We start from the raw sequence: 54,711 nt of genomic DNA on the forward strand, positions 1-54,711 counted from the left end.
TCGCCTTCACCGACAAGTACTCGACCGTCGGCGCCTACGTCCGCGTCACCCACCTCGTCACCGTCCTGTGCGCCGCCATCGCCGTCGCGTTCCTCACCGCCCCCGCCGCCTGGCACCGCGTGCTGTTCCGCCAGGGCCGCCGCGAGGACGTCGTGTCGTCCGGCAACACGTTCGCGTTGGCCGGCCTGGGTTTCCTCGCACTGGCGATGACCGGCACGGTGCTGCTGCTGGCCGAGGTCGTCGTCGGCGGCTGGCCCGCGATCCTCGTGGGCGCGGTGGCGTTCCTCGTCTTCGCCGGCCTGTGGTTCGCCTGGCCGTTCGCCTCGCGCTCAGCCGAGCGTGCTGACGAACGCGAGCGCCCCTAACCCCACCGCGACCGGCACCGCCAGCACGACCGCCCTGCGACTCGGCCGCGGCAGCTCGCGCAAGGTCCTGACCCCCAGCGGGACCAGCGCGACGCACAACCCGGCCGTGCCCACGACCGACAGCACCTCCGCACCCTTCAGCACCCCCAGCGGCAACAGCCCCATGGCTGCCAGCGCCACCGCCCTCACCGGCCCGAGCACCCCACCCAGGTAGGCGCCCACCGCCAGCACGCACCAGCCGAACACGATCGTGAACGACAGGTAGCTGAACAGGTGCAGGTCCCCGTACCCGTCCGCGACCAGCCGCGTGGCCTCCTCGACCCCGCGGTGCCGCACCGCGCCGAACGCCGCCTGGTCCACGCCCGCGTGGAACGTCCGGGCGAACAACCCCACCATGACCAGCACCCCGCCCCAGGCCGCCCACACCGGCCGCCGCCCCGCGACCCGCCGCGCGACCTCGGCCACAGCGGGCCACATCACCACGTGCCCGGCGAGGAACACCGTGTAGGCCGCCGTCATCAGCCCTGGGTGGTCGGCGGCGGCCCTGAGCTGGTCGGGGAAGAAGAAGTGGAACGGCGACCGCAGCAACGTCCCCACCAGCAGCAGCACCGGCCCGAGAACCAGCGCGACACCGGCGGTCCACCCGTTCGGGAACACCTCGTCCGTCATGGTCGGCAACGCTGCCAGCGCGGCCGTTCCCCGTGATCAGCCCGTGGTCCGACCGCCCGCCTCGGACCACGGTCCGAGACCGTTGTCCAAAAGATTTTTCGAGCGGTCTGTCGATCGGCGTTACCCCAGTTCGACGTACCGGTGGGCGGACGAGCGCCGGATCTGCCGGAGGCGGAATTCGGGTGAGACGAACGCGGCGATGAGGAACACTCGGACCCACCGATGAGTTCTACCTGATCTGCCGGTCTCAACCGGCGTCGACGACGACGCCGGCGGCCTTGGCCGCGACGCGACTGTGCCAGCCAGCTACCTAGTGAGGGCCTGACATGCCTGCTGCGATCCAAGACCGACCGACCGCGCAAGCGAGTCGAACACCACTCGTGGTGCGCCTGCTGGTGCTGGCGACGTTCGTGGTCATCCTCAACGAGACCCTGATGATCAACGCGATCCCGCGCCTGATGGAGTCGCTGCACGTCAGCGAACAGGCCGCCCAGTGGGTCTCCACCGCGTTCATGCTCACCATGGCCGCCGTCATCCCGATCACCGGCTGGTTCCTGCAGCGCGTCACGACCCGCCAGGGCTACCTGATCGCGATGAGCGTGTTCATGGCGGGAACCGCGATCTCCGCGGCCGCGCCGACGTTCACCGTGCTGCTGATCGGCCGCATCGTCCAGGCCGCCGGCACCGCCGTGATGATGCCGCTGCTGATGACCACGCTGATGACCGTCGTCCCCGAACAGGACCGCGGCCGCGTGATGGGCAACGTGACCCTCGCGATCTCCGTGGCCCCGGCCATGGGCCCGGCGATCTCCGGCCTGATCCTGCAACTCGGCTCGTGGCGCCTGCTCTTCGTCGCGGTCCTCCCGATCGCCGGCGCCGTGACGTACTTCGGCCTGCGCCAGCTCACCAACATCGGCGAACCCAAGGTCAGCACGATCGACTGGCTCAGCGCAGCCCTCGCAACCGTCGGCTTCGGCGGCCTGGTCTACGGCCTCAGCCTGTTCGGCGAGGGCACCGACCACCTCGGCCCGACCATCGGCGTCGTCGTGGCCGGCGCCGCCACCATCACGTTCTTCGTGCTCCGCCAACTCCGCCTGCAGCGCACCGGCGCCCCGCTGATGGACCTCCGCACCCTGAGCCACCGCACGTTCGCCCTGGCCCTGATCCTGATGTGCGTCGCGTTCCTGGCGATGATGGGCTCGATGATCCTGCTGCCCCTCTACCTGCAGAACCTCCGCGGCCTCAGCCCACTGGAAACAGGCCTGCTCCTCATGCCCGGCGGCCTCGCCATGGGCCTCCTCGGCCCCACGGTCGGCAAGGTCTACGACCGCCTCGGCAGCCGCCCCCTGGTCCTGCCCGGCTCCATCGGCATCGTGCTTTCGTTGGCCGGCTTCACCCAGATCTCCACCACCATGCCGTACTGGCAGATCCTCGCCCTGCACGCACTGCTGATGGTGAGCCTGGCCGCCACCTTCACCCCGATCTTCACCCTCGGCATGGGCGCCCTGCCCCCCGACATGTACCCGCACGGCAGCTCGATCCTCGGCACCCTCCAACAGGTGGCCGCCGCCCTGGGCACCGCACTGGTCGTGACCGTGATGTCCGCCCGCGCCAGCTCGTTGGTGGCCGACGGGGTCGCGGCCGGTGCGGCTCAGCTGAGCGGCATGAAGATCGCGTTCGTGGTGGCGACCCTGTTGGCCGCGGCGACCATCGTGGTGGCGGTGCTGCTGCCGAGCCGGGCGTCGGCTTCGGCTGGTGGAGGTGTGGCGCACCACTGATCGTGGTGGTTGTTGGAGGCCGACGTGCTGGTTGCACGTCGGCCTCTTTCGTTTTGTGTCTTGCGACGCAAAATCCCCAGGTGCAGTACCTGGAGGTGCGATGGGCCGCCAGGAGTCGAACCCTGAGTCTTAGGAGTAAGGGCACTCGCTTGGCGTTGCTCGCCGATCTTCCGCAACAGTGCCTGCTACCTGCGCGGATGCCATCCTGACCTGAGCACTGTGGACAGTCGATTCATGACGTCTGTCGTCGTTTGTGAGCTTTGAGTATGGGTTGACCCTGACCTATTTGCTTCTGAGACCGTTGATCTGAGGATCGAAGCAAACAAGTCCCATCGACGTGGCGAGCTGCGCCGCGAACGCCGAAGCCTCGTCCGCCATGCTGTAGCGCATCGGGAAGTAGATCAGCGGGCCTCTTGCCTCCCCGAGGAGTGGGCTTGTCGACCAGGGTGAGGTGTCGTCGTCGTCCTTGCTCAGATCTGGCCAACGATCCAGCAGTGCAGCGACGTACTTTGTGATCAGCGGCGTCGGAGCATGCTTGACGCCGAAGCCGGCGTAGCGCTCATGCAGGTCATCGAGCGTCGCTCGGGCGGCTGTGTCGTCCGCAGGACGAGCGCCCTCCCACACAGCAAGGTCGTGGGACATGCCGTCAGAGTGACACGGCGCCCTGACAAACCTGCCCGTTCGCGCGGCCTGGCTTGTTGAGGAACACACGATGTTGGCCGGCCTGGCCGTTGCCCGGCACGTGGAGGCTGTCTGCCCGATTCGGTGGCAAGGCGGCGCAGCCTTCGCGGCAGCCGAGCGCCGTACCTATCAGTTCGCAGTGGCCCGCCGTCATGCCCGACCAACGACTGCTTGTAGCCGCCAAGGGGCGACGCTGAGTAAGATTTCCGCATCGATCGGGAACGCCGCGTAACAGTTCGCAGGTCACAACGGATGTCGGCTGTGTCGACAAGGTTCATGTGTCATCGTGGCGTTGTCGGCGTGATGGAACCGGAAGGAGGTGGTTGTGCATGTTCCCAGCCGAACTCGCGTCGGTGCTTAGCGGCGCGTCAATGGGCCAGCTGGCGCATTGGCGTAAGACAGGCCTGCTCGTCCCGGAGGCTGGCGATTCACCGTGGCGGTACTCGTTTCGTGACGTCGTCGCCCTGCGTACCGTCATGAAGTTGCGCACCGATCTGAGCCTGCAGAAGGTCCGCAAGGCCTTCAAAAACCTACCGGTCTACGACTTCACCGAACACCCCGCCTCGTACGAGTTCGGCTATGACGACAAGACCATCGCCGTTCTGGATGGCGAACAGTGGGTGGATCTTGTTGGTCATCCCGGCCAGCTAAACGTGTTCAGCCTCGCTGACGTGTTCCAGCCGTTCACTACCCTCTCCGGTCGCCCGGTCGCCGACTTCCGGGAACCCCGGAAGCACCTGCGTGTGAAGGGCGGTCTGCTCGGCGGATGGCCCACCATCGTCGGCACCCGCGTCGGCTATGACACCGTCGCCAACCTCGTGGAGGACGGCTCCCTGACCGCTGCCGACGTGCACCACTTCTACCCAACGGTGCCGGTCGAGGCCGTCGCGGACGCGGTCAGCTTCGCTGAGGATGTGGCCGCAGCCAGGAGTGCTGCTGCGTGAAGTTTTTCATTGACGAGAACCTCCCTGGCCCTGTGCTGGTCGGCCCACTCGCCGCCCTGTTCCGCGATCACGCGTTCCGCTCCTGCACCGACGAAGGCCTCAGCGGAACCCTGGACATCCCACTGTTCAGTGCGCTGCGCGACCGCGGTTTCAACGCGATCATCACCAAGGACAGCGCCCAGGTCGCACGCAACGAAGACGAGCGCCGCGCGCTGCATCAGCACGGCCTGCACTGGATTGGCGTGAAGCAGGCCTCGGCAAAGGGCCTGCACCTGGTCTCCGCGTGGACCGCATCCCTCACCGCTGCGATGCCACACATCCTCGACTTAATCGGCAAGGACGCCAACACCCCGCTGATGCTGGGCGTGCGCGGATTCGGCATCGAAGTCGAGCAGCGACTGAACGTCAAGCCGTTGTGGCGCGACGAGTGGGGTCCCTCCTGCTAGTCAGAACGTCGCGGACCAGCTCGGCCACGCGCGGCCGTCCATGACGCAGGACACCTACATGGGTCGGAAGCTGGTCGACCAGCGAGCCGCTGACGCTCTGGAGGACGCGCTCGGAGCACTAAAAGACGATCAAGCGGAAGACGGCGAAGTCGAATGACCAGCGGTTTTGTGTGGGTTCACAGTAGGAGACCAAGGCAAAGCGAAACCCCCAGGCCTGTGACCTGGGGGTTTGGTGGGCCGCCAGGGACTCGAACCCTGAACCCGAAGAGTAAGAGCACTCGCTTGGCGTTGTTCGCCGATCTTCCTCGGCAATGCTCACTACCTGCGGCGATGTGGTCGTAATCTGGTCACAGTGGACAGTCACTTCTCGACATCTGCCGTCGTTTTGTGAGAGTTAAGTATGGGTTGATCTTGATCTCCTGGACCCGCCCACACCCCTGCCGTCGTCCCGACACTGAGCCTCGACGCGGCCGGTGATGCTGGGTCAAGGTACTCGTTCCAGCCTTGACACGGCGCCGCCGGCCGTTGTCATGCTCGCGGCGTCGGGGTGGCTCGGCCTGGTGCTCGTCGAGCGTTTCCGCGGCTTCATTTGGGCCTCATCGGTGGCAAGGCGGCGCAGCCGTCGCGGCAGTCGAGCGCCGTGCCCAGCCGGCGTGTGGTGACCGTGCTGGCGCTCGTCGGGTGCCGGGACGCATCGGGCTCCGGATCGGGTGGGCTGTCAGCTGGTGCCTGAGGTCCGGCGCGCAGCGCCGCCCGGCCGACCGGCGGAGCGAAGCGGATGCCGGGAGTGCCGGGATGGATGTTGGTGCAGCGCCAGACCGCACGCGCCGCCAGCGGCGGCGCCTTGATCCTGTAGAGCCGAATTCGGCAAGGTCCCCTTGGAGTGGAGTGGTGTTGCAGCCCAGGCAGTTCACCCGCGCTCGTCGCTGTAACGGACAGCTACTTCGGGTCAGACTGGCTGTAACAACTAGCGTTGCCTTTGCGACGTGTCAGTGCAAGCTGGTCACCACGGTGAGGCAACTTAGAGGAAGGCGTGGTTTGAGTACTCCGATAGGGTCGAGCACGCGTCGCACGAGTCGATATTGCTCTGACCAGGCGTATTCTCCATGGTCTGCTCGGCTTGATGTTCTGCTCTTGTGCCGCCTGAGGGGAGCGTAAGTCCAATGTCCGAACTTCCTCTCGAGCCGGCCGAGCTTCTTTCTGACTTGCCATCACCGGCTGGACAGGCCGTCGTTGTCTCGGCTCCTGCTATTTCTCTGGGGCCAAAGCTGACGCCAAAGAAGTACATCTATTACTATGACGATGTCGCTTGGGAAGAGTTTGTTCTTGAATGGGCAACGGCGCTTAGTCCCGAGTATTACCAGGTGATGCGCCTCGGCGGTACTGGCGACCTTGGTATTGACGTTGCTGGCTTGGCAACTGAAGATGGTCTCGCTGGAGTTTGGGACTGTTTTCAATGCAAGCACTACGGGAAGGCGCTGATGCCTTCTGATGTATGGCCGGAAATATTCAAGCTGTTCCAGTTTGCATCCGAAGGCCGATATGCGATTCCTCGTAAGTACTACTTTGTGGCACCTCGTGAATGTGGTCCGACGCTAAAGCGATTGCTGGGAAACCCTCCGGAACTGAAGAAGCAATTCATTGCAGAGTTGAACAAGGCCGACGGCGTCCTAAGAAAAGAAAACTTGCGAGAAGATGTCGACCGGGTTCTCGATTTTGTCAGCGGCGATCTCAGTTTCGCAATATTCACCTATGCGCCGATTGATGACGTCGTCCTGACGCACAAGAAGACTCCGTATCATGTGGCACGCTTTGGGGAAGGCCTTCCTGACAGGCCTGCGCCGGAACTTCCGCCAGAATCGCTTGCGAAGCAAGAGGCGCGTTATGTGGCCCAGTTGATGGAAGTTTATGAGGATAAATACCCTGGGGAGTCTTTCACTCCGGAACTTGCGCTAACAGATGAAAGAGTTCGAGAACACTTTCTTCGTCAGCGCGTTGATTTCTTTAGTGCGGAATCTCTGCGCGCCTTCTCGCGCGAAAGTGTTCCGGAAGAAACTTTTGTGTCGCTGCAAGACGAGGTGTACGCGGGCGTAGTGGATATTGCGGAATCTTCATATCAATCCGCATTTCATCGTTTGGCGGACGTCCTGAAGGCTGCGGGTGTGCTTACCCTTACAGCTAATGTACTATTGTCTGTCACTAGAGTTCAAGATCGAAAAGGCATATGCCATCAGCTGGCAAACGTCGACAGGCTGACCTGGAGGCGGGGTGACGTGTCTTGAAAGTTTTAAACAGCCCTGTTGAGATAGGTGTACGAGTCTTGGTTCTATTGAGTGGTGTGTATCCGCAGTCACTCGATATCGGTCATCTTGTCTTCTGTGATCACGCTTTGCTTCACAGTGCGGAGCTTGGTGGGCCGTCTAGCATTCATCCTCGTGTCCCTGCGGCACCCGGCGAGCTTGGTATGAAACGTCGGCTCATTGAGTCTGGTCTTCAAGTAATGGTTAGGGCGGAGCTTGCCGCGGTTGTGGTCGACAGCTCAGGAATATCTTATCGAGCGACAGAAGAAGCGCCCGGATTTATTGATCTTCTTGAATCCGAGTACATCCAGCTGCTCCGGGATCGCGTTGAATGGGTTAGAACTGAGTTTGTGCAGCTAAGCTCGGATGAGCTGAGAATTCGGATGAGTGAGTTCTTCTCGCGCTGGTCCGAGGAATTTTTCAGCAATGAAATAACGCGGTCGGAGTCAGAAGGGACGGCAACGTGACTCAAGTTTTGCTGACTCACCTCACCTTCGCTGGCCCTGGTCGACAAGATGCCACGGTCGCCTTTGGGGATGGGCTCACCGTAATCTATGGCGCCTCTGACACAGGTAAGTCTTATGTGGTGGAGTCAATTGACTTTATGCTTGGGGCCAGTGCGTTGCGGTCCATTCCGCAAGCAGATGGCTACACCCATGTGATGCTGGGTTTGAAGCTTCCTGATGGTCAGCAGGTAACCCTCACTCGATCACCTCGAGGTGGAAGATTTGGGCTATACAACGAAGACCTAAGGACAGTGCCTGAACGTCAGCCTGATCAGATTTTGGCGGCGAAGCACACAGGGAAAAATTCTGATAACATATCGGCTTTCTTGCTTGATAAGCTAGGTATGCTGGGATACAAGCTGCAGAAGAATCAGCGGAACGAGACTCGTGACTTGAGTATTCGTGACCTGGTTCACGTCTGCCTGGTTGATGAGACGCGAATGCAAGCACAAAGATCGCCCGTTCTCGCGACTGGACAGTACGTTTCCGCAACTTCTGAGAAGTCCTTGTTTCGCGTGTTGCTGACCGGTGTTGACGACAGCTCATTGGCGGTTACGTCCAGCTCTTCTGAAAAGAAGCGAGTTAGCAAAGGTAAGATTGAAGTGCTCGACTCCGTGATTGCGGAGCTTGCTCAGCAGGTTTCGCTGCTGGACGATCCTGAAGAACTCAAGGATCGACTAACGCGATTGAACGGGGCGATTGCCGAGTTTTCTGCTTCTCTAGGTCAAATCTCATCCGAGCGCGATGCGGTTGTGAGTGAGCGCAGCGAGATTCTGCGCGAGTACAATACGACTTTGGATCGGCTTGGTGAGGTTCACGATCTACTTGGCCGATTTGGACTTCTTGAGGAGCAGTATCGCTCTGATCTGGCGCGCCTGGACATGACTCAAGAGGCCGGCACCTTGCTCGGCTACTTTCAGTCGGGCGTGTGCGTGTTTTGCGGTGCAGATCCTGAGGATCAGAAGTTTAACGACCATATACACCGCGAGTCCACAAGGTTTGCCGAGGCGGTTCGTGCTGAGCATTCCAAAACATCCGCATTGCTTGATGATCTGCTCATAACGATACGTGATTTGAGTGATCAAAGAGATGAACTTGCCTCGCAGCGTGAGCGTATGTATCGAGCGCTTGATCGTCTTGCGTCACGTATGGCGGAGCTTGACGCTAGGATGGAGCCTATCAGCGAAGAGATGGCGGAAGTTCTGGGGTCTCGTTCCGTGTTAGAGCGAGGAATTGCAATTTTTGAGCAGATATCGAGTCTGGAATCACGTCGAAATAAACTTGCTTCAGAAGGCGTTGATGGCGAAAAGGCTGCTGCCACCTCACTCGATGTTCGCACGCTTCGTGAGTTCACCGACGTCGTGAAAAAGGTTCTAGACGCTTGGAGCGTGCCAGGATTTGAGTACGTAGCGTTCGATCAGGCTGATAGCGATCTAATTGTGGGTGACCAGTTGCGCTCCTCTCGAGGCAAAGGAATGCGCGCCATCCTGCATGCGGCGTTTACGGTATCTCTTGCAAAATATTGTATCGAGCGCGATCTAGGTCACCCTGGCTTCGTCGTTCTCGACTCGCCTGTAGTGACGTATCGCGGTCCCGCCTTTGATGGCGCGCTCGATCCAGATGACGAGTTTATGAGTCTGGGTGTAGCAGATCACCTATACCGACAGCTGGCGGCGGAATTTGCCGGGCAAGCGATTGTAGTTGAGAATGTCACGCCGCCGGCGGGTCTTACGGACTCGGTTACCGCTGTTCACTTCACGGGCTCTCGCTCATCCGGTCGTTTTGGCCTCTTTCCCGTGTGAGTCCTCTCTGAGAATTATGGCGGGTCGGTAGCGTCGCCCTGCGAAGTCGCATATGGTCTAGGTGTGGAGGCTTCTTCTTGGGCTGTTCAACTCAGTGCCCGCTACTTGGCTGGCGATCGCCCTCGTCGGTGGAAGCACGTGCAAGGAGTCGCTGCTCGTGCTGCTATCGCAGCCGAGACTTTTGCGGAGGATGACGGCCGCATACTTGTTGATGCCGCTCTTCTGCACGACATCGGTTACGCACCTGCCCTGGCAGTTACTGGTTTCCATCCGCTCGACGGTGCAAGTTTCCTAGCAAGCGTCGATGTTGCATCTCGGCTATGCGCTCTAGTGGCCCACCACTCATGTGCTTATCGTGAGGCGGAACTTCGTGGGCTTAGCGCTGAGCTGGCAGGATGGAAGGACGAGCGGACGTCGCTCCGTGACGCTCTTTGGTGGGCGGATATGACGACAACTCCTGATGGTGAACTAACGAATGTTTCCGATCGGATTGAAGAGATCCAGAAGCGTTATGGTCCGGAGGATCTCGTAACATTCTTCATCCGACAAGCCAAGCCTGAGCTGGTCGGTGCGGTTGAGCGGACCGAGGAACGGCTACGCGCGGCGGGAGTCGACTACACCGCGAAGTAGGGCGTCGTGCGCTCCTCAAACCCGTGCTCGATTCGAAGCCGGATGGACGGGTGAACGTTGAGTGAGTCCAGGTCGCCGCGGCTTACCCAGTGAACTTCGCTGGATTCGTCGCTGGTCCGCAGCTCCCCGCCGACCAACCGTGCTCGGAAGCAGATCGAAAACTGCTGTCGCACCTCGCCGTCCGTGTAGGCGATGACGTGCGCGGGGTCGGAGTAGACGCCGATGATGTCGATGGGCTCGACGTCGATCCCGGTCTCTTCCTTGACCTCGCGGATGACGGTGTGGCCGATGGTCTCGCCGACGTCCTGGGCTCCGCCGGGGATCGAGTAGAGGTCGTTGTCGGTCCGCCGGATCATCAACAGCCGGCCTTGCTCGTCCTGCACGAACGCCGTCACCGCCACGACGATGTTGGTCGCCTTCGGTGCGTTCGGGTCGTTGTAGTGATCAGTGCGAGCCATGCCTACCTGCCTACCACTTCGGCGGCTTCGCGCCATCCCAGACGCCTTGGAAGCTCTCGGCGTACGTCTCGAACAGGTCGCCTCCAGACAACCGCCGCAGGTGCAGGACCGGCGCGTGAGCTGCCATGAAGCCGTGCACATGTGTGTTCACGAGCATCTCGTCATCGAAGCGATAGATCGAGTTGTAGAGCGTCGTGCCGTGAAGTCGGATCTCGACGCCGGGCACCTCGGCCAGCGGCTTGTAGATGGCCAGAGCGTTCCGGATCTTCGCGCCAAGCGTGGTCTTGCCGATGCCTTCTTCCTCGCTGCGGCGTGCGACCTCCCGGCTGGCCGGGTCTCCGAGCAGCAACCGGATCCGAACGCCGTTCTCTGCCTTCTGGCGCAGCGTCTTGATCAGGGCCGGGTTGTCCACCAGGAACATGCCGGCATAGACCAGGATGGAGATGCTGATCTTGGACTGCTCGATCAGGTGTCCCCAGATGTCCTGCGGTACGGCGTGGCGGTGCGCGTAGACCTGCACGACCTCGGACTCGTTGATCTCCTTCTTCTTCTCCGGCGCGACGGCGTCCGGCCAGAGGTAGGTCTCGGTCTCGCGGACCATCGCGGCGATGGCGTGCCGGTGGCGCGGGTACGGCGTCCGGTCCTGCGTGATCCACCGTTCGACGGTCTTCGGGTCTACGCCGGTTGCCTTTGCGACTTCATCGAAGCCCAAAGTGTTGCGCAGCAACGCATCCCGCAGGCGTTGGTTCGGCATGACCCACCTCCGTACAACTAGGGACGACTTCAATGTAGCCGAGACGTCTGTAGTTGTCCTGATGTGTGGTGTTGACGTCCTGCCGATTCGTCGAAAGTCGTAGGTGTCGAAACGTCGGGGAACAGCCCCGACCGCCACGAACGACAGGAGAACGACGATGGCGATCACAGATGGGAGCAGGCTCCCGGCGGGTCACGACTTCGTGTTTCCGAGGGGCGCGCTCGTGATGGGCGTTGAGCCAGTGCTCAAGTTCCAGTCGGCGGAGGACCGCGCCAAGGGGCTCCCCGTTGAGCAGGAGGTCGACAAGGACAACGGGCTGCTCGTGTGGTCCGTCCTCGTGATCGACCAGGCGGCGGAGCGCAAGACGGACGCGGCGGTCACGGTCAAGATCTCCGCACCTCACCGGCCCGTTCCGCCTGAGGCGATCCCTGGTACGGACATCAGGCCGGCCGTGTTCGAGGGGCTGACGGTCACGCCGTGGATCGATGACAAGGGCTGCCGTGGTGGCCACGTCGGTGAGCGTCACCGCTGCCGGGCGAAGCTGGGCTACAGCCTGCGCGCCACCGGCATGAAGGCGGCCGTCGCGTCCAAGCCTGCACCCAAGGCGGCGTGATCCGTGGCCGACTTGATGCGCCTGCACCTGACGGCGAACCTGCCGATCCGGGTGGAACCGCTCGTCTTCGCCGGAAGGGTCGAGTTCCGGTTGGGCAACGCCTTCCCGGCCGTGCTCGTGGTCGACGCGGAAGCACTGCCCCGGCTTGCTGAGGCGGTCGCGGAGGGACAGGCGGCCCTGAACGCGGCGCGGGGTGGTCAGTGATGGGGTTCAACGCCACCTGTACACCTGGTCAGGACGCGGGTGCGGCCATGATCCGGGTAACGCCTGAGGTTCCGGCGCTGGCCATCTACCTCGACCCGGTCAACATTGCGATCCAGCTCCCGCCTTTCCCTGGCGGCTCAGACGTACTGATGCGGTTCTGCCAGGAGTTGTCGCGGGAGGCGGCCAAGCTGGCTGACCACCTCGGCAACCAGGAAGGACGCCACGCGCTGGCGGAGGAGGCTCCTGATGTCCGCGGCTGAGCCCATGCGCTGGGGCATCGCTGAGCAGGTCCGGACGCTGAGCGAGGCGCACGACGTGTTGAGCAAGCTCCTCCCCAACCCCAAGGCTGCTCCCGCTGTCCTGCGGGACTACTACCTCCGCTCGGCAGCCATCTACGCGCGAGTCGCTGAGATCGATCGCAGCCACCACCACGAAGCCATCTACTGGGCGAACCGTGAGCGCGAAAAGGGGGAGGCAATCAAGGACACGAAGACGGCGAAGAAGTAGAAGAAGTCCTTATTGGACAGAACGCGTGACTCTGCTGGGTCATGTGGCGATACCGCACGTCTTGTTGCGGCGCAAAGAGAACGTGAGACGCAGGAGCGGAACCCGGCTACCAACCTCGCCGCTCCTGCGTTGTCCACCCAACTCAGGAGTGAACAAGATGAGCGTAGAGCCTGAGCGCATTCGTGCGCTAGACGGGGATCGGATGATCTCCACCAGGCAGACCGTTTCCACCTACGCCGTGATGCTCGATGGCGGCTCGCTGGAGACGATGGAACTCACGGCCGCGCAGGCTCGGGGCTTCGAATGCCTCACCTGTCGGGCGCAGCACACCGCCACTTCGGGAGTGTTCCAGCCTGTTGGGCGCATCCCGAGTGTGGGCAGCGTCTTCCAGTGCCTCAAGTGCGCTGGCGGTGTGCGATGAAGGGCAACCGATGGGTCGACCCCGCACCGTTCGAGGGTGTGCGTCCACGGGTCCCGTGGTGGGTGTGGCTTCCCTGCTGGATCAAGGTTGTACTCGCGCCGTTCGCGTTGATCTGGCTCGCCGGCCGACTGGCCGTGAAGCTCGCCGTAGTGACGTTCCGGTACCCGGTGGCTGTCACGGCCTGCCTCGGCGGCTACATCGGCTATCGCCAGTTCGGGCTTTCGCCGCTGGTCCTGGCGTTGCTGTCGCTCGTGTGTGCTCTGACGGTCTGGTACGGCCTCGATCGTGGCTCGTTCCTGCGGTACGGCTGGTACCGCGTCCTGACCGAGTGGCGGCGGCTCACGGTGTACGTGCCGCATTGGCGCACGGTGATGCGGCTGGCAGAGCTGGCCAAGGACAACCGAGGCAGGGAGTACCGCCCGAAGCTGCGCCGCGTCCGGTCGGAGGGCTGGCGGGACAAGGTGCGGGTTCGCATGATCCCGGCTCAGTCTCCAGAGCAGTGGGAAGCGCGGCGGGACAACCTGGCGCACTCGTTCAACGCGCGGTTCTGCCGGGTGCGGGTGCTGCGGCCGAGCGTGCTTGAGCTCGACTTCATCCACTCCGATCCGCTGTCGCGTCCGGTCGCGGTGCCGCAGCCCGCCGCTGTCGGGGACGTTGACCTCAAGCGCGTCGTCGTCGGCCGGACCGAGACCGGTAAGCCCTGGCGACTGAAGTTGCTCGGCTCTCAGGTCTTGGTGGTTGGGGTGCCCGGCGCTGGCAAGGGCTCGGTGCTCTGGTCGATCGTCTGGCAGCTCGCCCCGGCCATTAAGGCGGGCATGGTGCGACTCGTCGGGATCGATCCCAAGGGCGGCATGGAGCTGGGGCAGTGTCCGGACGCGTTCGAGAAGGTGGTCTACGACAATGGTCCGGAAGCTGTTGCCCTGCTTGAAGAAATGGCCGCGGAGGTCAAGGAACGTGCGGCGCGGTACCGGGGTATCCGTCGGCTCTGGGTACGTGGCACGGGTGAGCCGTTCACGGTTCTGATCGTGGATGAGCTGGCGGACCTGATCGCCTACCAGCCTGACCGGAATCTCCGGGAACGTGCGACGCGGGCTGTCCAGACGATCACCTCGCAGGGACGTGCACCCGGCTACGCCGTCGTGGGCCTGGTCCAGGACCCGCGCAAGGAGGTCGTGAGCTTCCGGCACCTGTTCACCACGCGGGTGGCGCTGCGCCTGGATGAGCCGGTTCAGGTGGACATGGTCCTGGGCGACGGCGTTCGGCAACGCGGCGCGGCTGCTCATGAGATCAGCGAGAACACGCCTGGTGTCGCCTGGCTCAAGGAGGACGGGCAGCGCGAACCGGAGAGGGCACGGGCCTTCCACGTCACGGACGCGGACTTGGTCGAGCTGGGCGTCTACCTCGCCCCGGCCACCGTGCACGAGTTCCCGACCAGCGGTGAAGGGAGGGCAGCGGCGTGACCGAGTACCTGACTCGCTCGGAGCGGATGAAGCAGCCGGCCGCGCTCGACATCGCTCGGGCCGTCGCTGAGGAGCACGGCGTCTGCGTCCGGCCGTTGGCCAAGGAGCGGATCGACCTCGACACCGGACGTGTGGACATCGTCCCGGTGCCGTGCGGCTCGACGGTCGCGAGTGTCTGCCCTACCTGCGCTGAGAAGAACCGGCGTCTGCGGATGGCGCAGTGCAGGGAGGGATGGCACCTCACCGAAGAACCCGACTTCACGCCGGACGCGCCGAGCGACGATCAGCGGGAGCTGACCGCCTACCGGGCTGATCTCGTGAAGGCCTTCCGCCTGGCCCTCGATGAGGGCGACGAAGTTGGAGCGGAGGAGGTTCGGGAAGAGGTCGCGGAGGTAGACACCGAACTTCGGCAACTTGGAGTCCGCGGTTCACTCCCCTCGCTGGAAGTGCCGCTCAAGGCCGCTCGGAAGCGGTCGACCAAGCGGCGCCAGGACGCGCCCAACCTACCTCGGCGGCCGGTCAGCAAGCGCACGGTCGGCAAGGTCTTCGGAGGGAAGTACCAGCCCTCGACGTTCCTCACGTTGACGCTCGACACCTACGGCAAGGTCCGCAGCGACGGCACGCCCGTTGACCCGGCGGCCTACAACTACCGGCGTGCAGCTCGGGATGCGGTGCACTTCGCGGCACTGCTCGATCGGTTCGTTCAGAACCTTCGCAGGTGTGTCGGATGGGAGGTCCAGTACTTCTCGACGGTCGAGCCACAGCGGCGACTTGCTCCGCACTGGCACGCTGCGGTCCGGGGCTCGATCTCGCGGGCGGAGCTGCGGGCGGTCGCTGAGGCCACCTATCACCAGGTCTGGTGGCCTGAGCATGACGAGATCAAGTACAGCGGCGACAACCTGCCGGTATGGGATGTCCGGGCCAAGGGCTTCGTTGATCCGCAGACGCGAAAGACCCTGCCTACCTGGGAAGACGCCCTCGATCAGGTGGAGCGGCCCGCGCACGTCGCGCGGTTCGGGGTGCAGGTGCATTCCAAGGGCATCCTTGGCGGGACCGAAGAGGCCGGCCGACACATCGGCTACCTGACGAAGTACCTCACCAAGAGCATCAACGAGTGCTTCGAGGCACAGACCGCCCGGCAGGAAGACCACGCCGAACGCCTCTGCGCTGAGCTCGCGGTCACGCCCTGCTCGCCGCAGTGCCCGATCTGGCTGCTCTACGGCGTCCAGCCTCGCGGGGCGCGGATGTCGACGGTGCCGGGCAAATGCAAGGGGAAGGCGCACAAGCGGACCACGCTCGGGGTGGCTGGGCGGCGGGTGCTCGTGTCGCGGAAGTGGTCCGGGAAGTCGCTCGCGGACCACAAGCACGACCGTCGCGCGTTCGTTCGGCAACTGCTCGCGGATGTTGGGATCAAGCCCGAGGACGAACCGAAGCGGCTGGTCTGGAACAACGTCCAGCCCGGCGACCCGAACGTGCCACCACGTGCACATCTGCTGTTGAGCGCTGTGGCTGAGCGGCGGAGGTGGAAGGCCGAATACACGGCCGCGCTGCTCGCATCCGCCGGACCTCCGGGGAGTTCGGCAACTCCGCACGCTGCTTGATCAAAGGGGGAACATCATGGAGACACGTCAGTTCGAGCCACTGTGGACAGTCAGTGACGTTGCGGCCTACTTGAACGTTCCGGTCCACACGCTCTATGGCTGGAGGACCAAGAACTACGGGCCGCCTGCTCGGCGCATCGGCAAGCACCTGCGGTACCTGCCGTCCGAGGTGCGGAGCTGGTTTGAGCACCTGCTTGAGGAGGCGGCCTGATGGGACGTCCACCTCTGGACCTCGGCACGTACGGGGCGATTCGTTGCTATGAAACGGATTCTGGCTGGCGTGCGACCACGAAGTATCGCGACTACGACGGTAAGACACGGCCGGTCGAGCGGTGGGGGAAGACCAAGAGTGCCGCAGAGCGGAGTCTCAAGAAGGCGCTCGCTGAGCGGAAGGGACCGTCCGGCAGTTCGCTGACGCGTGAGAGCCGGTTCAAGGAGGCCTTGGACCAGTGGTTCACCAAGTTCCAGGCGCTCGCTGACGCTGGCAAGAGGTCTCCGAGCAGCGTCGAAACGTATCGCAGCATCATGGATCGACACGTGCTCCCTGGCCTCGGTGAGCTGCGGATTCGTGAGATGACGGTGGCGCGGGTCGACGCGTTCCTCGGCGCGTTGTGGCGGTCGGTCAGCGTGGACACGGCGAAGACGGCCCGATCGGTGATCTCGGGTGCCCTGCGGATCGCTGTCCGGGACAAGGCGCTGGACACCAACCCGGTCAGGGAGGCGGAGCCGCTGGAGGCCGGCCGCAAGAAGAGTCCGAGGGCGCTCACGCGGGAGGAACGGGTCCGCTGGCTGGAGATGCTGGAGTCGGACCCCAGGGCCGTGAAGCGAGACCTGCCTGACCTGTCGCGCTTCATGATGGCCACGGGCGTCCGGATCGGTGAGGCGTTGGCCGTCTACTGGGAAGACGTCGACTTCGACGCTGGCACGGTCAACGTGAACTACACGGTCATCCGGGTCAAAGACATCGGGCTGATCCGGAAGTCGACCAAGACGGAGGCCGGTGAGCGAACGCTCCTGCTCCCACGATGGGCGCTCGACATGCTCCAACGGAGGCGCAAGACCACGAGCTTCCCGGACGGGCCGGTTTTCCCGGACGCCCTCGGCGGGCTCCGCGACCCGTCCAACACCCGCAAGGACCTCCGGAAGGCGCGAGGCGGGGAAGAGTTCGCCTGGGTCACCTCGCACGTCTTCCGGAAGACGGCGGCGACCATCCTTGACGAGGCGGGGCTCTCCGCGCGGCAGGTCGCGGACCAGCTCGGCCACGCGCGGCCGTCCATGACGCAGGACACCTACATGGGTCGGAAGCTGGTCGACCGGCGGGCCGCTGACGCCCTGGAGGACGCGCTCGGAGGGCCGAAAGATGATCAAGCAGAAGACGACGAAGTTGAATGACCAGCGGTTTTGTATGGGTTAAGTGTGGGGAGACCCGGACAAAGCGAAACCCCCAGGCCTGTGACCTGGGGGTTTGGTGGGCCGCCAGGGACTCGAACCCTGAACCCGAAGATTAAAAGTCTCCTGCTCTGCCAATTGAGCTAGCAGCCCTCGCCGGCACAGCCTACCGATCGTCATCACGCCATGTCGCTCGGGTTACCCACCTCACGGTTGACACTCCCCACCCGCCCGAACAACCGAGCCCAAGCCGAACGAGAGGATCAGGCAAGACCACAGGAGCATCGTCGTACCGCCGACCACCCCAGCACCGGTTTCATTGGAGCAGCGAAACAGCAGCCCAAGGAGCCAAGAGATGCCACTCGACCACTACGTCACCCTCGGCCGGTCCGGCCTCCGCGTCAGCCCGTTCGCCCTCGGCGCGATGACCTTCGGCGAGGACCCGGGATCTGCCGGCTGCAGTGTCGAGGAAGCGGAGAAGATGCTCGACGCCTACCTCGAACGCGGCGGGAACTTCATCGACACGGCCAACTTCTACACCAACGGGCACTCCGAGAAGATCCTCGGCGACTACTTCAGGACCAGGGACCGGGACCGGGTCGTCCTCGCCTCCAAGTTCTTCTTCAACATGCACCCCGGCGACCCGAACGGTGGTGGTGCGGGGCGGAGTGCCGTCCGCAAGCAGCTCGAAGAGACGTTGCGCAGGCTCGGTACGGACTACCTGGACCTCTACTGGCTGCACAACTGGGATCGGAACACCCCGGTCGAGGAGACCATGCGGGTGCTCGACGACCTGGTGGGATCGGGCAAGGTGCGGTACATCGGGTTCTCCAACACGCCTGCCTGGGTCACGGCGCGGGCGCAGACGATGGCCGAGCTCAACCGGTGGACGCCGCTGATCGCGTTGCAGGTCGAGTACTCGCTGTTGGCGCGGACCGTGGAGGGGGAGGTGGCGCCGATGGCGAGGGACCTGGGCATGGCGCTGGTGCCGTGGAGTCCGCTCAAGAACGGGTTCCTGTCGGGCAAGTACCGGCGGGACGGGCGGGTCGGCGACTCGGAACGGGTGAAGTTCGTGGGTGGGCCCGGTGAGGCGGAGTTCCGGGTCATCGACGTGGTGGTGGAGGTTGCCGAGGAGGTCGGTGCCTCGGCCGCGGCGGTGTCGTTGGCGTGGCTCAGGCAGCGGGCGGGGACGGTGGTGCCGATCATCGGTGCGCGCCGGCTGGAGCACCTGGAGAGCAACCTTGAGGAGGTCGTTCTCGGTGAGGAGCAGCTCCGCAGGCTGGACGAGGTGTCCGCGCCGGAGTTGGGTTACCCGGCGCCGTTGCACGGGGAGTTGCGGGCCATGTTGCAGTTCGCGGGTACCACGGTCGACGGGGAGGCGTCCGCCGTCTACCCGCCGCTGCTCCTGAGCGACGTCCGGTACTAGGTGGAGCAGGCTCTACCTGATCAACGGCAGTGTGCCTGACTGTGTGCGCGGCGCGGAATTGGAATCGTCTTCCTCAAGCCGAACGAGGGGACGAACGATGAAGAAGACGCTGGTAGGAGTGCTGGCAGCGGCCATGCTGTGCAGTGGGACGGCCATGGCCACGCCGGCGGGGCAGGTGCAGAAGCAGCTCGACGGGCTCGCCAAGGAGTTCCCGGCGGCGCTGGCGACGACGACCGATGCGCACGGCAGGGCGACCGCGTACACCGCGGGGACGGCCGAGTTGAACAAGCGGGTGCCGGTGCCGAAGAACGGGCAGGTGCGGGCCGGGTCCAACACCAAGGCGTTCGTCGCCGTCGTGATCATGCAGCTGGTGGCCGAGGGCAAGGTCGAGCTGGACGTGCCGGTCACGAGGTACCTGCCGGGCTCCATCAAGGACGACCGGATCACGGTGCGGCAGCTGCTCAACCACACCAGCGGGCTCGCGAACTACACGGGCTTCCTGGGGCTCGAGAAGTTCGAGGACGTGCGGCACCGGTACTTCGAGCCGTACGAGCTCCTGGCCGTCGCGAACCAGCAGCCGCCGACGCACCAGCCGGGTGAGAAGTTCAAGTACAGCAACACGAACTACGTGCTGCTGGGGCTCATCGCGCAGAAGGTCACCGGGCGGCCGATCGCGGAGAACGTCGACCAGCGGATCGTGCAGAAGCTCAAGCTCAAGGACACCTACTGGCCTGGCCAGGGTGAGCAGGGCATCCGCGGCAAGCACGCCAAGGGGTACGACCGGGTCAAGGGCGTGCCCACCGACGTCACCGAGATGGACCCGTCGTGGGGCTGGGCCGCCGGGCAGATCGTCTCGTCCACCAAGGACCTCAACACCTTCTACCAGGCGCTGCTCAAGGGGAACCTGGTTCCCGCCGCGCAGCTGACGGAGATGCAGAAGACCGTCGACACCGCCGGTGAGATGTGGCCGGGTTCGGCGTACGGGCTGGGCATCGCCAGCACGACGCTGAGCTGTGGTGGCAAGTACTGGGGTCACGGCGGTGACATCCACGGGTACGAGACCCGCGGTGGCGTCACGGAGAAGGGCCGTGCGTTCTCGATCGCGGTCACGGCACTGCCCGGCACGTTCCAGGACACGCCGGAGAAGGGTGCCAAGGCACACGACCAGATCTTGGCCACTGTGGACAGTGCTCTGTGCGGTGCGAAGTGAAGGTCGTCGCGGCCTTAGCCGCCCTCAGCCTCGTCACGCCGATACCGCAGCAGCTCGACCGGATCGTCGAGGACGGCATGCCGGGCGTGGAGATGCACGTCAACGGCAGCAACCACGCGAAGGGCAACGCACCCGTCAACGGGCGGGTGCGGGTCGGCAGCATCACCAAGTCCTTCGTGGCCGTGACGGTCCTGCAGCTCGTCGGCGAGGGCGAGGTCGCGCTCGACGGGCCCGTCAAGAACTACGTCCCGCGCATCGAGGACGAGCGCATCACGGTCCGGCAGGTCCTGCAGCACACCAGCGGCCTGCCCGAGTTCTCGGTCGCGGTGGGCGTCGCGAAGATCGCGGACGTGCGCGACCGGTACTTCGAGCCGTACGAGCTGCTCGACGCGGGGCTCAAGCAGCCCGTGACCGGTGCGCCCGGTGAGAAGTACAGCTACAGCAACACGAACTACGTCGTCGCGGGGCTGCTGGTGCAGAAGGTGACCGGCCGGCCGGTGGCGGAGGAGGTGCAGCGGCGGGTGCTCGACCGGGCCCAGTTGCGCGACACCTACTGGCCGGCGCAGGGCGAGCGGACCATTCGCGGCCGGCACGCCCGCGGGTACGCGCCGGCGGACCTGTTCGACCCGAGGTCGAAGGCGGTCGACGCGACGGAGCTCGACTCGTCCTGGGCCTGGGCGGCGGGTGCGCTCGTCTCGACGCCGCAGGACATCGCCCGGTTCTACCGCTCGCTGCTGCGGGGCGAGCTCCTCCAGAAACCGCAGCTCGACGAGATGCGCAGGACCGTCCCGATCGACGACCGGACCACGGCCGGGCTCGGCCTGGAGAGCACGAAGCTCAGCTGCGGCGGCGTCTACTGGGGCCACGGCGGCACGATCCACGGGTTCTCGTCGTTCGGTGCCGCGACGGACGGCGGGCGCCACACCGCGATCACCGCGACCGCGCTGTTCGGCACCTACGGCGACGCGGAGAAGTCGCTCCAGCAGATGCTCGACGTCGTCGACACAGCGCTCTGCAAGTGATCAGCGGGCGTACCGCAGCACCCACAGCATCTCCTCGGAGCTGACCGGCTCCAGCGCGACACACGCGAGCAGCCAGTCGGTCACCGAGTCCGCGTCGATGCCCGTCCCGATCAGCACCAGCTGGGTCGGGGCGGGCTCGACCGGTGTGAACGACACGTACGCGCCGACGGTGTGCAGCATGAAGGTGCCGTGCTCGAACTGCACGAAACCCTTGGCGCGGAACAACCCCGGTGGCCGCGCGGACAGGAAGTCCATGAACAGCCTGGGGTGCAGGGGGTCCTCGGACGTGAACGTCACGGTGTCGTACGCGGCGTGCGCGTGCGTCGAGTGGTCTTCCAGGTCGTCGAACGCCAGCTGGCGCGGGCCCGAGTCCGGTGGCCGCACCTCGAAGAGCAGCGCCGGGTCGATCCGGCCGTACGACACCGCGAGCACCGGCGCCTCGCACGGCAACGACGGCAGCGCGTCCACCCGGTCGACCTTGTTCAGCACCACCAGGTCCGCCAGCGCGAGGTCCCGGTCGAGGTGGTCGACGGCGTCGAGTTCCACGGCGTCGACCACGTAGATCAGCCCGCCGTACGCCACGTCTGGTGCCTGAACCACCATCCTGACCAGCGCGGACGGTTCGGCGAGCCCGGACGCCTCGATGACGATGACGTCCAGGTCCGCCGTGGCGAGCGTGCCCAGCATGTCGGCCAGCTCGGAGCCGTCGACGGCGCAGCACAGGCAGCCGTTCGACAGCGTCACCATCGAGTCGACCTGCGCGGACACCGCGAACGCGTCGATGTTGATCGAGCCGAAGTCGTTGACGACCACGCCGATCCGCGTGCCGCCGGACGTGCGCAGCAGGTGGTTGAGCAGGGTGGTCTTGCCGGCGCCGAGGAAACCGGCCAGGACGACTACGGGGATCACGGCCGTTCAGGCTACCTACCGCAGTGCGATCAGGCTCGCCAGCGCCTCGTCCACCGGCAGGTCGACCGACGAGGGGACCACGATCAGCTGGTCGACGCCGAGGTCCTCGTACTGCCGCACCACCGACGCGTCCAGCGGGGCCGTCGCGAGGACGTCGATCTCCAGCGCGCCGAGCGAGTCGGGTCGTTCGGTCATCGCGGACAGCCTGCGGATCCGCTTGAGGTTGGCCGCCGTCTCCTCCGGCGTGCCGATGCCGATCCACGCGTTGCCGCGGGTCAGCGCCCGCCGCAGCGCACCGTCGCTGGCACCGCCGACCGCGATCCGGGCGTTGGCCGGGCGCGGATGGGCGTCGATGCCGCTGAACGAGACGTGCCTGCCCGAGAACGACGGCGCCGGCGAGTGCCACAGCTCCCGCATCGCGTCGATGTACTCGTCCGTGCGCCGGCCACGGCCCGCGAACGGCACGCCGACCGCGGCGAACTCCTGGTGCAGGTAGCCGGCACCGACACCGAGCGTGAACCGGCCGCCGCTCAGCACGTCCAGTGACGCCACCTGCTTCGCGAGCACCACCGGGTTGCGCTGCGGAAGGATCACGATGCCGGTGCCCAGCTCCAGCCTGGTCGTGGCCGCGGCCACGAAGCTCAGGCTGACCAGCGGGTCGAGCAGCGGCGTGTCCGGTTCCGCCGGCGACGGGTCGGCCTTCGGCGAGGGCAGCACCACGTGCTCCGCCACCCACCACGACCGGTACCCCAGCGCCTCCACCAGCTCGGCCAGCCGACGAGTCTCGGCGGGGGCGATCGCGTCGCCCGTGTTCAGCCCCTGAACCCCCATGTCCATGTTCCCGGCAACGACCGGGTGACAACGATCATTCCCCGAAGTGCAACGAAAACGCCGTTTCGCGCATCAGAGTGGCGAGAGGGGGCGATGATGACCGAGTTCCTGTCCGCCGCGGTGGCCTTCCCGACAGTGCTGTTCAGCGTCCTGGTGCTCCTGGTGCTGGCGTACTGGTTGACGGTCGCGTTGGTGGGCGTGGACTTCGACGCCCCGGTGCTGCCGGTCTCCATCTCGCTGTTCGTCGTGATCACGTGGTTCGCCGCGCTGGTCGGCACGGTGCTGACGCCGGAGAACAAGCTCCGCTACGCCGTCCTGGCCGCAGCGCTGCTCGTCGGCGCGCTCGTCACGAAGGTCGTGCTGATCCCGGTGAAGCGGTGGACGCGACCGGAGAAACCCGCCTCCCGCAACGACTTCGTGGGCCGCACGGCGATCGTGCGGACCGCTCGGGTCACCGGGCACTACGGCCAGGCCGAGGTCACCGCCGACGACGGCGGCACCGCTGTCGTCCAGGTGCGGGCGGCCGAGAGCACGCAGCTGGTCTTCGGGCAGACCGCGCTGATCTTCGACTACGACGCCGAAGGCGAGTTCTTCTGGGTCGTCGACATCTCCACAGGGGGCTGACATGGGTGCAATTTCGACGGGGTTGCTGGTGCTGATCGGGGTGATCGCGGTCGTCCTGCTGATGGCGGTGGTCGTCATCAGCAGGTTGTTCAAGAAGTGCGAGCAGGGCAAGGCGCTCATCGTCTCCAAGATGCGCAAGGTCGACGTGACCTTCACCGGCACCGTGGTCCTCCCGGTGCTGCACAAGTGCGAGACGATGGACATCTCGGTGAAGACCATCGAGATCAAGCGGGCCGGCAACGAGGGCCTGATCTGCAAGGACAACATCCGCGCCGACATCCGCATCACGTTCTTCGTGCGGGTCAACAAGACCGTCGAGGACGTCATCAAGGTCGCGCAGGCGATCGGCACCGAGCGCGCGAGCCACGAGGCCACGCTGCAGGAGCTGTTCAACGCCAAGTTCTCCGAGGCGCTCAAGACCGTCGGCAAGCAGCTCGACTTCGTCGACCTCTACACCCACCGCGACGAGTTCCGCGACCGGATCATCCAGGTCATCGGCACCGACCTGAACGGCTACAGCCTCGAAGACGCCGCGATCGACTACCTGGAGCAGACGCCGCTCAAGCAGCTCGACCCGGCGAACATCCTGGACGCGCAGGGCATCCGCAAGATCACCGAGCTGACCGCGATCGAGCACGTCAAGACCAACGAGTTCACCCGCAACGAGGAGAAGGAGATCACGCGCCAGAACGTCAGCGCGCGTGAGGCGATCCTGGAGCTCGAACGCCGGCAGGCCGACGCGGAGATCAAGCAGAAGCGCGAGATCGAGACCGCCCGCGCCCAGCAGGAGGCGGAGACCCAGAAGGTGCAGGCAGAGGAACGCCTCAAGGCCAACACCGCGTTCATCCGCACCGAGGAGCAGCTCGGCATCCAGACCGAGAACAAGGCCCGCGAGATCGCCGTGGCGGAGAAGAACCGCGAGCGCGTGATCGCCGTCGAGACCGAGCGGATCGAGAAGGACCGCCTGCTGGAGGTCATCGCGCGCGAACGGGAGACCTCGCTGCGCATGATCGAGAAGGACAAGGAGCTCGAGCACGAGCGGCGCGCCATCGCCGACCTGGTGCGCGAGCGGGTCGCGGTCGAGAAGACCGTGGCCGAGCAGGAGGAGAACATCAAGCGGCTGCGCGCGGTCGAGGAGGCCGAGCGCGAGCGGCAGCAGATCATCATCCGGGCCGAGGCCGAGGCGCAGGAGTCGCTGGTCAAGGACATCAAGGCCGCGGAGGCCGCCGAGCAGGCCGCGCAGCACCAGGCCCGCCAGGAGGTGCTGCTCGCGGAGGCCCGCAAGCAGTCCGCCGAGCTCGACGCCACCGCCAAGATCCGGCTCGCCGAGGGCGTGCAGGCGGAGGCCGCCGCGAAGGGCCTGGCCGACGTGCAGGTCAAGGAACGCGACGCCGTCGCGGTGGAGGCGCTGGGCCGCGCGGAGGCCGTCGTCGACCGCGAGAAGGCGCTCGCCGACGCCGAGGGCATCAAGGAACGCCTCAAGGGCGAGGCCGAAGGCCTGTCGCACAAGGCGGAGGCCATGGCCGCCCTCGACACCGCGACCCGCGAGCACGAGGAGTACCGCCTGCGGCTGGAGGCCGAGAAGGAGATCCGGCTCAAGGGCATCGACGTGCAGCGCCAGATCGCCGAGGCGCAGGCCATGGTCCTCGCGGCCGGGCTGGAGAAGGCCGACATCGACATCATCGGCGGCGACACCGTGTTCTTCGACAAGATCGCGAACGCCATCACCGCCGGCAAGCAGGTCGACGGGTTCGTCGGCAACTCCGACGTGGTGCAGGCGCTGGGCGCCAAGTGGATGGACGGGACGAACAACTTCCCGGAGGACCTGACCAAGGTGCTCAGCTCGTTCACCACCGGTGACGCGCAGAACATCGCCGCCGCGATCGCGCTGACCCAGATGGCCAAGAACAACGGCCAGCCCGCATGACAGCTCTCGACGCGGGCACCTACGAGGTGCTCAGAGCCCGGCTGGCCGAACAGGCCGCCGGGCTCGCCCGGAGCACCGAGGCGCTGAACGACCGGCGCGTCGAGACGTTCGGCAGCCAGGCGCTGGAGCTCGTCGCCACCGAACGCATCCGCACCGAGAACAACTGCGTGCCCCGCGACATCGTGCCGCTGGGCGACCAGATGTTGTTCGGCTACAACGTGTTCCTCGGCCTCAAGCCGGAGACCGCGGTCGCGGACGTGTTCGCGGTGCACGGCAAGGACCTCGGCCCGGCCGACGCGGGGTTCCTCGACGATCCGAGGTTCCGCAACGACTTCGCCGAGCTCTACCGGTACTACCGCGAGACCAGGCTGCTGCAGCTGCGGATCGTCGAGTCGCGGTTGCTCGCGGTGTTCCAGACCGGCGCGCGGATCGAGGACATCCGCGTGCTGCGCTGGGACGTCGCGGTCGACGGCACGGTCACCTACCTCGACAACCGCGGTGAACGCGACCACGTCTTCCCGCCCGCGCACGACTTCACGTGGGTCGAGACGACCCGTGAGCAGCACGTGCTCGGCCGGCACCCGCACATCGCCATCGACGGCGAGGTGTTCGTCGAGACCGTCGGCGGCACGCTGACCATCAAGGTCGAGAACAACACCGAGACCGGCGAGGGCATCTACTCCGAACCGGTCGACGAGCCGCTGCAGAGCCTCGCCGACGCCGACGTGCACTACGCGCGCGTCGGGCCGTTGCTGCTGCTCAGGGTCCTCCCGTACAAGGAGACCGAGTGGCGGCACCTGGTGTTCAACACGCGCACCAAGGCCGTGGCCCGGCTCGACGGCATCGGCCAGGCCTGCCAGCGGCTGCCCGAGGACCAGGGGATCATCTTCCCCGGCGGCTACTACCTGGTCACCGGCGACGACAAGACGTTCGACGTCGACACCGAGGACCTGGAGTTCGAACGGGTCATCCGCTCCGCCAACGGCGAGGACGTGCTGTACGTCTACCACGCCCGCCGCGAGGGCCGCAGCCTCCTGCTGCCCTACAACGTGATCCGCAAGGAGGTCGCCACCCCGCTGGTGTGCCACGGCTACTCGCTCTTCGCCGACGGCACGCTCGTGGTGTTCCGCGAGACGAGCACCGAACCCGTGCGCGTGCACCCGATGCAGGTGTGGCGCACGCCGTTCGTGGCCGACGAGGTGCTGCCGGAGGAGTCCGGTCCGCTCGCCCGCATCGGCAACGCCGATCTGGTCCGCGGCATCTCCGACTGCCTGAGCGTGACCCGCATGGCCGCCGGGATGACCCCGACCGCACCGGTGTTCGAGGGCCTGATCGCCCTGTGCACCAGGGTGGTCGACAACGTCCACTGGCTCGCCGAGCTGGGGCTGCGCGACGACGTCGTGGCCGTGCGCGCGACCGCGGAGCAGGTGCTCGACGAGTTCGAGTCGGTCCGCGTGCTCACCGAGAACGCCGCCCAGCAGCTGCACGAGGCCGGTGAGCAGCTCGCGTCGCTGGTCCGGCTGTCCCGCTCGGCCGCGCCGCGGTCGGCCGACGAGTGGGTGCGGTTGCTGGCCGACCTGCGGTCCGCGCAGGGCCGCCTGATCACGTTGCGGGACGTCCGGTACGTCGACCTCGACGACCTGGGCCGCAGGGAGACCGCACTCGTCGAGGCGCTGGCCGACTCCGCCCGCCGCGCCGTCGCGTTCCTCAGCGGTGAGAACGCGTTCGCCCAGTACCACGAGGAGATCGACCGGATCGCAGCCACCGGGCTCACGACCGCGGCCGAGGCGGGACCGCTGCACGACCGGCTCGCACAGCAGCAGGCCGGTCTGGAGGTGCTGACCGAGGTCGTCAGCACGCTCGACGCCGCCGACACCACGACCCGCACGCAGATCCTGGCCGGCATCGGCGAGGTCCTGGCCGCCGTGAACCGCGCGCGGGCCACTGTGGACGGTCGCAGGCGCGCGCTCGCCGAGGCGGAGGGCCGCGCCGAGTTCGCCGCGGAGTTCGCGCTGCTCGGCCAGGCCGTCACCGGTGCGCTCGCCGTCGCCGCCACGCCGCAGAGCTGCGACGACCACCTCGGCCGGCTGCTGCTGCAGCTGGAGAACCTGGAGTCGCGGTTCGCCGAGTTCGACGACTTCCTCGCCCAGGTCGGTGCCAAGCGCACGGACGTCTACGAGGCGTTCTCCGCGCGCAAGCAGACCCTGCTCGACGAACGGGCGCGCAAGGCCGACCGGCTCGTCCAGTCGGCGCAGCGCGTGCTCGGCACCATCCGGCGCCGCGTCGAGAAGCTGACGTCGGTCGACGAGATCAACACCTACTTCGCGGGCGACCCCATGGTCGCCAAGGTCCGCACCGTCGCCACCCAGCTGCGCGAGCTCGGTGACGTGCGGGCCGACGAGCTCGAAGCGGAGCTGCGCGACGCCCGGCAAGAGGGAGGCCGGGCGCTGCGGGACCGCGCCGACCTGTACGACGGCGCGTCGATCGTGCTCGGCAGGCACCGCTTCCCGGTGACGACCGAGCCGATGAACCTGACCCTCGTGCCGCGCGACGGCCGGATGTACTTCGCCATCACCGGGACCGACTACCGCGGCGAGGTCACCGACCCCGCGTTCGCGGCCACCCGGCCGTTCTGGGACCAGCTGCTGGTCTCCGAGACGCCGGAGGTCTACCGCTCCGAGCACCTGGCCGCGTGCCTGCTCGCCGAGGGCCGCACGGACGTGTCGGTGGCCGCCGCGGAACGCTACGACGAGGGCTACGAGAAGGGCGTCCACGACCACGACGCCGAACGCATCCTCGCTGTCCTGCACCGGTTGCACGCCGGCGCCGGGCTGCTGCGGTACCCGCCGGACGCACGCGCGGAGGCCCAGCTCTTCTGGGCCGCGCAACCGGAGGAGGGCCGTGCCGTGTGGACGCGCAAGGCCGAGTCGCTGGCTCGCGCCCGCACGGTGTTCGGTGGCACGCACGGCATCCCGGAGCTGACGGCCCAGTTCGGCATCAGCCCGCTCGCCGCCGAGTACCTGTTCGAAGAACTCGCCTGCGCACCAACGGGTTTCGTCACCGGCAAGGCCGCCCGCACGGTGATCGACCGGTTCCGCGCGGTCGTGGACGAGGACCTGCACGACCGCGACCTGATCGAGGCGTGGCTGCGCGGGTTCCTCGGCGACGAGGACTGCCCCGAGTTCCCCGAGGTGGTCGCGGTGCTGCTCACCGACCTGCCCCGGTACGACTCCAGCGCCGCGCTGAGCGAGACCGTCACCGGCCTGCTCGGCTCCCACCCGCGGGTGCGGGACCAGTCGCTGGACCTGCGCTTGGACGAGGCGCTGACCAGGCTGCGGCGGTTCGGCGGCGAGCACGTGCCGGCGTTCCGGGCCTACCAGCGGCAGCGCGACGAGCTGCTCGCAGGGGAACGCCGGCGGCTGCGGCTCGACGAGTACCGGCCCGCGGTGCTGAACACGTTCGTGCGCAACAGGTTGCTGAACGAGGTGTACCTGCCGCTGATCGGCGACAACCTCGCCAAGCAGCTGAACGACGGCACCGGCCTGCTGATGCTGATCTCCCCGCCGGGCTACGGCAAGACGACGCTGGTCGAGTACGTCGCGAACCGCCTCGGCATGGTGTTCGTCAAGGTCAACGGCCCGGCGCTGGGCAGCGGCGTCACGTCCCTCGACCCGCGGGAGGCACCGAACGCCACGGCCCGCCAGGAGGTCGAGCGGATCAACTTCGCGTTCGCGCTGGGCTCCAACGTCCTCCTGCACCTCGACGACATCCAGCACACCTCACCGGAGCTGCTGCAGAAGTTCATCTCGCTGTGCGACGCCCAGCGCAGGGTCGACGGCGTGCAGGACGGCGAGGCACGCACGTTCGACCTGCGCGGCAAGCGGTTCGCCGTCTCGATGGCCGGCAACCCGTACACCGAGACGGGTCGCGCGTTCCGGGTCCCGGACATGCTCGCCAACCGGGCGGACGTGTGGAACCTCGGTGACGTGCTGCACGGCCGCGAGTCCCTCTTCGCGTTGAGCTACCTGGAGAACGCGTCCTCGGCCAACCCGACGCTCGCGGGCGTGGACGTGGAACCGCTGGTGCGCCTCGCCTCCGGCCAGGACGTCAAGACCGGCCACGACACGGTGCAGCTCGACCGGATGCTGTCCGTGCTGCGGAAGCTGCAGCGCGTCCAGGAGGTCGTGCTCAGGGTGAACCAGGCGTACATCGCCTCGGCGGCCGGCGCGGACGGCGAACCGTTCCTGCTGCAGGGCAGCTACCGCAACATGAACCGGATGGCCGCGCGGGTCGTGCCGGCGATGAACGACGCCGAGGTGGAGGCGTTGATCGACGACCACTACCTGGGCGAGGCGCAGCTGCTCGGCTCACGCGCCGAGTCGAACCTGCGCAGGTTGCGGGAGCTGAAGGGCTAGCACTTCGGCGCGTTGAGCCTGCGCCCGTCGGGGCCGCGGACCTCGACCGGGCGCAGGCGGTGGTCGTCGAGGAACTTGCACAGCTCCTTGGGCGACATCGGCCACGGCAGGCAGCGCTCGAAGTCCTTCTCGACCAGCTTGTCGAAGTACTCGGCGTCGCAGCGCAGCAGGTCCAGCAGCGGCGGACCCGGCGGACCCGGCGGTGGCGGGGGCCGGTGACCGCGGTCGGGCGGTCCAGGGCGGTGCGGTGCGTCCCCCGTCGGCGGGGGCGGCGGCGGAGGTGGTGGTGGCGGCGGAGGCGGCACGTGGGTGTCGAGCACCACGGGGCCGATGGCGACCAGGGTCGTGGTGGCCGACGCGATCACGGTCGCGGGCGGCGGAGGTGGCGGTGCGACGAGGCGGATGTCCACGGGACGGTCCGGCGGCGCGGTGATCAGTGCCGTGACCAGGGCGGCACCGAGCATCGCCACCGCGGCTGTGAAGTAGCCGCGGCGTCTGGCACCACTCATCGCGCTCCCCAGGTCCGGATGACGTGTCCGCTGCCGTCCCCGTGGAATCGTTTTGTCCGCTAACGGTGTTACTCAGCCGGTCCGGTCCGGTCCGGCGGCGGTCAGCGCGATGCGCAGCACGACCCGCTGTTCGCGTTCCATCGAAGCGCGGTACTCGTCCCAGTCGGGGTGCTCGCCGGAGATCGTCCGGTAGTACTCGACCAGCAGGTCCATCGCCTCGGGCAGCGGCACGACCGTCGCCGTTCCCGCGATCTGGATCCACCGCCCGAAGAAGCTGTCCGGCAGCACGCACAGCCACACGCGCGGATCGCGTTGCACCTGCTTGGTCTTGTACGCGGTCGCGCGCGTCGAGACGAGCACGTCGCCGTTGTCGTCCAGTGCCACGAGCACCGGTGACATCGACGGCGTCCCGTCGGACTTCATCGCGCTGAACACCGCGCGGTGCTGGCTGCGGAGCACGTCCCGTGCCTGGTCGAGGTCCATGGCTTTCATCTTGGCCAGGCGCGACGATGCTCGCATGCTCGATGCGAACACGGTCAGCTGGCAGCTGCACGCGGACCCGACGATGTGGATCGCCGGGATCGCGAGCCTCTACCTCCAGGCGCTGCACCCGAAAGCGGTCGCGGGTGTCGTCCAGAACTCGAACTTCCAGGCCGACCCGCTCGGCCGGCTCAAGCGCACGGCGGACTTCGTCGGGCTCGGCGTCTACGGCACCGGCGAGGAGATCGCCGCCGCCGCGGCACGGGTCCGCGCCACGCACCGCAGCCTGCGCGCGACCGACCACGAGGGCAGGACGTTCCGGGTGGACGAACCGGAACTGCTGCTGTGGGTGCACTGTTCGGAAGTGCACTGCTTCGAGACGGTGCTCGACCGCGCGGGCTACGGCCTCACGGACCGGCAGAAGGACCGGTACTACGCCGAACAGCGGTTCGCGGCCACGCTGGTGGGCCTGCACGAGGAGGACGTGCCCGGCTCACGCGGGGAGATGGCCGAGTACCTCGACTCGATGCGGTCGTCGTTGCGCCGCACCGCGGACTCCGAGGTGATCTACGAGTTCCTCCACGGCCCGCCTGTCAAGGGGTGGCTTCGTCACGGCCTGCCCCTCTACCGCGTGCTGGTCGGTCATCTGGCGTACTCCGTGCTCCCCGAATGGGCGGTGGAGCTGCACGGGCACGAGCCGTACACCAACCCGGACCGGTGGTTGCGGGTGTTGCGCCGAACAGCACTCCTGGTGCCGGGCAAGATCCGCAGGATGGCACCGCCCGGACACCTGCGCCGTGCCGTGGAACGTGAGGGGCGTCATGTGACACCCAGCAGGGCGCGACTGCCGTAGTTGTCACACATCACAGTTGATAATCGCCGCTGGTACGTAGCATTGCCCACGACTCCACACCACCCCGGAAGGTCCTGTCGTGATCCGTCGTGCTGCGCTCCTCGCTGCTGTCGCGGTGCTCGCCACTGCCTGTGGGAGCGGTGACACGGCCACCGTCGTCGGTCGTGCCGGTTCCGGGAAGCTGACCATCGGCATCCGGTACGACCAGCCGGGACTGAGCGAGCGGCGGCTCGACGGCCGCTACGTCGGGTTCGACGTCGACGTGGCCAAGTACGTGGCGAACGAGCTGGGCGTGAAGGAAACAGGCATCACCTTCAAGGAGGCCCGCGGCGCCGTCCGGGAGTCGATGCTGGAGAGCGGCGAGGTCGACCTGGTCGTCGCGACCTACTCGATCACCGACGCCCGCAAGGAGAAGGTCGCGTTCGCCGGCCCGTACTTCGAGACCGGCCAGGGCATGCTCGTCCGCTTCACCGAGACCTCGATCACCGGTCCGGAGACCCTCGACGGCCGCAAGCTGTGCTCGGTCAAGGGGTCCACGTCCGCGCAGAAGGTGAAGAACGACTACGCCAAGGGCGTCACGCTGATCGAGTACGGCCAGTACTCGGACTGCGTGATCGCTCTCATGGCGGGCAACGTCGACGCCGTCTCCACCGACGAGGTCATCCTCGCGGGCTTCGCGGCGGAGAACCCGGAGCTGCTCAAGCTGGTCGGCAAGCCGTTCTCCGAGGAGCGCTACGGGATCGGCCTGCCGAAGGGCGACGACGAGAGCCGCGCCGAGGTCAACGAGGCCATCGAGAAGATGATCTCGACCGGTGAGTGGAAGCGGGCGCTGGAACGCAACGTAGGCCCGTCGGGTTACTCGATCCCGGCGCCGCCCCAGATCACCGAGAAGTCCTAGCCGGTCACGGCGGACTTCGACCGCCAGGTCTCCCAGTCGAGCGCCCAGTCGTAGTAGTCGCGGTCGGCGGGCCCGAGCTTGACCGACGAGTTCAGCACCTCGACCGGGTCACCGATCATCGTGAGGTCGAAGAACGTCTTCGCGTCGGCCGGTGAGAGGTTCGCGCAGCCGTGCGACACGTTCTCCTTGCCCTGCGCGTACATCGAGCCGGCGTACTCGTGGACGAACTCGCCGTTGTTCGACAGCAGCACGGCCCAGGTGACCGGGACGTCCTTGTAGTTGAACACCGTGCTGGACATGGTGCGGCTGGCTTCCTTCTGCATCACCACGTGCGTGCCGGAGCGGGTGACCCGGCGCGGGTCGGTGTCGAGCCCGTACGAGGCCGGGAAGTCGTGCAGCTGCACGCCGTCGCGGTAGACGACGAACCGGTGCGACTGCGTGTCCGCCTTGACCACCAGCGCGCGGTCCGCGATAGCGAACTGCACGTGCAGGTCCTCCGCGCCGTACGCGCCGCCGCCGAACGGGACGCCGTGGACGTTGACGTCCACGGACACCTGCGTGCCCGGCTTGTAGTACTCCTTCGGCCGCCAATGCGCTTCGCGGTCCGACAGCCACGCCCACGCGCCCTCGGTCGGCACCGACGTCGTGACCGTCATGGCCTTCTGCACGGACGCCTTGTCCTGCACCGGCGCGCTGAACGTGATCTTGACCGGCATCGCGACGCCGTAGGTCTGGTGGTCGCCCACGTTCGCCGACGCGCTCGTGAGGCGGCCCGGCTTCACCGTGCGGAACGAACCGGAGACCGGCACCTCCGCGCCGTCCTCGCCCCTCGCCGACCCGGACCACGTGTAAGCCTTGTCGTAGCCCAGGTCCTCGGTGGCCACCCACCGGTCGCCGGTCAGCTCACCCTTGACCACGCGGTTGCCGGGGCCGGTGAGCGCGACCGAGGTCAACTTGCCCCCGGTGACACCGACCTGGAACGGACCCGCCGGGCTGATCCCCTCACCCGACGCCGGCGTGACGGTCACCGCCGCCTTCGCCTTCTCCTGCACGACCGGTGCCGCATCGGGCGCCGACGGTGCGTCGGGCGCGCCGCCGCACGCGGTCAACCCCAGCAGTACAGCCAACATGAACGGCCGGAACACGCGTTCTCCCCGAGATCCCCCTGGAACTGATGCTCAGAGGACGCGCGAGCCACCAACGAGTTGCTCAAGGGTTCGTTATCACCCTCATGGACCAGCGCCTTTGGTCCTGTTGAGGCACTCGGCTGGCTGGATTTCACCTGTAGTGCTATGACGCGGCACACGTTAGGCTTCTCCGCGCAGGCCGTGGTTTCTGTGTTCGTGCTTCACACGCTCGCGGAACGACACGCGGGCGTGCTGTGCGCTCGATTCGAGCGGGCCGAACGCCCCCGGGACGGCCGGGGTTGCACGGTGCAGCCCCAAGCTTTCCTGCGATGGAGGCAGGTACATGGCACAGGGCACTGTCAAGTGGTTCAACTCCGAGAAGGGCTTCGGCTTCATCGCCCAGGACAACGGCGGCGCTGACGTCTTCGTCCACTACTCGGAGATCCAGGGTCAGGGCTTCCGCACCCTGGAGGAGAACCAGCGCGTGGAGTTCGAGGTCGGTCAGGGCACGAAGGGCCCGCAGGCCCAGAACGTCCGCGCGATCTGATGTGATTCGCCGCAGCAAGACGTAACTGAGAAGGACCCTCGGCCGGGCTCGGCCGAGGGTCCTTCTTCGTGCTGGGGGTGACTGCGCAGGGGTCAGTTGCCGCGCTGGCGGGCTTCCCACTCCAGTCGCTGCATGACCCACTCCGTGGCGAGCGCGCCGGGGGAGGTCTGGCGTTCGGCGGCGAGCTCCTTGAGCTGCTCGTTGGCCATCAGCTGGAGGCGCAGCTGGTACACCTGCGCGTTGCCGAAGCCCGAGGCGGTGGTCTCGTTGTCCGAGTCCGGGGCCAGTGCGGCCAGGTAAGAGGTCAGCTCCTCGTCGGGCGTCGTCTCCTGCGGTTCGTCCGCGGGGCGGTGACGGCCGGACTTGGAGCGTCCGAGGGATCCGATAGGCACCGGAACACGATAACGGCTCGGTCACGGAACCCAAACCCCTGTGACCTGAGTCACCACCCATGTGCCTCCCCCGCTGCTGCCGAAGTGCACGCGGGGAGCTTTCGTACTCCAAGAGGGCACGCGGGGTCCCCGCGTGCCCTCTTGGAAGTGGCGGCGGGGGCAGCGGTGGCGGAGGGAGCAACTGTGGCGGCGGGGGCAACGGGAGGTGGCGGCGGGAGCAGCGGGAGGAGGCGGCGGGAGCAGCGGTGGCGAGCCGGCTCGGCGTCGAGCCGGCTCGGGGGTCCGGGGGCTTGCCCCCGGCTGGGGTCTGGGGGCTTGGCCCCCAGAAGGCACCTCCGACCGACCGCGGCGAGGCGTCAGCCGAGCAAGGTCGGCCGGAGAAGAGGAGAGGCCCCCGCGCCAGGGGGAGGAACGCGGGGGCCGGAGGGGATCTCCACAGGCGCTGACCGGGGGTGTGTCAGCAATCGGATTGTTGCACGCGCACGCGGCGCTGCGGGAGAGGTTGCGCGGAAGATTCTTGAGTTGCCGATGGGCGGAATTGCCGCAGTCGCAAGCTGTTGGTAACAACGAACACGCTGCTGAAGGCCATCGCGGCCCCCGCGAGCATGGGGTTGAGCAGCCCGAGCGCCGCGAGTGGAAGTCCAGCGACGTTGTAGGCGAACGCCCAGAACAGATTCCCCTTGATCGTGCCCAACGTCTTGCGCGACAACCGAATTGCGTCTGCCGCCACGCGCAGGTCGCCGCGCACCAGGGTCAGGTCGCTCGCCTCGATGGCGGCGTCGGTGCCGGTTCCCACGGCCAGCCCCAGGTCAGCGGCCGCGAGCGCGGGCGCGTCGTTCACGCCGTCGCCCACCATGGCCACGACTCGGCCCTGTGCCTGCAGATTCCGGATGGCCTCGACTTTTCCGGCGGGCAGCACGTCGGCGATCACCTCGTCGATGCCGACTTCCCGTGCCACCGCCGCAGCGACGACAGCGTTGTCTCCCGTCAGCAGGACAGGTCGCAGGCCGAGTTCCCGCAGATCGCGAATTGCTTGTGCGGACGTGGGTTTCACGGTGTCCGCCACCGCGATCAACCCGACGACCGCGCCGTCAAAAGAAACCGCGACCACCGTGCGATCGGCGTGCACGACTGCCGCCGCGGACAGCGATTCGGGAACTTCGGCATTCCGCAGCCGGCCGACGGCAACGCGGCGGCCGTCCACCACGCCGCTGACGCCGACGCCGTCCGTGGACGCGAAGTCGGAAACGGGCCTCGGTTCCGGTGCGGCGCGGACGATGGCCGCGGCGATGGGGTGCTCGGAGGCGTTCTCGACCGCCGCCGCGCACGACAGCACCTCGGCGCGGGACACGCCGTCGGCCGGGACCACGTCGACGAGCGCCAACCGGCCCGTGGTGACGGTGCCGGTCTTGTCGAGCACCACCGTGTCCACGCGCCGGGTCGACTCCAGCACCTCCGGGCCCTTCACCAGGATGCCGAGCTGGGCGCCGCGGCCGGTGCCCACGAGCAACGCCGTCGGCGTCGCGAGCCCCAGTGCGCACGGGCAGGCGATGACGAGTACCGCCACGGCCGTCGTCACCGCGAACTCCAGCGGCCGCCCGGCGAGCAGCCAGGCCCCGAACGCCACGGCGGCGATGGCGACGACGACCGGCACGAACACCGCCGACACCCGGTCGGCGAGCCGCTGCACGTCCGCCTTGCCCGCCTGCGCCTGCTCGACGAGCCGGGCCATCCGCGCGAGCTGCGTGTCCGCGCCGATCGAACGGGCCTCGACGACCAGCCGGCCGCCCGCGTTGACCGTCCCGCCGACGACCGGTGCGCCCTCGCGCACCTCGACCGGCACCGACTCGCCGGTGACCATCGAGGCGTCCACGGCCGAGCTGCCCTCGACGACTACCCCGTCCGTGGCGATGCGCTCACCCGGACGGACCACGAAGCGTTCGCCGACCCGGAGCTGCTCTACCGGCACGCGGGTCTCCACGCCGTCGCGCAGCACCGCCACGTCCTTGGCGCCGAGCGTCAGCAACGCCCGCAGCGCGGCACCCGCGCTGCGCTTGGACCGGGCCTCCAGCCACCGCCCGAGCAGCAGGAACACGGTCACGCCGACCGCGACCTCGAGGTAGATGTCGCCGGAGGACGCCGGCCGCGGCAGCAGGCTGAACTCGTGCCGCATGCCGATGGTCCCGGCGGCGCCGAACACCAACGCGTAGAGCGACCACAGGTACGAGACCGTGACGCCCATCGACACGAGGGTGTCCATCGTGCTGGCGCCGTGCCTCAGGTTGACCGCGGCCGCACGGTGGAACGGCCAGCCGCACACCCACACGACCACGCTCGCGAGCGCCAGCGACACCCACTGCCAGGTGGGGAACTGCCAGGCCGGAACCATCGAGAACGCGATCACGGGCACGCCCAGCGACGCGGCGAGGACGAACCTCAGCCGCAGGTCACCGGCGTCGCCCTCCTCGGGCTCGGCGACCGGCTCCCGCGCGTCGTACCCCGCCGCCCGCACGGTCGACACCAGGTCGTCCACGCGCATGCCGACCGGGAACTGGACGCTGGCCTTCTCGGTCGCGTAGTTCACGGTGGCGGAGACGCCGTCGAGCCGGTTCAGCTTGCGTTCCACGCGACGCGCGCAGGAGGCGCAGGTCATGCCGCTGATGCTGAGCTCGACGTGGCGGGGTTCGGTCGTGGTCATCAGGCGACCTGGTACCCGGCCTCGGTCACGGCGGCCTCAACCTCGGACCGGTCCAGCTCGCGGTCGCTCGTGACGGTCACCGCTCCGGTCTCGAGCACCACGTCGACACCGGTCACGCCGGCGACCTCGGACAGCTCCTCGGTGACCGAGCTGACGCAGTGGCCGCAGGTCATGCCGGTGACGGTGTAGGTGGCAGTGACGGACATGGAGTCCCTTCCTCTCGATCGGGACTCCGATGATACCCACCCAGGGTATGGCGACTCTACTGAGGACCGTCGGGTTTCGGCTGGTCCAGGTTCTGGATGTCCTTCTCGATCTTGTCCACCAGCGAGTCGAGGCCCGCGAGCATCTCGTCCAGCTGGGCCATCCGCGAACCGAACGCGGACTCGATGTCGGCGTCGATCGTGGCGAGGTCGATCCCGCTGATCGCCTTCAGGATCTCCTGCGGATCGGGTGCCGGCGGGATGGTGCCCGGCTGGGGGTCACCCCCGGGCTCCGGCGCAGGTCGGGGGTTTTGGCCTGCGGCTTCGGGGGAAGGCTCCGGCGTGGGGTCGGTCATCGGTCCATCTTCCACTGGCCACCTCCCCATCGGACAGACGGCACACCTGTACGGAAAGTAACGCTGGGTGTTGGTGGAATCACTCTGCGGGGGGCTGCGGCCGTTGTCCCAGGTCGCTTAGCCTCGCGCCAACCTCAAGTCGGGGAGGGCACTCATGAGCGGCTCACTGGAAGTGCGCAAGTTCCTGTGGACGCAGGACGACGGCATGCAGAGGCAGGGCGGCCCCAACGTGCCGGCCCAGCGCAGCGGAGAGCCCTCGCGGATCTCCGACGAACAGGTCCACCGGGCCAGGCTCGCGGTCGCGCGGAGCGCACTGGGCACCGAGGACTGCAGGACGCTGCTGGACATGCTGGGGCTGTCACCCGGCGAGGACGGCGGGACACCGCCGGTCCAGCGGTGAGGCGGTAGCGGAGCAGAGGCGGCCCTGGCCGAGGCGCGCACCCCCCGGAGCGCGTCTCGAAACAGGGCCGCACCTGGAAACATACCCACGGGTCTCTTTAGCGGCAACGACTAACCTGGAGCCATGCCCCAGCAAGACCGGGCGTATGCGACACGGGAGGCGATTCTCCGCGCCGCGGCGCAGGAGTTCGACCGGCTCGGCTACGACCGCACGTCGCTGACCGCCGTGCTCGCGCGCGCCGGTCTCACCAAGGGCGCGTTCTACTTCCACTTCGCGTCCAAGGACGCCGTCGCCGGTGCTCTCACCGAGTACCAGCACGACTTCTGGGTGGAGATGCGGCAGCGGTGGCACGCGCGCGGCCTCGACCCGTTGCACACCCTCGTCGGCATGGTCGTCGAGTCCGCCGACCGGATGGCGGCCGACGTCGTGCTGCGGGCGGGCGTGCGGCTGACCGCCGACCGCGAGGTCGGCTATCCGGGCGTCCCGAACTCCCACCTCATGTGGGAGAAGATGATCGCCGCCTACGTGGCGGAGGCGGGCGAGTGTGGTCACCTGCGCGAGGGCGTCGACCCGGCGGCGGTGGCGCGGACGATCTGCGGCGCGACCCTCGGCGCCCGGTTGATCTCCTCGGCGACCACGATGTGCGCCGACTTCCCCGACCGGCTGCGCGAGGTGCTCCGGCTGGTGCTGCCCTCCGTCGCGAACGACGCGTGGCTGAGCGCCTGGGACGGGCTCTCCTGACCGCTCCTGCGGAGTTACCCAGGTCACACAAGATCGTCGAAAAACCTCCGTTCGACCCGTGTTCACCACCGATTGGGCCCTTGAGCTGGCATTTGCCGTTTCCGGACGCTTCCGCGAGATCGTCCCGCGCGCTTCGTCCAGCCTGCTTTTTCGACGGTTTTGGCAGGTCAAGGCATAAGTGGGACCCCCGTTTTGGAGGTGCGCGGACCTATGTCATATGCTTACGATGCTTCCAGAGACCAGCTAGTCCCCATCATCTAGCGGCCTAGGATCCCGCCCTTTCAAGGCGGTCGCGCGGGTTCGAATCCCGTTGGGGGCACGCAGTAAAGCAAGATGATGCAGTAAGGTACGATCTGCACGACAGCAAGAGCAAGGCCCAGTGGCGCAGTTGGTTAGCGCGTCGCCCTGTCACGGCGAAGGTCGCGGGTTCGAGTCCCGTCTGGGTCGCTTTTTTCTCTCATGGCCAGGTAGCTCAGTTGGTACGAGCGACCGCCTGAAAAGCGGTAGGTCGGCGGTTCGACCCCGCCCCTGGCCATCCCTCTTCGAAAGAAGCCCCGCGAGTCTCGCGGGGCTTCTTTCGTTCATGCGGTGATCCGGACGACGGCTTGATCGTCGTGTGTTTTGCAGCGCGGCCACCGGATGTGTTCCGGATCACTGCGCTCGGCTTCCCTGATCCGGTCGAGCGCCGCACCGAGCGGGAGCTCCGCGAGCTCGTCCCACGAGAACAGCCCGTACTCGGACACTCCACACGAGACACCGTCCGTGGCGACGACCACTTTCTTGATCATCTCTCGCGGCCAGCTCGCGGTCAGCGCCTGGCGGCCCGCCTCGGGATCGGCCTCCGCGACCCAGTAGCCGCCGGGCCTGTTCGTCCACCGCAGGATGTCCGGGTCCGGCCGGAGGTCGGCCAGCCGGGTGTCCTCGACCACGTCCGTGGTCCGTCCGAACGCGACGACCGGTGTGTCGCACAAGACGAGGGCGTCGATCGTCTCGTCGTCCCACCGCACGATCGCCGCGGTGGCGGCCGGGGAGTCGCCGGGAACGAGGTCGTGCTCCGCCACGAGGGTCGTGATCGCCTGCGCGAGGAGCTCGGTCAACGGCGTGCCGGCGTCCATCGTCCTGGCCAGCTCGTCGGCGAGCCGGGTGGCGTACCAGCCGCCGTCGCGGTCGGGTGGCCGGGTGCGCGAGGTGACCCCGTCGAGGACCACGACGGCGTTGGGCAGCACGCGGATCCGGTCCTCGGTGACGCGTCCGGGAGCGCCCTGTTCGGCAGTCTCGATCATCACCGCTCCACCGTACGTGTCAACCCCGGTTGACGAACCCTCATTGTCAACGTACGTTGACGGCATGACGGAAGCGACGGATCTCGCCACAGCGGCCGGTGATCGCGACCCGAAGATCGGGTTGCGGGCCGTCAGCGCGTTGCGGCGACTGCTCGAACACCTGGAAGCGGCCCAGGTCCGCAGTGCGCGGGCGCAGGGCTGGTCGTGGCAGGACATCGCGGCGGAGCTCGGGGTGTCCCGCCAGGCGGTGCACAAGAAGCACGGGGGACGATGATGATCGCGGAGCGGTTCACGAAGGAAGCGCGCGAGGCCGTGCAGAAGGCGGTCGCGGACGCGGAACGGGTGCACGCGGGCGAGGTCGGCGTGGAGCACCTGCTGCTGGCGTTGCTGGACACGCCGGTGCTGGCCGGGTTCGACCTGCCGCGCGAGGAGTTGGAGGCGGAGTTCCGCGACTACCGGCGCAAGGGCGGGCTGACCAAGGCGGACGCGGATGCGTTGCGCGGCTTGGGGATCGACGTCGACCAGGTGATCGACTCGGTCGAGCAGTCGCTCGGCACGGGCGTGCTGCGGCCGGGGCCGCGGCGGCGCTGGTTCGGGATGCCGCTGGAGCCGGAGTTCAAGAAGGCGCTGGAGAAGAGCCTGCGAGAGGCCCGCGACCTCGGCCACAACCACCTCGGCAACGAGCACCTCGTGCTGGCTCTGTTGCAAGGCAAGGGGATCGTGGCCGAGGTGCTGGCCGAACGCGGGGTCGGGTACGCCGAGATCAGGAAGCGGGCTGCGAGCGCTCGCGCCAGGTGAGGTGCGGCAGGAACAGCTGCGAGAGCGGGCCGATGCCCAGCGCGTACAGGACCGTGCCGATGCCGACGGTGCCGCCGAGCAGCCAGCCCGTGCCGAGCACCAGCAGTTCGAGGACGCTGCGCGTGAGGCGCAGCGAGAGGCCCGTGCGGCGGCAGAACCCGGTGACGAGGCCGTCGCGCGGGCCCGGTCCGAGCCGGGAACCGACGTAGGCGGCGAACGCGACCGCGTTCAGCACGATGCCCAGCGCCAGGAACACGATCCTGGGCACGAGCCCCTGCGGTGCGGGCAGGATCGCGAGGGTCGCGTCGACCGCCAGTGCGATGACGACGACGTTCGCGATCGTGCCGACGCCGGGCTTCTGCCGCAGCGGGATCCACGCCAGCAGGACCAGCACGCCGGTGATCGCGGTGATCAGGCCGAAGCTCAGGCCGGTGCGTTCGGTGAGGCCCTCGTGCAGCACGTCCCACGGGTTCAGGCCGAGCGTCGCGCGGATCTGCAGCGCCATGCTCGCGCCGTAGAGCCACAGCCCGGCGAGGAGCTGCGGAAGGCGACGGGCGGGGGAGATCCGGACGGAGACCTGGTGGAGTGCGGTCGTGGAGGCCATGTGGTCATACTGAGGCGCGATTGGCCTGGTAATCCATAGCCAATTCTGGGAAATTGGCCTCATGCTCCCACCAGGTGGACGTATATCGGGTGCTCGGCTGGCCCGGCTGCTCGGGTCGTGGCGCAAGCAGGGTGCCCGGCAGGGGTCGGCCGACCTCGCCACCGCGATCCGGCTGCTCGTGGCGGACGGCCGGCTGCCGGTCGGCACCCGGCTGCCGTCGGAGCGCGAGCTCACCGACGCACTCCCGGTGAGCCGCACGACGATCACGGCCGCGCTCGACCAGCTGCGCGGTGAGGGGCTGGTCGCATCCCGGCGCGGCGCCGGATCGTGGATCGACGGCCCGGTCGGAGGCGGCGGTGGCATCGTCGGCGGCGACGACGCGTTGATCGACCTGACCCGGTGCGCGCCGCCCGCCCACCCCGGCCTGCGCCAGGCGATGGCGGCGGCGCTGGCGCAGATGCCCGAGCACCTGGTGTCGCACGGGTACCACGAGCGCGGCCTGCCCGTGCTGCGGCAGGCGATCGCCGACCGGTACGCGGCACGGGGGCTGCCGACGTCACCGGACCAGATCGTGGTCACCTCGGGCGCGCAGCACGCGTGGGCGCTGGCGCTGCGGCTGTTCGCGGGACCGGGTGACCGGGTGCTCGTGGAGCAGCCGACCTACCCCAACGCGCTGGAGGCGGTGCGGGCCGCGTCGGCGATCCCGGTGCCCGTGCCGATGACCGGCGACGGCTGGGAGGTCGACGCCTACGAGGCGGCGCTGCGGCAGGCAGGTCCCCGGCTGGCCTACCTCATCCCGGACTTCCAGAACCCGACCGGCGCCCTGCTGCCCGCGGCCGGCCGTGAAGCGCTCGCCGCCGCGTTGAGGAAGGCGCACACGCCGGTGGTGGTGGACGAGACGCTGGTCGAGCTGTCGCTGACCGATGACCGGATGCCACCGCCGATGGCGGCGTTCGGCGGCGATCTGGTGGTGACGCTCGGATCGGCGAGCAAGTCGCACTGGGGTGGACTGCGCGTCGGGTGGATCCGGGCGTCGGCGGAGATCGTGCACCGGCTGATGTCCACGCGCGCGGCGATCGACCTCGGCACCCCGGTGTTCGAGCAGCTGGTGCTCACCGAACTGCTGACGGACGCGGACCCCGTGTTGCGGCAACGGCGCCTGGAGTTCGCCGCCCAGCGGGACGTCGCGGCGGAGGCGCTGCGGCTGCACTGTCCACAGTGGAGCTTTCGGGTCCCGGCCGGTGGGCTCGGGTTGTGGTGCACGCTCGACGCGCCGGTGAGCACCCGGATCGCCGTGGTGGCGCAGAACCACGGCCTGCGGCTCGTGCCCGGCCCGCGCTGGGCGGTCCACGGCGGCTGCGAGCAGATGCTCCGAGTGCCGTACACGCAGTCGCCCGAAGTGCTGCGCGAGGCGATCGGCCGTTTGGGTGTGGTAGCTGCATCCGTTGCGGGCACTGGGTTTCCGTCGGATGCCGACGTCTCGGTGCCGGTCGCGTGAGACACGTCGGCCCGGTCTCCCACAGCGGTGGAGACCGGGCCGACGAACTTGCCAACGGAGTGGCCTGCGGCGGGGGACGTCCCAGGGATTGGCGTCCCCCGTCCGCAGGTTTCCCCGTGCGGTCCGAGGCTGCGGGGGCAGCGCGGCACTCGGACCAGACCCGACCTGCCAGGGCGCGGTTGGCAGGTCAGGAAGACTGGGGGTTCCTTGCGTACAACGGGAAATACGAGGAGGAGTTACTGGCGCGACGGCACGAGACGGTCACAAATCGCGCAGAGGGCAGACCTGTCCTGTCGGACTCAGTCGGGTGACGTGCTCGGCAGGCCGGGAAGGCTGCCGGGGGACCGACCGTCGCGGCGTTCCTCGACCGACCACGTGGCCGGCGGGAACAGCTCGTTGCGCGACGTGAGCACGGCCAGCACGCCGCGCGTGCCGCCGGAGTTGTCGGTGTGGCTCGACGACGCGGACGCCGTCGTGGTGACCGGGGCGGGCTGGGGCGCCGGAGCGGGCGCGTCCCTGCCGGGCTCGGTCCAGGTGAGGTCGGCCTGCTGCGGCGCGGGCTCGGCCTGTGGCGTGGGCTGGCTGAACGTCCGCAGCGGCTGCGGCACGTACTTCGCGACCGCGACCGCGACGGGCGCGGCCGCCGGCGGCGGAGGAGCGGGCAGCTCGGCGGCGGCCCTGGCGGCCAGCCGCGCGGCGCGGACCTGGGCCTTCGCCCTGATCACCTCGGGCGGCGCCTTGTTCGAGACGGTGCCGGACCGGGAGTTGGAGTGCGTGCCGCCGGTGAAGTCGAGCACCGGGCCGTCGTCGTGGTCGTCGTCCCCGGCGGGGTCCTCCGGCCGGTTCGGCGGGACGAACCCCGGTACCGGGACGTCGTCGACCGGCTGGTGCTGCTCGATGAAGGACGTGGTGAACGCGGTGACCCAGCCCGCGGGGTCGTCGCTCAGGTTCGGGGCGGTGAACAGCTGCGAGGCGTCGAGCGCCTGCGGTTCGTCCGCGGCCTGCGGTTCGTCGAGGGCCTGCGGTCGGTCGAGCGGCTGCGGTTCGCCGGCCGGGGTCGCTGCCGGGGTCTCGGTCGCCTGCTCGGCCAGCGGTGCGGTGGGCGCGGCGGTCTCGGGGCTCTGCTCCTGGACCGGCTGCGGTGCCGTGACCGGTGTGGCCGGGTCGAGCGGTGCGGGAGCTTCGGTCGTGATCTCGACGGCGGGCGGTGCCTCCACGGGGTTCGCGTCGGCCGAGGCGGGCGAGCCGCCCATCAGCCAGGCCGCGGCCGTGAACCCGCCGAGGGCAGCGGCCCGCAGCAGCAGTGCGACAGCTCCACCACCGGCCACAGGATCACCACCGTCCACCGTTCGGGCCACCGCCAACGCCGCAGCGCCGTCGGAGGTCGACGTTGAGCTATGTCTAGCACCGGTGGGTGGTTTTGCGAACCAACTCGCCGCAAACCACACGGAAGGGCGGTCACGTGCGGCTGTCCGTGTTCGCCTCGATCGGGCGCGAACACCGTCTGTGTGGTCATCGGATCGAGTGACATCGCGCTCCGGTCTCCTGTGGACCTCGCCGCAGCGCGGGATGGTGTCCGCTGTGGACGCACCGAAACAGGTCAAGAGCCTCTCTGAGCTGGCCGGTCACGCGTCGGAGGCCCTCGGTCCGGTGCACGTGCACGATCCGGGCGGTCCGAACGAGTGCTTGGTCCGTTCGGGGGAAGTCATCGTGCTCCCGGAGGACGCACTCACTGTGCGCAAGCGTTTGCGGGGTGTCTGCTCGCACGAGGAGGCCGTTCCGGGGGCCGTCCGGATGCACCTGAAGGCGGCGCACGCACTGCGCGTCGTCCCCATCGCCCGCGACGTCGGTGCCGCACCGCACCACGTCCACCTCGCCTGCCCGATCATGATCGGCACCTCCCGCCCGGTCATCGGTGGCCACCTGCCGTCGTTGCGAGGGGAGGGGTCCGTGGCGTTGCTGGACACCCCTCTCGATGCCCCGCACGGCGCGTTGGTCGCCGGTGTGCTGCGGCACCACGGTGCGACCGTCCGCCCGTTCCCCGTCCTCACGCCGTCCGGCTTCGGCTCCGACCTCGCCCTCGCCGCCGCACTGCGCGCCACCCGCTCGGTGCCGGTGGTCCTGGTGTCGTCCGGCACCTACACGTTCGACGACGCCTGCCCGCCGGTCCTGGCCGCGTGCGGCGGCAACGTCGTCGCGGCCGCGGGCAACGGCGGGTCCGCCCGTCCGTGGTGGCCCGCCGCCCTGCCCGCCGTGACCGCCGTGGGCACCTCCGACCCGTTCTCCGGTCACGGCCCGTGGGTCGACGTGGTGACCAACGGGACCGACGTGCCCGCCAGCGTCGGCTCCGCGCAGTCGCTGTGCACCGGCACCTCGTTCGCCGCCGCGCTGCACGCCGCGACGCTCGTGCCGGTGCCGTAGCAGCTGAAGCCCAGGTGGGCGACGGCGCGTGCGGCCGCCGCGGGGTGGTCGAGCCGCCGGTGGACCGCCGCCATGGCCGCGCCGACCTGACGGTCCGGGACGGGCAGGACGCTCGCCAGCACCGCCCTCGTGCCGACGTCGAGGAATGCCCGCGCGAGGCCCGACTCGCAGGCCGAGAGCACGACGACCTCCGGCGGGTGCTCGACGCGGGCCAGGTCGTAGCCGTAGAGCGGGCCGTCGTCGAGCTCCAGGTACGAGAACAGCGGGTTGTCCGCGTTCACGACGCCGTGCGCCGCGATGTGGGCGATGCCGGCGCCTTCGAGGCCCCGCAGCGTCTCCTCCACAGTGGATCCGAGGACCGTGCCGCCGTGTTCGCGGTGCAGTGCGGTCACCTCCTCGTGGCCGAGGTCCGGTCCGGTGACCCACACCCTGCGGCCACCGGGTCGCGGTGGGCACCAGCGGTTCAACGCCGGCAGCACGTGCACCTTCGGCCGGAGCGCGGCCCACGGCATGTCGCGCAACACGCCGTCCGGGACCACCACGACCTCCTCCACCTGCGGCAACAGGTCGTTGTCGATCGTGCGGCCCGCGCGCAGCGCCAGCTTGGCCGCCTGGACGAGCGCGGCCGGCTCGGCCACGACGCGGACGCTCTCCGGCGTCACGGCCAGCACCTGTCCCCTGTGGACGACGAAGCTGACCACCGGCAGGTGGCCGGGCACCTCATCGCCGGAGGGGGAGCGCCGGGCCGTGGCGACGGTCAGCCGGCGGATGTCCCGTTCCAGCGCCTCGACCGGACCGCCGAGCGCCCGTGCCCGCCGCAGCCCGGCCAGCGCGCTCGCGAGCGCCGGATCGCCCGGCGGCAACGGCGACGGGTAGCTGCGGCGGTGCCGCTCGCCCCACCGCAGCACCTCGCGCGGCGTCCGGGCGAGGTCGAGCGCGCGTCCGGTCAGCTCCCGCCGCACCCACTCGTTGGCGAGCCCGGCGCCGTCCTCGTCGAGGACGCGCAGCCCGGCCCGGCACGCCGCCAGCGCACCCCGCCGGTCCGATCGCCTGGCCTGCGCGAGCCACCCCAGCGCCCTGGTCCTGGCCGGTCCGCGGAACCGCTGGGCCGCGACCGCGTCGACCTCGCCCGCGGCCAGCATCAGCTCACCGTCCGGTCGTCCGGCCGTCCGGTAGAGCCGCAGCGCCGTGGCGGTGTCCCCGCGTCGCAACGCGCACCGCGCGCCGAGCAGCACCGCCTCCGGTGACCTCCGCCCGCACCGCTCCAGCAACGCGAGCGCGGGCTCCACCACCCGGTGCGCCTCCTCGTCCAGCCCGGCCGCGAGCAACGCCTCCGCCCGGTCGACCAGCGCCTCCGGGCGGCTCGTGGAGTCGAGACCGGCCCGTGCCGCCTCCTCGTACCGCCGCAGCGCCGACGGCAGGTCACCGGCCAGCATCGCGACGAAACCCCTGTTGTGCAGGCACATCGCGATCCGGCCGCTCTCGCCGATCGTCCGCAGCGCCGCCGCGGCCGCCGTGAAGTCCGCGTCCGCGCCGGCCAGCCGCAGGGCGTAGCACCGCGCGATGCCCCTGCCGATCAACGCGTTCGCGAGCCACCGCTGGTCGTCGTACCGGCGCAGCTCCCTGATCACGGCGGTCAGCTCGGCCATCGCCGGACGCGGGTCGGCCGACCGGCACAGGTGCAGCCCGCGCAGGCAGCGGGCCCGCGCCAGCTCGTTGCCGCGCAGCTGCGGCGTGGCGAGGTCGAGGTGCCGCAGGCTGCGGGTGCGACGGCCCCGGTCCAGGTCGATCCACGCGAGCGTCAACCGGAACCGCGGTTCGCCGGTGAGCCGCAGGCCGCGCTGTGCCAAAGCGGCCGCCTCGTCGAGGTGCCCGAGCTCGACGTGGGCGACGCTCAGGTCGTGCAGGGCCTGGGCGCGTTCGGCCTTGGAGCCGCGGACCACCGTGCCGGCGATGGTGGCCCGCGGGTCGGCGCTGGCGCTCACGCGACGAACCAGTCCGTGGTCAGGCCCAGCTCCGGCACGCAGACGCACACCGGCCCTGGCACGACCTCGGCGCGGAACCAGCCCTCGGCGTCCGGCGCGACCGCCCGCACGGCCTCCGGTGAACGCACCTCGACGGTGCCGGTCACGCCGTCCAGGACGCCGGTCAGGCGCGGGCCGTCGAGCTGCAGGTACATCCGGCCGGTGCCGACGTGGAACACGAGCTGCCGCGACGGGCCGCGGACCGGCTCGTCGACGACCGCCATGGGGGCCAGGCCGGTCGGGACCGGCGCACCGACGGCCGGGGGCACGTCGGCACCGAACAGCGCGGCGATCTCGTCGAGCAACGGGTCCCTCACCGCGCCACCGCCAGCTTCCGGCGCAGCGCGGTGAGGCACCGGGTCCGCGTCGGGCCGACGCTCCCCAGCTTCATCCCCAGGGCATCGGCAACCTGTGCATAACTCAGCTCGGGGCTGTGGGCGGCGATCCTCAGCAGCCGCTGGCAGCGTTCGTTCAACGTGACCAGCGCCGTCCACAGCCGGTGGGCGCGGTCGTCGCCCAGCACGACGTCCTCAGGTGTCGGCAGGGCCGACTCCGGCTCCCAGCGGTCGACCGGGACCTCACGGCCGCGGCTGCGCAGCACGGCGATGCTCTGCCGGGTTGCGGTACGGAGCAGCCACCCGGCCAAGGCCTCGGGATCTCGCAGCCGGGTGAGGTGTTCTGCCAGGCAGAGCCACGTGCACTGGTAGACGTCGGCCGCGTCGGCGTGGCTCAGGCGGAACGATCTGGGCACCGACCAGACCAGTCGCGAGTAGCGCTCGACGAGCGCGTCCCAGCCCGTGGTCCCGGCTCGTGCGGACTGGACGACCTCGGTGTTGGAGTTCATGCCATTTGGAGTGGAACACGGACGGCACGGCTCCGCTGCTCACCCGAAAGTGGTTTGTCCACAGGTGTGGAGAAACTCATCCACACCTGTGGACAACTACAGCTTGTGGAGTCGCTCCACGGCCTCGTCGATCACCGCGTCCTGCTTGCAGAACGCGAACCGGATCAGGTGCTGCCACTCGGCCGGCCGGTCGGTGAAGACCTGCACGGGCACCGCGGCGACCCCGATCCGCGCGGGCAGCTCGCGGCACAGCGCCAGGCCGTCGGTGTAGCCGAGCGGGCGGACGTCGGCGCAGATGAAGTACGTGCCCTCCGACGACCGCACCTCGAAGCCCGCCGCGCGCAGCCCCTCCGCCAGCCGGGCCCGCTTCGCCGCCAGCGAGTCGCGCAGCGCCGTGACCCAGTCCAGCTCGGTGGTCAGCGCCTGGGCGACGGCGGGCTGGAACGGCGCCCCGCCCACGAACGTCATGAACTGCTTCGCCGCGCGCACCGCCGCGACCAGTTCGGCCGGGCCGCACACCCAGCCGATCTTCCAGCCGGTGCAGTTGAACGTCTTGCCCGCGCCCGAGATCGACAGGGTCCGCTGGGCCATCCCCGGCAGCGAGGCCAGCGGGACGTGCTGCCGGCCGTCGAAGACCAGGTGCTCGTACACCTCGTCGGTGATCGCCAGCAGGTCGTGCTCGACGCACAACGCGGCGATGGCGCGCATCTCGTCGACGGTGAACACGGTGCCGGTCGGGTTGTGCGGCGAGTTCACCAGGATCGCGCGCGTGCGCGGCGTGACCGCGGCCCTCAGCGCGTCGACGTCCAGCGCCAACCGGCCGGACGAGTCCTCGCGCAGCCCCACCGTCACCCTGGTCGCGCCCGCGAGCGCCACCGACGCCGCGTACGAGTCGTAGTAGGGCTCGACCAGCACCACCTCGTCACCCGGCTCGACCAGCGCCAGCAGCGAGGCCGCGATCGCCTCTGTGGCGCCGACCGTGACCAGGACCTCGGTGTCCGGGTCGTAGGAGGTGCCGTAGCGCGACCGGTGCGCGGCGATGGCGGCGCGCAGCACCGGCATGCCGGGACCCGGCGGGTACTGGTTGACGCCCGACGCGATGGCCGACTGGGCCGCCGCGAGCATCGACGCCGGACCGTCGGTGTCGGGGAAGCCCTGACCGAGGTTCACGGCGTCGTGCTGCACGGCCAGCCCGGTCATCTCCGCGAAGATCGTCGAGGTGAACGGCTGCAACCTGGGGACTAGCGCTGGTACCCGCACAACGCAGGATCTTCACGGACAATGGTGCCGTGGAGCAACTGACCGCCGCTGACCAGCAGAAGCGCACAGACCTGCGCAAGATGAAGGTCGTCGCCACCAGCTTCCTCGTGGGTGCGACGGTCGTCTTCTTCGGGACCCACGCCTTCGAGGGCGCCTGGGTCGGGTACGTCCGGGCCGCCGCGGAGGCCGGCATGGTGGGCGCGCTCGCCGACTGGTTCGCCGTCACGGCCCTGTTCCGGCGCCCGCTCGGCCTGCCGATCCCGCACACCGCGATCATCCCGACCCGCAAGAACATGTTCGGCAAGACGCTCGGCGACTTCGTCGGCGTCAACTTCCTGAGCAAGGAGATCGTCCAGGACAAGCTGCGCCGCGCGGGCATCGCCGAGCGCGCCGGTGCGTGGCTCAAGCAGCCGGAGAACGCCGAACGCGTCACCAACGAGCTCGCGAACGTCCTCAAGGGCGCGATCACCGTGCTCAAGGACGAGGACGTGCAGGCCGTCGTCGAGCAGGCGATCGTCAAGCGCGTCACCGCCAAGCCGTGGGGCCCGCCGCTGGGCAAGCTCCTGGAGCAGGTGCTCACCGACGGCGCCCACCACAAGCTCGTCGACCTGATGTGCGACCGGGCCTACGAGTGGGTGCGCGACAACTACGACAAGGTCAGCCTCATCGTCACCGACCGCGCGCCGGCGTGGTCGCCCAGGTTCGTCGACTCGATGCTCGGCGACAAGGTCCACACCGAGCTGGTCAACTTCGCGTGGGCGGTGAAGACCGACGTCAACCACCCGATGCGGCTCGCCGTGGACCAGTTCCTGATCGAGTTCTCCGCGGACATGCAGAACGACCCGGCCACCCTGCAGCGCGCCGAGCAGGTCAAGCAGCAGGTCATCAACCACCCCGACGTGCAGAAGCTGATCAGCAGCGCGTGGGGCACGGCGAAGAAGATGCTGCTCGACGCCGCCGAGGACCCGTCCAGCGAGCTGCGCAGGAGGGTGATGCAGGGACTGATCACGCTCGGCACCAACCTGACCGACGACCTCGAGCTGCGCGCCAAGGTCGACGGCTGGCTGGAGCAGGCCGCCGGGTACGTCGTGAGCAACTACCGGGCCGAGATCACCACGCTCATCACCGACACCGTCGAGCGGTGGGACGCGGAGGAGACCTCGCGCAAGATCGAGCTGCAGGTCGGCAGGGACCTGCAGTTCATCCGGATCAACGGCACCGTGGTCGGCGCGCTGGCCGGCCTGGTGATCTACACCGTGGCCAACGTGCTGTTCTGAGAGGCGCGCGAGCGTTTTCGGAACGTCCTGGCCTTCTCGCGGTTGCCGCACACCCGCATGGAGCACCAGGTGCGGGAGCGGTTGCGGGATCTGTCGAAGAACGCGCGCAGGCAGTCGTCGGCGGGGCAGATCTTGAACCGCTCCCACGACCCGAGCACCGCGAGGCGGGCCGACGCCGCGAGCACCGCGCCCACCGCGTCGCTGCTCGCGAGCATCGGGACGCCGCCGGTCAGCTCGACGTGCACCACGCCGGCCGCCGTGCGCGGCCCTGACGACCCCTCGATGGACGAGCGCAGTGCCGCCCGCGCGGCGCGCGCCTGTGCGATCTCCCCGCTCCGCCCGAGGCCGCGTTCGGTCACCCACGCGCGCCAGGAGGCTTCACTGTCCAGTACGTGTCGAGTGTTCAGGAAGTCGAGCAGCAGCTCGACGTCGTGATCCCAGCCGACAGTCAGACCAGTCACCCCACCACTGTAGGCGCCACGGCGGTTGCCCGTCAGGACATCCGGGGAATGCACCCGGTGTATACACGGGGTGTATAGTCGTCCGCATGTCGATCGGTCACGCACTGTTGGGCCTGCTAGAGGGTGGTCCAAGGCACGGGTACGACCTCAAGCGCACCTACGACGAGCGCTTCGGGCAGGACCGGCCGTTGCACTACGGGCAGGTCTACTCGACGCTGTCGCGGCTGCTGAAGAACGGCCTGGTGACCGAGGCCGGAGTGGAGGCGGGCGACGGTCCGGAGCGCAAGCGGTACGCCATCACCGACGCCGGGGTCACCGACGTGGAGCGCTGGCTGGGCACGCCGGAGAAGCCGGAGCCGTACCTGCAGAACACCCTCTACGCGAAGGTCGTGCTGGCGCTGCTGTCCGGCCGCAGCGCGGTGGAGGTGCTGGACGTCCAGCGCTCCGCGCACCTGCGGACCATGCGCGAGCTGACCCGGCGCAAGACCGGCGGCGACCTGGCCGACCAGCTGATCTGCGACTTCGCGCTGTTCCACCTGGAGGCGGACCTGCGCTGGCTGGAGCTGACGGCCGCCCGCGTCGACCAGCTCGCGGAGCAGGTGGCGCGATGACGCTGCTGAGGGCCGAGGAGCTGCACAGGTCGTTCGGGAAGACGCACGCGCTGGCCGGCGCCGGGCTCACGGTCCGCGAGGGCGAGGTCGTGGCGGTCATGGGGCCGTCCGGGTCCGGCAAGTCGACCCTGCTGCACTGCGTCGCAGGCATCCTGCCGCCGGACAGCGGCACGATCACCTACCGCGACCGCGACCTGACCCGGATGTCCGACCACGAGCGCAGCGAGCTGCGGCGCACCGAGTTCGGGTTCGTGTTCCAGTTCGGCCAGCTGGTGCCGGAGCTGACCTGCCTGGAGAACGTGGCGCTGCCGTTGCGGCTGAGCGGGATGCGGCGCAAACCGGCCGAGCGCGCCGCGCGCGAGTGGCTGACCAGGCTGGAGGTCGACGGCGTGGCCGACCAGCGGCCCGGTGAGACCTCCGGTGGCCAGGGCCAGCGCGTCGCCGTGGCCCGCGCGCTGGTCACCGGCCCGAAGGTGATCTTCGCCGACGAGCCGACCGGGGCGCTCGACTCGCTCAACGGCGAGCGGGTGATGCACCTGCTCACCACCGCGGCGCGGGAGACGGGCGCGGCCGTCGTGCTGGTCACGCACGAGCCGCGGGTTGCCGCCTACTCCGACCGCGAGGTCGTGGTGCGCGACGGGCGGTCCCGGGACGTGGAGCTGGCCGGGTGAAGCGGGTGATCGGCGACCTCGCCCTCGGGGTCCGGCTGGCGGTCGGGGGCAGCCGGAAGTCGTGGGCGCGGCTCGTCCTGCAGGGACTCGGCATCGGCCTGGGCGTGGCCGTGCTGGTCCTCGCGGCCTCGCTGCCGGGGGCCATCGACGTGCGCGACAAGCGCGGGGACGCGAGCGAACCGGTGTCGGAGGGCACCGGGCCGGCGCCGTTGCTGGTGAGCGTCGTGCACCTGGAGTACCGGGCGGAGCTGGTGCGCGGCCGGTACGTGAAGGTGCTCTCGCCGGACGCCCCCGTGCCGCCCGGTGTCGACCGGCTGCCCGGTGACGGGGAGGTCGTCGTGTCGCCCGCGCTCGCCGAGCTGCTGGCGAGCGAGGAGGGCGCGCTGCTGCGGCCGCGGTTGCCGCAGCGGGTGGTCGGGACCATCGGCAGGGAGGGGCTCACCGGTCCGCTCGACCTGGTGTTCCTGGCCGGGGACGCCTCGATCGTGTCGACCGGGAGCAACGAGACGTACCGCTGGGGCGCGCACTACGGCGGCGGGGGGCTCGCGCCGATCCTGTGGCTGCTCAGCATGGTGGGCGTGATCGTCCTGCTGTTCCCGGTGCTGGTGTTCGTCAGCGTGGCCGCGCGGCTGGCCGCGGCCCAGCGCGACCGCAGGCTGGCGGCGTTGCGGCTGGTCGGCGCCGGTGCGAGACGGGTGCGGCTGATCGCGTCCGGTGAGGCGCTGGCCAGCGCGGTGGTCGGGCTCGCCGCGGGGTTCGGGCTGTTCTACGCGCTGCGGCCGTTCTCGGACGACGTCGTCCTGGAGCAGCTGGTGGTGTTCCCGGAGGACCTGACCCCGGCGCCGGCGCTGACGGTCGCGGTGCTCGTCGGGGTGCCGGTGCTGGCGGTGGCCACGTCGTTGTTCTCGATGCGGCGGACGATCATCGAGCCGCTGGGCGTGGTGCGCGAGCAGCGTCCGGTGCGGCGCAGGCTGTGGTGGCGGCTGCTGCCCACGGTCGCCGGTGCGGCGCTGCTGGTCAGCCAGGCCGGCCGGGTCACCGGCGACGAGCAGCCGGAGGAGCTGCCCGTCGTGCTCGGCGTGGTGCTGCTGATGTTCGGCATCCCGGTGCTGCTGCCGTGGCTGGTCGAGCGGGTCGTCTTCCGCCTGCGCGGCGGCACCCCGGCATTGCAGCTGGCCGTGCGCAGGCTCCAGCTCGACAGCGGCACGGCCGCGCGGGTCGTGGGCGGTGTCGCGGTGGTGCTCGCGGGCACCGTGACGTTGCAGATGGTCCTCGCCGCCGTCGAGAACGAGGTGGTGGACAGGGAGCTGACGCGGTCCCCGCAGGACGTGCTGGCCATGCGGGTCACCGACACCACCGCCACACCGGGTCTGCGCGACGCGCTGGCGCACAGCGCCGGGGTGCGCGCCGTGCACGAGCTGCGCTGGACGTCCGGCAGCACCGGCGAGCGGTCGTCCGTGTCGATCGTCGTGGGCACCTGCGCCGCGCTGCGGACGCAGCTCCCGGTGACCGGGTGCACCGACGGCAAGGCGTACCTGGCGCGGGAGGCCACCGGCGGTTTCACCGTCACGCCGGGCGTGCCGCTCGCCGTCGGCAGGGACCGCGAGCAGCGGTGGCTGCCCCCGGCCGTGGTCGAGGAGGTCTCCGGCGCCACCACCGGCGGCTACTACCTCACCCCGGCTGCCGCTCAGGGCCTCACCCTCGGCACCCGCGGCGTCGAGTACATCGCCCAGCTCGACCTGGCGACGCCGGACGCCGCCGAACACGCCCGCAACGCCGTGGCCCCGTACTCGTGGCGCGTGCGGTCGTTCTCCGGCGGCCAGTCCAGGATGTCGGAGGTGGAGCGGGTGTTCGGGCTGGTGC

The 54,711-nt window shown here is 68.4% G+C and carries 56 protein-coding genes and 4 tRNA genes (2 of these 60 running past the window's edge); 38 read left to right on the forward strand and 22 right to left on the reverse strand.

The annotated features are described in order from the left end of the window. Window positions 1–365 carry the 3' portion of a DUF6328 family protein gene (locus tag ACZ7CF_RS16025; protein WP_360396803.1) on the forward strand. Its footprint begins 118 nt before the window's first position, so only the last 365 of its 483 coding nucleotides appear in the window; its start codon lies beyond the left edge, outside the window; the stop codon is at window positions 363–365. On the opposite strand, the gene ACZ7CF_RS16030 is transcribed toward ACZ7CF_RS16025, so the two are convergent. Then, window positions 330–1,034, reverse strand: a complete 705-nt coding sequence (locus ACZ7CF_RS16030; protein ID WP_470369871.1) for a hypothetical protein — start codon at window positions 1,032–1,034, stop codon at window positions 330–332. The two genes, ACZ7CF_RS16025 and ACZ7CF_RS16030, sit on opposite strands and share 36 nt — an antisense overlap. Window positions 1,035–1,414: 380 nt before the next feature. Here ACZ7CF_RS16030 and ACZ7CF_RS16035 point away from each other — a divergent pair, with 380 nt between their 5' ends. Beyond that, window positions 1,415–2,812 carry an MDR family MFS transporter gene (locus ACZ7CF_RS16035; RefSeq protein WP_470369872.1) on the forward strand — a complete coding sequence of 466 codons (1,398 nt, stop codon included), beginning with the start codon at window positions 1,415–1,417 and terminating at the stop codon, window positions 2,810–2,812. A 282-nt stretch (window positions 2,813–3,094) separates the two neighbouring features. Here the strand turns inward: ACZ7CF_RS16035 and ACZ7CF_RS16040 are convergent, their stop codons facing one another. Beyond that, entirely contained in the window at window positions 3,095–3,454 is a 360-nt protein-coding gene (locus ACZ7CF_RS16040; RefSeq protein ID WP_470369873.1) for a hypothetical protein, read from the reverse strand. A 368-nt stretch (window positions 3,455–3,822) separates the two neighbouring features. Between ACZ7CF_RS16040 and ACZ7CF_RS16045 the strand changes: the two genes are divergently transcribed. The 6 genes from ACZ7CF_RS16045 to ACZ7CF_RS16070 all read left to right on the forward strand — a co-directional run bounded on the left by ACZ7CF_RS16045 (window position 3,823) and on the right by ACZ7CF_RS16070 (window position 10,121). After that, window positions 3,823–4,437, forward strand: a complete 615-nt coding sequence (locus ACZ7CF_RS16045; protein WP_470369874.1) for a DUF433 domain-containing protein — start codon at window positions 3,823–3,825, stop codon at window positions 4,435–4,437. Next, entirely contained in the window at window positions 4,434–4,883 is a 450-nt protein-coding gene (locus tag ACZ7CF_RS16050; RefSeq protein ID WP_470369875.1) for a PIN-like domain-containing protein, read from the forward strand. Before ACZ7CF_RS16045 ends, ACZ7CF_RS16050 begins: the two co-directional genes overlap by 4 nt. Before the next feature lie 1,163 nt (window positions 4,884–6,046). Beyond that, window positions 6,047–7,165, forward strand: coding sequence for an ABC-three component system protein (locus tag ACZ7CF_RS16055; RefSeq protein WP_470369876.1), 1,119 nt, complete (start codon window positions 6,047–6,049; stop codon window positions 7,163–7,165). Beyond that, window positions 7,162–7,650 (forward strand): ABC-three component system middle component 2, encoded by a 489-nt coding sequence (locus ACZ7CF_RS16060; protein ID WP_470369877.1) that lies wholly within the window; start codon window positions 7,162–7,164, stop codon window positions 7,648–7,650. The genes ACZ7CF_RS16055 and ACZ7CF_RS16060 overlap by 4 nt, the downstream gene beginning before the upstream one ends. Beyond that, window positions 7,647–9,491: an ATP-binding protein gene (locus tag ACZ7CF_RS16065; RefSeq protein WP_470369878.1), complete on the forward strand. Its 1,845-nt coding sequence runs from the start codon at window positions 7,647–7,649 to the stop codon at window positions 9,489–9,491. The genes ACZ7CF_RS16060 and ACZ7CF_RS16065 overlap by 4 nt, the downstream gene beginning before the upstream one ends. A gap of 63 nt (window positions 9,492–9,554) precedes the next feature. Continuing rightward, on the forward strand, window positions 9,555–10,121 hold the full coding sequence (locus ACZ7CF_RS16070; RefSeq protein ID WP_470369879.1) for an HD domain-containing protein: 567 nt from the start codon (window positions 9,555–9,557) through the stop codon (window positions 10,119–10,121). Here the strand turns inward: ACZ7CF_RS16070 and ACZ7CF_RS16075 are convergent. Then, window positions 10,106–10,579, reverse strand: coding sequence for an NUDIX hydrolase (locus ACZ7CF_RS16075; RefSeq protein ID WP_470369880.1), 474 nt, complete (start codon window positions 10,577–10,579; stop codon window positions 10,106–10,108). The two genes, ACZ7CF_RS16070 and ACZ7CF_RS16075, sit on opposite strands and share 16 nt — an antisense overlap. 10 nt (window positions 10,580–10,589) lie before the next feature. Continuing rightward, window positions 10,590–11,333: a DUF5919 domain-containing protein gene (locus tag ACZ7CF_RS16080; protein WP_090046226.1), complete on the reverse strand. Its 744-nt coding sequence runs from the start codon at window positions 11,331–11,333 to the stop codon at window positions 10,590–10,592. A 226-nt stretch (window positions 11,334–11,559) separates the two neighbouring features. Between ACZ7CF_RS16080 and ACZ7CF_RS16085 the strand changes: the two genes are divergently transcribed. From ACZ7CF_RS16085 to ACZ7CF_RS16125, 9 genes are all read left to right on the forward strand, one after another. After that, window positions 11,560–11,946, forward strand: coding sequence for a plasmid replication, integration and excision activator (locus ACZ7CF_RS16085; protein WP_470369881.1), 387 nt, complete (start codon window positions 11,560–11,562; stop codon window positions 11,944–11,946). 3 nt (window positions 11,947–11,949) lie between these two features. Next, window positions 11,950–12,150: a hypothetical protein gene (locus ACZ7CF_RS16090; RefSeq protein ID WP_470369882.1), complete on the forward strand. Its 201-nt coding sequence runs from the start codon at window positions 11,950–11,952 to the stop codon at window positions 12,148–12,150. Beyond that, the gene (locus ACZ7CF_RS16095) at window positions 12,150–12,410 is read left to right on the forward strand and encodes a hypothetical protein (RefSeq protein WP_470369883.1); all 261 of its coding nucleotides are present in this window, start codon (window positions 12,150–12,152) and stop codon (window positions 12,408–12,410) included. Before ACZ7CF_RS16090 ends, ACZ7CF_RS16095 begins: the two co-directional genes overlap by 1 nt. Continuing rightward, the gene (locus tag ACZ7CF_RS16100) at window positions 12,397–12,657 is read left to right on the forward strand and encodes an AMED_5909 family protein (protein ID WP_470369884.1); all 261 of its coding nucleotides are present in this window, start codon (window positions 12,397–12,399) and stop codon (window positions 12,655–12,657) included. The genes ACZ7CF_RS16095 and ACZ7CF_RS16100 overlap by 14 nt, the downstream gene beginning before the upstream one ends. A gap of 202 nt (window positions 12,658–12,859) precedes the next feature. Further along, window positions 12,860–13,078 carry a hypothetical protein gene (locus ACZ7CF_RS16105; protein WP_470369885.1) on the forward strand — a complete coding sequence of 73 codons (219 nt, stop codon included), beginning with the start codon at window positions 12,860–12,862 and terminating at the stop codon, window positions 13,076–13,078. Between the two features lie 38 nt (window positions 13,079–13,116). Further along, window positions 13,117–14,538 (forward strand): FtsK/SpoIIIE domain-containing protein, encoded by a 1,422-nt coding sequence (locus ACZ7CF_RS16110; RefSeq protein ID WP_470369886.1) that lies wholly within the window; start codon window positions 13,117–13,119, stop codon window positions 14,536–14,538. Between the two features lie 26 nt (window positions 14,539–14,564). Beyond that, a complete protein-coding gene (locus ACZ7CF_RS16115) occupies window positions 14,565–16,139 on the forward strand; it encodes a replication initiator (protein WP_470369997.1) in 1,575 nt (524 codons plus the stop codon). 16 nt (window positions 16,140–16,155) lie between these two features. Then, complete coding sequence (locus ACZ7CF_RS16120; RefSeq protein ID WP_090046234.1) at window positions 16,156–16,350, forward strand: helix-turn-helix domain-containing protein; 195 nt, start codon at window positions 16,156–16,158, stop codon at window positions 16,348–16,350. Window positions 16,351–16,580: 230 nt separating this feature from the next. Beyond that, window positions 16,581–17,531 (forward strand): tyrosine-type recombinase/integrase, encoded by a 951-nt coding sequence (locus tag ACZ7CF_RS16125; RefSeq protein ID WP_470369887.1) that lies wholly within the window; start codon window positions 16,581–16,583, stop codon window positions 17,529–17,531. Window positions 17,532–17,605: 74 nt separating this feature from the next. Here ACZ7CF_RS16125 and ACZ7CF_RS16130 read toward each other — a convergent pair. Then, window positions 17,606–17,681 (reverse strand) — tRNA-Lys (locus ACZ7CF_RS16130). A gap of 202 nt (window positions 17,682–17,883) precedes the next feature. On the opposite strand from ACZ7CF_RS16130, the gene ACZ7CF_RS16135 reads away from it, so the two are divergent. The 3 genes from ACZ7CF_RS16135 to ACZ7CF_RS16145 all read left to right on the forward strand — a co-directional run bounded on the left by ACZ7CF_RS16135 (window position 17,884) and on the right by ACZ7CF_RS16145 (window position 21,186). Further along, complete coding sequence (locus ACZ7CF_RS16135; protein WP_470369888.1) at window positions 17,884–18,954, forward strand: aldo/keto reductase; 1,071 nt, start codon at window positions 17,884–17,886, stop codon at window positions 18,952–18,954. A 97-nt stretch (window positions 18,955–19,051) separates the two neighbouring features. Further along, a complete protein-coding gene (locus ACZ7CF_RS16140) occupies window positions 19,052–20,164 on the forward strand; it encodes a serine hydrolase domain-containing protein (protein WP_470369889.1) in 1,113 nt (370 codons plus the stop codon). Next, on the forward strand, window positions 20,161–21,186 hold the full coding sequence (locus tag ACZ7CF_RS16145) for a serine hydrolase domain-containing protein (RefSeq protein ID WP_470369890.1): 1,026 nt from the start codon (window positions 20,161–20,163) through the stop codon (window positions 21,184–21,186). The genes ACZ7CF_RS16140 and ACZ7CF_RS16145 overlap by 4 nt, the downstream gene beginning before the upstream one ends. Here the strand turns inward: ACZ7CF_RS16145 and ACZ7CF_RS16150 are convergent, their stop codons facing one another. Continuing rightward, window positions 21,187–22,095, reverse strand: a complete 909-nt coding sequence (locus ACZ7CF_RS16150; RefSeq protein WP_470369891.1) for a CobW family GTP-binding protein — start codon at window positions 22,093–22,095, stop codon at window positions 21,187–21,189. Between the two features lie 15 nt (window positions 22,096–22,110). After that, window positions 22,111–22,926, reverse strand: a complete 816-nt coding sequence (locus ACZ7CF_RS16155) for an LLM class F420-dependent oxidoreductase (RefSeq protein WP_360396835.1) — start codon at window positions 22,924–22,926, stop codon at window positions 22,111–22,113. A 96-nt stretch (window positions 22,927–23,022) separates the two neighbouring features. On the opposite strand from ACZ7CF_RS16155, the gene ACZ7CF_RS16160 reads away from it, so the two are divergent. Genes ACZ7CF_RS16160 through ACZ7CF_RS16170 form a run of 3 tightly spaced genes read left to right on the forward strand, consistent with a single transcriptional unit; the run spans window position 23,023 to window position 29,892 of the window. Further along, window positions 23,023–23,550, forward strand: a complete 528-nt coding sequence (locus tag ACZ7CF_RS16160) for a hypothetical protein (protein ID WP_458430077.1) — start codon at window positions 23,023–23,025, stop codon at window positions 23,548–23,550. Window position 23,551: 1 nt separating this feature from the next. Next, the gene (locus tag ACZ7CF_RS16165; protein ID WP_360396839.1) at window positions 23,552–25,477 is read left to right on the forward strand and encodes a flotillin family protein; all 1,926 of its coding nucleotides are present in this window, start codon (window positions 23,552–23,554) and stop codon (window positions 25,475–25,477) included. Further along, a complete protein-coding gene (locus ACZ7CF_RS16170) occupies window positions 25,474–29,892 on the forward strand; it encodes a DNA repair ATPase (RefSeq protein ID WP_470369892.1) in 4,419 nt (1,472 codons plus the stop codon). Before ACZ7CF_RS16165 ends, ACZ7CF_RS16170 begins: the two co-directional genes overlap by 4 nt. Here the strand turns inward: ACZ7CF_RS16170 and ACZ7CF_RS16175 are convergent. Both ACZ7CF_RS16175 and ACZ7CF_RS16180 read right to left on the reverse strand, forming a co-directional pair. Next, window positions 29,889–30,401 carry a hypothetical protein gene (locus ACZ7CF_RS16175; protein ID WP_470369893.1) on the reverse strand — a complete coding sequence of 171 codons (513 nt, stop codon included), beginning with the start codon at window positions 30,399–30,401 and terminating at the stop codon, window positions 29,889–29,891. The two genes, ACZ7CF_RS16170 and ACZ7CF_RS16175, sit on opposite strands and share 4 nt — an antisense overlap. Before the next feature lie 72 nt (window positions 30,402–30,473). Then, window positions 30,474–30,884 carry a PPOX class F420-dependent oxidoreductase gene (locus ACZ7CF_RS16180; RefSeq protein ID WP_470369894.1) on the reverse strand — a complete coding sequence of 137 codons (411 nt, stop codon included), beginning with the start codon at window positions 30,882–30,884 and terminating at the stop codon, window positions 30,474–30,476. Window positions 30,885–30,918: 34 nt separating this feature from the next. Here ACZ7CF_RS16180 and ACZ7CF_RS16185 point away from each other — a divergent pair, with 34 nt between their 5' ends. Further along, window positions 30,919–31,734 (forward strand): oxygenase MpaB family protein, encoded by an 816-nt coding sequence (locus ACZ7CF_RS16185; protein ID WP_470369895.1) that lies wholly within the window; start codon window positions 30,919–30,921, stop codon window positions 31,732–31,734. A gap of 82 nt (window positions 31,735–31,816) precedes the next feature. Continuing rightward, complete coding sequence (locus tag ACZ7CF_RS16190) at window positions 31,817–32,632, forward strand: glutamate ABC transporter substrate-binding protein (protein WP_470369998.1); 816 nt, start codon at window positions 31,817–31,819, stop codon at window positions 32,630–32,632. Here ACZ7CF_RS16190 and ACZ7CF_RS16195 read toward each other — a convergent pair. Then, window positions 32,629–33,777, reverse strand: coding sequence for a L,D-transpeptidase (locus ACZ7CF_RS16195; RefSeq protein WP_470369896.1), 1,149 nt, complete (start codon window positions 33,775–33,777; stop codon window positions 32,629–32,631). The genes ACZ7CF_RS16190 and ACZ7CF_RS16195 overlap by 4 nt on opposite strands. Before the next feature lie 325 nt (window positions 33,778–34,102). Between ACZ7CF_RS16195 and ACZ7CF_RS16200 the strand changes: the two genes are divergently transcribed. Further along, complete coding sequence (locus ACZ7CF_RS16200; RefSeq protein WP_030473173.1) at window positions 34,103–34,306, forward strand: cold-shock protein; 204 nt, start codon at window positions 34,103–34,105, stop codon at window positions 34,304–34,306. 92 nt (window positions 34,307–34,398) lie between these two features. On the opposite strand, the gene ACZ7CF_RS16205 is transcribed toward ACZ7CF_RS16200, so the two are convergent. The 4 genes from ACZ7CF_RS16205 to ACZ7CF_RS16220 form a co-directional block, all read right to left on the reverse strand. Next, window positions 34,399–34,698: a hypothetical protein gene (locus ACZ7CF_RS16205; protein ID WP_360396845.1), complete on the reverse strand. Its 300-nt coding sequence runs from the start codon at window positions 34,696–34,698 to the stop codon at window positions 34,399–34,401. Window positions 34,699–35,155: 457 nt separating this feature from the next. After that, on the reverse strand, window positions 35,156–37,396 hold the full coding sequence (locus tag ACZ7CF_RS16210) for a heavy metal translocating P-type ATPase (RefSeq protein ID WP_470369897.1): 2,241 nt from the start codon (window positions 37,394–37,396) through the stop codon (window positions 35,156–35,158). Then, complete coding sequence (locus ACZ7CF_RS16215; protein ID WP_360396847.1) at window positions 37,396–37,602, reverse strand: heavy-metal-associated domain-containing protein; 207 nt, start codon at window positions 37,600–37,602, stop codon at window positions 37,396–37,398. The genes ACZ7CF_RS16210 and ACZ7CF_RS16215 overlap by 1 nt, the downstream gene beginning before the upstream one ends. Window positions 37,603–37,658: 56 nt before the next feature. Continuing rightward, window positions 37,659–37,955, reverse strand: coding sequence for a hypothetical protein (locus tag ACZ7CF_RS16220; protein ID WP_360396848.1), 297 nt, complete (start codon window positions 37,953–37,955; stop codon window positions 37,659–37,661). A gap of 154 nt (window positions 37,956–38,109) precedes the next feature. Here ACZ7CF_RS16220 and ACZ7CF_RS16225 point away from each other — a divergent pair, with 154 nt between their 5' ends. The 5 genes from ACZ7CF_RS16225 (at window position 38,110) to ACZ7CF_RS16245 (ending at window position 39,631) form a co-directional block, all read left to right on the forward strand. Beyond that, the gene (locus ACZ7CF_RS16225; protein WP_360396849.1) at window positions 38,110–38,355 is read left to right on the forward strand and encodes a hypothetical protein; all 246 of its coding nucleotides are present in this window, start codon (window positions 38,110–38,112) and stop codon (window positions 38,353–38,355) included. A gap of 123 nt (window positions 38,356–38,478) precedes the next feature. Further along, window positions 38,479–39,096: a ScbR family autoregulator-binding transcription factor gene (locus ACZ7CF_RS16230; protein ID WP_360396850.1), complete on the forward strand. Its 618-nt coding sequence runs from the start codon at window positions 38,479–38,481 to the stop codon at window positions 39,094–39,096. Between the two features lie 246 nt (window positions 39,097–39,342). Continuing rightward, a tRNA-Glu gene (locus tag ACZ7CF_RS16235) sits at window positions 39,343–39,415 on the forward strand. 54 nt (window positions 39,416–39,469) lie between these two features. Further along, window positions 39,470–39,543, forward strand: a tRNA-Asp gene (locus ACZ7CF_RS16240). A 14-nt stretch (window positions 39,544–39,557) separates the two neighbouring features. Next, window positions 39,558–39,631: transfer RNA gene (locus ACZ7CF_RS16245), tRNA-Phe, on the forward strand. Window positions 39,632–39,677: 46 nt separating this feature from the next. Here ACZ7CF_RS16245 and ACZ7CF_RS16250 read toward each other — a convergent pair. Further along, window positions 39,678–40,379 carry a protein phosphatase 2C domain-containing protein gene (locus ACZ7CF_RS16250; RefSeq protein ID WP_470369999.1) on the reverse strand — a complete coding sequence of 234 codons (702 nt, stop codon included), beginning with the start codon at window positions 40,377–40,379 and terminating at the stop codon, window positions 39,678–39,680. A 64-nt stretch (window positions 40,380–40,443) separates the two neighbouring features. On the opposite strand from ACZ7CF_RS16250, the gene ACZ7CF_RS16255 reads away from it, so the two are divergent. Both ACZ7CF_RS16255 and ACZ7CF_RS16260 read left to right on the forward strand, forming a co-directional pair. Further along, window positions 40,444–40,653 carry a helix-turn-helix domain-containing protein gene (locus ACZ7CF_RS16255; protein ID WP_065915808.1) on the forward strand — a complete coding sequence of 70 codons (210 nt, stop codon included), beginning with the start codon at window positions 40,444–40,446 and terminating at the stop codon, window positions 40,651–40,653. Then, window positions 40,650–41,177, forward strand: coding sequence for a Clp protease N-terminal domain-containing protein (locus ACZ7CF_RS16260; RefSeq protein WP_360396851.1), 528 nt, complete (start codon window positions 40,650–40,652; stop codon window positions 41,175–41,177). Before ACZ7CF_RS16255 ends, ACZ7CF_RS16260 begins: the two co-directional genes overlap by 4 nt. Here ACZ7CF_RS16260 and yczE read toward each other — a convergent pair. After that, on the reverse strand, window positions 41,143–41,781 hold the full coding sequence (gene yczE, locus ACZ7CF_RS16265) for a membrane protein YczE (protein ID WP_360396852.1): 639 nt from the start codon (window positions 41,779–41,781) through the stop codon (window positions 41,143–41,145). The genes ACZ7CF_RS16260 and yczE overlap by 35 nt on opposite strands. A gap of 61 nt (window positions 41,782–41,842) precedes the next feature. Between yczE and yczR the strand changes: the two genes are divergently transcribed. Next, the gene (gene yczR, locus ACZ7CF_RS16270; protein WP_470369898.1) at window positions 41,843–43,279 is read left to right on the forward strand and encodes a MocR-like transcription factor YczR; all 1,437 of its coding nucleotides are present in this window, start codon (window positions 41,843–41,845) and stop codon (window positions 43,277–43,279) included. A gap of 299 nt (window positions 43,280–43,578) precedes the next feature. On the opposite strand, the gene ACZ7CF_RS16275 is transcribed toward yczR, so the two are convergent. The 5 genes from ACZ7CF_RS16275 to ACZ7CF_RS16295 all read right to left on the reverse strand — a co-directional run bounded on the left by ACZ7CF_RS16275 (window position 43,579) and on the right by ACZ7CF_RS16295 (window position 49,828). Beyond that, entirely contained in the window at window positions 43,579–44,607 is a 1,029-nt protein-coding gene (locus tag ACZ7CF_RS16275; RefSeq protein ID WP_470369899.1) for a hypothetical protein, read from the reverse strand. A gap of 960 nt (window positions 44,608–45,567) precedes the next feature. Further along, entirely contained in the window at window positions 45,568–47,685 is a 2,118-nt protein-coding gene (locus ACZ7CF_RS16280) for a CHAT domain-containing protein (RefSeq protein ID WP_470369900.1), read from the reverse strand. After that, window positions 47,682–48,041 carry a hypothetical protein gene (locus tag ACZ7CF_RS16285; RefSeq protein ID WP_360396856.1) on the reverse strand — a complete coding sequence of 120 codons (360 nt, stop codon included), beginning with the start codon at window positions 48,039–48,041 and terminating at the stop codon, window positions 47,682–47,684. The genes ACZ7CF_RS16280 and ACZ7CF_RS16285 overlap by 4 nt, the downstream gene beginning before the upstream one ends. Beyond that, on the reverse strand, window positions 48,038–48,568 hold the full coding sequence (locus ACZ7CF_RS16290) for an RNA polymerase sigma factor (protein WP_360396857.1): 531 nt from the start codon (window positions 48,566–48,568) through the stop codon (window positions 48,038–48,040). The genes ACZ7CF_RS16285 and ACZ7CF_RS16290 overlap by 4 nt, the downstream gene beginning before the upstream one ends. A 96-nt stretch (window positions 48,569–48,664) precedes the next feature. Next, complete coding sequence (locus tag ACZ7CF_RS16295) at window positions 48,665–49,828, reverse strand: pyridoxal phosphate-dependent aminotransferase (protein WP_360396858.1); 1,164 nt, start codon at window positions 49,826–49,828, stop codon at window positions 48,665–48,667. Between the two features lie 29 nt (window positions 49,829–49,857). Here ACZ7CF_RS16295 and ACZ7CF_RS16300 point away from each other — a divergent pair, with 29 nt between their 5' ends. Beyond that, window positions 49,858–51,105, forward strand: a complete 1,248-nt coding sequence (locus ACZ7CF_RS16300; protein ID WP_458430089.1) for a DUF445 domain-containing protein — start codon at window positions 49,858–49,860, stop codon at window positions 51,103–51,105. Here ACZ7CF_RS16300 and ACZ7CF_RS16305 read toward each other — a convergent pair. Beyond that, window positions 51,078–51,566 (reverse strand): CGNR zinc finger domain-containing protein, encoded by a 489-nt coding sequence (locus tag ACZ7CF_RS16305; RefSeq protein ID WP_360396859.1) that lies wholly within the window; start codon window positions 51,564–51,566, stop codon window positions 51,078–51,080. The genes ACZ7CF_RS16300 and ACZ7CF_RS16305 overlap by 28 nt on opposite strands. An 86-nt stretch (window positions 51,567–51,652) precedes the next feature. On the opposite strand from ACZ7CF_RS16305, the gene ACZ7CF_RS16310 reads away from it, so the two are divergent. The 3 genes in view from ACZ7CF_RS16310 to ACZ7CF_RS16320 are tightly spaced (each overlapping or abutting the next) and all read left to right on the forward strand, a layout consistent with a single transcriptional unit that may run on beyond the window. Continuing rightward, window positions 51,653–52,177, forward strand: a complete 525-nt coding sequence (locus ACZ7CF_RS16310; RefSeq protein WP_360396860.1) for a PadR family transcriptional regulator — start codon at window positions 51,653–51,655, stop codon at window positions 52,175–52,177. Beyond that, on the forward strand, window positions 52,174–52,848 hold the full coding sequence (locus ACZ7CF_RS16315) for an ABC transporter ATP-binding protein (protein WP_470369901.1): 675 nt from the start codon (window positions 52,174–52,176) through the stop codon (window positions 52,846–52,848). Before ACZ7CF_RS16310 ends, ACZ7CF_RS16315 begins: the two co-directional genes overlap by 4 nt. Beyond that, window positions 52,845–54,711, forward strand: the 5' portion of a protein-coding gene (locus ACZ7CF_RS16320; protein WP_470369902.1) for an FtsX-like permease family protein. 380 nt of this gene lie beyond the right edge of the window; 1,867 of the gene's 2,247 nt are visible here — the first part of the coding sequence; the start codon lies at window positions 52,845–52,847; its stop codon lies beyond the right edge, outside the window. Before ACZ7CF_RS16315 ends, ACZ7CF_RS16320 begins: the two co-directional genes overlap by 4 nt.

The organism is Lentzea sp. NPDC036955 (genome assembly GCF_055608005.1).

Excerpts from the sequence above, each read along its gene's own strand:
- ACZ7CF_RS16075 (WP_470369880.1), bottom strand. The coding sequence starts at position 10,579 with ATGGCTCGCACTGATCACTACAACGACCCGAACGCACCGAAGGCGACC.
- ACZ7CF_RS16120 (WP_090046234.1), top strand. The coding sequence starts at position 16,156 with ATGGAGACACGTCAGTTCGAGCCACTGTGGACAGTCAGTGACGTTGCG.
- ACZ7CF_RS16175 (WP_470369893.1), bottom strand. The coding sequence starts at position 30,401 with ATGAGTGGTGCCAGACGCCGCGGCTACTTCACAGCCGCGGTGGCGATG.
- ACZ7CF_RS16040 (WP_470369873.1), bottom strand. The coding sequence starts at position 3,454 with ATGTCCCACGACCTTGCTGTGTGGGAGGGCGCTCGTCCTGCGGACGAC.
- ACZ7CF_RS16260 (WP_360396851.1), top strand. The coding sequence starts at position 40,650 with ATGATGATCGCGGAGCGGTTCACGAAGGAAGCGCGCGAGGCCGTGCAG.
- ACZ7CF_RS16140 (WP_470369889.1), top strand. The coding sequence starts at position 19,052 with ATGAAGAAGACGCTGGTAGGAGTGCTGGCAGCGGCCATGCTGTGCAGT.
- yczR (WP_470369898.1), top strand. The coding sequence starts at position 41,843 with ATGCTCCCACCAGGTGGACGTATATCGGGTGCTCGGCTGGCCCGGCTG.
- ACZ7CF_RS16085 (WP_470369881.1), top strand. The coding sequence starts at position 11,560 with ATGGGCGTTGAGCCAGTGCTCAAGTTCCAGTCGGCGGAGGACCGCGCC.
- ACZ7CF_RS16115 (WP_470369997.1), top strand. The coding sequence starts at position 14,565 with ATGAAGCAGCCGGCCGCGCTCGACATCGCTCGGGCCGTCGCTGAGGAG.
- ACZ7CF_RS16105 (WP_470369885.1), top strand. The coding sequence starts at position 12,860 with ATGATCTCCACCAGGCAGACCGTTTCCACCTACGCCGTGATGCTCGAT.
- ACZ7CF_RS16095 (WP_470369883.1), top strand. The coding sequence starts at position 12,150 with ATGGGGTTCAACGCCACCTGTACACCTGGTCAGGACGCGGGTGCGGCC.
- ACZ7CF_RS16250 (WP_470369999.1), bottom strand. The coding sequence starts at position 40,379 with ATGATCGAGACTGCCGAACAGGGCGCTCCCGGACGCGTCACCGAGGAC.
- ACZ7CF_RS16315 (WP_470369901.1), top strand. The coding sequence starts at position 52,174 with ATGACGCTGCTGAGGGCCGAGGAGCTGCACAGGTCGTTCGGGAAGACG.
- ACZ7CF_RS16200 (WP_030473173.1), top strand. The coding sequence starts at position 34,103 with ATGGCACAGGGCACTGTCAAGTGGTTCAACTCCGAGAAGGGCTTCGGC.
- ACZ7CF_RS16185 (WP_470369895.1), top strand. The coding sequence starts at position 30,919 with ATGCTCGATGCGAACACGGTCAGCTGGCAGCTGCACGCGGACCCGACG.
- ACZ7CF_RS16310 (WP_360396860.1), top strand. The coding sequence starts at position 51,653 with ATGTCGATCGGTCACGCACTGTTGGGCCTGCTAGAGGGTGGTCCAAGG.
- ACZ7CF_RS16030 (WP_470369871.1), bottom strand. The coding sequence starts at position 1,034 with ATGACGGACGAGGTGTTCCCGAACGGGTGGACCGCCGGTGTCGCGCTG.
- ACZ7CF_RS16100 (WP_470369884.1), top strand. The coding sequence starts at position 12,397 with ATGTCCGCGGCTGAGCCCATGCGCTGGGGCATCGCTGAGCAGGTCCGG.
- ACZ7CF_RS16135 (WP_470369888.1), top strand. The coding sequence starts at position 17,884 with ATGCCACTCGACCACTACGTCACCCTCGGCCGGTCCGGCCTCCGCGTC.
- ACZ7CF_RS16220 (WP_360396848.1), bottom strand. The coding sequence starts at position 37,955 with ATGACCGACCCCACGCCGGAGCCTTCCCCCGAAGCCGCAGGCCAAAAC.
- ACZ7CF_RS16255 (WP_065915808.1), top strand. The coding sequence starts at position 40,444 with ATGACGGAAGCGACGGATCTCGCCACAGCGGCCGGTGATCGCGACCCG.
- ACZ7CF_RS16180 (WP_470369894.1), bottom strand. The coding sequence starts at position 30,884 with ATGGACCTCGACCAGGCACGGGACGTGCTCCGCAGCCAGCACCGCGCG.
- ACZ7CF_RS16055 (WP_470369876.1), top strand. The coding sequence starts at position 6,047 with ATGTCCGAACTTCCTCTCGAGCCGGCCGAGCTTCTTTCTGACTTGCCA.
- ACZ7CF_RS16290 (WP_360396857.1), bottom strand. The coding sequence starts at position 48,568 with ATGAACTCCAACACCGAGGTCGTCCAGTCCGCACGAGCCGGGACCACG.
- ACZ7CF_RS16155 (WP_360396835.1), bottom strand. The coding sequence starts at position 22,926 with ATGGGGGTTCAGGGGCTGAACACGGGCGACGCGATCGCCCCCGCCGAG.
- ACZ7CF_RS16080 (WP_090046226.1), bottom strand. The coding sequence starts at position 11,333 with ATGCCGAACCAACGCCTGCGGGATGCGTTGCTGCGCAACACTTTGGGC.
- ACZ7CF_RS16230 (WP_360396850.1), top strand. The coding sequence starts at position 38,479 with ATGCCCCAGCAAGACCGGGCGTATGCGACACGGGAGGCGATTCTCCGC.
- ACZ7CF_RS16210 (WP_470369897.1), bottom strand. The coding sequence starts at position 37,396 with ATGACCACGACCGAACCCCGCCACGTCGAGCTCAGCATCAGCGGCATG.
- ACZ7CF_RS16215 (WP_360396847.1), bottom strand. The coding sequence starts at position 37,602 with ATGTCCGTCACTGCCACCTACACCGTCACCGGCATGACCTGCGGCCAC.
- ACZ7CF_RS16165 (WP_360396839.1), top strand. The coding sequence starts at position 23,552 with ATGGGTGCAATTTCGACGGGGTTGCTGGTGCTGATCGGGGTGATCGCG.
- ACZ7CF_RS16225 (WP_360396849.1), top strand. The coding sequence starts at position 38,110 with ATGAGCGGCTCACTGGAAGTGCGCAAGTTCCTGTGGACGCAGGACGAC.
- ACZ7CF_RS16170 (WP_470369892.1), top strand. The coding sequence starts at position 25,474 with ATGACAGCTCTCGACGCGGGCACCTACGAGGTGCTCAGAGCCCGGCTG.
- ACZ7CF_RS16045 (WP_470369874.1), top strand. The coding sequence starts at position 3,823 with ATGTTCCCAGCCGAACTCGCGTCGGTGCTTAGCGGCGCGTCAATGGGC.
- ACZ7CF_RS16160 (WP_458430077.1), top strand. The coding sequence starts at position 23,023 with ATGACCGAGTTCCTGTCCGCCGCGGTGGCCTTCCCGACAGTGCTGTTC.
- yczE (WP_360396852.1), bottom strand. The coding sequence starts at position 41,781 with ATGGCCTCCACGACCGCACTCCACCAGGTCTCCGTCCGGATCTCCCCC.